This window comes from Trinickia mobilis (assembly GCF_017315705.1).
Lineage (GTDB): Bacteria > Pseudomonadota > Gammaproteobacteria > Burkholderiales > Burkholderiaceae > Trinickia_A > Trinickia_A mobilis.
In genome coordinates, this window is record NZ_JAFLRF010000003.1 from 278,484 (window position 1) to 335,464 (window position 56,981).

Sequence of the window (56,981 nt, forward strand, 5' to 3'; positions counted from 1 at the left end):
AGCGCTTGCGCGCCGAGCAGGCCGACGTTCACGGCGAGCGCCTGGCTTGAGAGCCGGGGCGCTCTATTTTTCGCGAGGCGGCTATGGCATTTGGCGTCATCATCATCGGCGATGAAATCCTGTCGGGCCGGCGCACCGACAAGCATCTGCAGAAAGTCATCGAGCTTCTGACGGCGCGGGGCCTGTCGCTCGCGTGGGCCGAATACGTCGGCGATGAGCGCGAGCGCATCACGGCGACGCTGCGCCGTTCTTTCGCTTCAGGCGATATCGTGTTCTCGACCGGAGGCATCGGCGCCACGCCCGATGACCACACGCGCCAATGCGCGGCGGCCGCGCTCGAGGTGCCGCTCGAGCTGCATCCCGAAGCCGCCGAGCTGATCCGCGAACGGATTCGCGACACGCACCCGGCGGGATCGCCGCACCCGGTCGACCTGAATTCGCCGGATAACCTGCATCGCCTGAACATGGGGGTCTTTCCGCGCGGCGCGTCGATCATTCCGAACGGCTACAACAAGATTCCCGGCTTTTCGGTCGGGGACCATCACTTCGTGCCGGGCTTCCCGGTGATGGCGTGGCCGATGATCGAGTGGGTGCTGGACACGAAGTACGCGCATCTGCATCACCAGACGCCGCACGCGGAGCGTTCGCTATTCGTGTTCGAGCTGCCGGAATCGAGGCTCACGCCGCTGATGGAAAAGATCGAAGCCGATTTTCCGGGCGTACGGGTGTTCAGCTTGCCGAGCGTCGGCGATGCGGAGAAGGGTGGAATGTTTGCGCGCCGCCATATCGACCTCGGCGTGAAAGGCGAGCCAGAGGCCGTGGCGGCGGCGTTCGTGAAGCTGCGCGAGGGCGTGCATCTGCTCGGCGGCGATATCGTCGAGGCGGAGCCGCGGCCAGCCAGCCCGGCTTGAGCTTGCGTCGCGCACTTGCTCTTGCTGTTCAGCACTCAGACCCAGATCGGGCCGGGCTTGCCATCCCCCGGCCCCATTCCGCTATTGAAGCTGAATGGGGCTTCGTAGCGGATGCCGTCGAGCGAGAAATCAATGCGGCGCTTCGGTGGATAGATGGGGAGCACTGCCTTGTGCAGTTTCGCATCGCGTATTCCGTATGCGGCCGACAGCCAAGCGGGGAGAAGTGATTGGCCGGACATGTTAGCAATCCGCTTATTTCCAAACGGGCTATGACCGGCTGGCCGGCGTCACGGCTCAAGCGCCGATCCACGGCAGCCCGCGATAGCACCATCCTTCGACGGTTTTCCGATGCCCCTGGCCATCCTTGCCGCCTTCGAAGCCTTCGAGCAGGTCGTACGCCTGCGTGAAGCCGGCTTGGCTCGCGGCGACCGCAGCGAGCTTGGAGCGCGCGGCGCTGCGGCACAGAAACAGCACGGGCGTGTCGGGCGAGGCGACCTGGCGCAGCTGATCGAGGAATTCGGGGTTCGGCACGCCGCCGGGGTAGCGGGTCCATTCGATGTGCGCGTATTGTCCGTCGCCGATCACGGGCCGGCCGACCCAGTCGAGCTCGGCACGGGTGCGCACGTCGACGAGGCGCACGCGCGGGTCGAGTTGCAGCAGCTCGAATGCCTCGGCCGGCGACACGGCACCCGCATACATCAATTGATTGTCGGCACGGCGCTTGTCGGCCTGGGCATAAAGTTGTTCGAGCGTACTCATGACGGTCTGTCTCCTGTGGACCAAAAGATCATTCTAGCGCGCCGCACATAACAGCAAGCTGCGACGCCTCCTCGGACCGCGGATCGCCGCCATGCTCCGAGAAGGTGCAGAATACGCGGGATGCACCGAAATGGAAATCTGGATGGCCGCCGATATCGGGATTGCACCATTTTCGTGCCAAAGCGGCCGACGCCTCGGCACCGCAAGGGCCGGACGATCCAACACAGGGCGTGAGCGTTTCACGGGGACGCATGGCGCACAAGCATTTACGCCAGGGAAGCACCTCATTGGCATGGAAGCTGCTTTAACAGCCGGCGATCGTTTTGATCGCCTGCTATAGCGTCGATGCAGTCGATCAGCTAGATTGGGCGACGGCGGAAACCGCCGATTTCATCAATTAGGAGAAAAGGATATGAGTAAATCCGTGGCCGACGTCATGCAACTCGTGAAAGACGAGGACGTCAAGTTTGTCGACTTCCGCTTCACCGATACGCGCGGCAAAGAGCAACACGTTTCGGTGCCGCTGTCGGCATTCGACGAAGACAAGTTCGAGAACGGCCATGCGTTTGACGGTTCGTCGATTGCCGGCTGGAAGGGCATCGAGGCGTCGGACATGTTGCTCGTTCCGGACGCGAATACAGCCTTCATCGATCCGTTCTACGAAGAGTCGACGCTCGTGATGACCTGCGACGTGATCGAACCGGCCGACGGCAAGGGCTACGAGCGCGACCCGCGCTCGCTCGCGAAGCGCGCTGAAGCGTATCTGAAGAGCACGGGCCTGGGCGACACCGCCTACTTCGGTCCGGAACCCGAATTCTTCATCTTCGACTCGGTCCAGTGGAACACGGACATGTCGGGCTGCTTCGTGAAGATTGGCTCGGAAGAAGCGCCGTGGTCGGCCGGCAAGGAATTCGAAGGCGGCAACACGGGTCACCGTCCGGGCACCAAGGGCGGCTACTTCCCGGTCGCGCCGGTCGATTCGTTCCAGGACATCCGTTCGGAAATGTGTCTGCTGCTCGAGCAGATCGGCATTCCGGTCGAAGTGCATCACCACGAAGTGGCGGGCCAAGGCCAGAACGAAATCGGCACCAAGTTCTCGACGCTCGTGCAGCGCGCCGACTGGACGCAGCAGCTCAAGTACATCGTCCATAACGTCGCGCACACGTACGGCAAGACGGCGACGTTCATGCCGAAGCCTGTCGTCGGCGACAACGGCTCGGGCATGCACGTTCACCAGTCGATCTGGAGGGACGGCCAGAACCTGTTCGCGGGCAACGGCTATGCGGGCCTGTCGGAATTCGCGCTGTTCTACATCGGCGGCATCATCAAGCACGCCCGCGCGCTGAACGCGATCACGAACCCGACGACGAACTCGTACAAGCGTCTCGTGCCGCACTTCGAAGCCCCGGTGAAGCTCGCTTACTCGGCGCGCAACCGTTCGGCGTCGATCCGCATTCCGCACGTGAGCAACCCGAAGGGCCGCCGTATCGAAACGCGCTTCCCGGACCCGATGGCCAACCCGTACCTGTGCTTCTCGGCGCTGATGATGGCGGGTCTCGACGGCGTGCAGAACAAGATCCACCCGGGCGAAGCCGCGGACAAGAACCTGTACGACCTGCCGCCGGAAGAGGATGCAAAGATCCCGACCGTGTGCGCCGGCCTCGACGTGGCGCTTGACGCACTCGACAAGGATCGCGAGTTCCTGACGCGCGGCGGCGTGTTCACGGACGCGATGCTCGACGCCTACCTCGAACTGAAGGAAGGCGAGCTGCAACGCTTCCGCATGACCACGCACCCGATCGAGTTCGAGATGTACTACTCGCTGTAAACAGGGGCATGCGAGGTACATGCGCTTCGCCCCACCATCCGGCGAAGCGCATCCGATGCTTGCGATCGGCAGCGAAGGGACGGCAGTGCCGTCCCTTTTTTGTCGACCCGAGTTGGCGCTTTAGCGGTTACTCGGGTCCCATGCAGAGCGGTCGACCCGAGTCAACGCCGTCGCAGGTGGGTTTGGTTTTCCCTCGCTTTTTTCTGTTTGACTTCGGCGCAATCGAAAGATGGTCCTCAAGAACTTGATCAAAGCGAAGAAAGGGCACGCCGACTCGCTGTCCGACGACGTGCAGCTCGTCAATTCCGGGCTGCTGCCGGGCCTCGAAGCGTTGCCGACCGTGGTGCTCGTGCTCGACAAGCGGGCGCTGCGCGTGGCGTTCGCGAACCCGTCGGCCGAGTCGATGCTCGATCTGTCGCGCAAGCAGTTGGCGCAGATGCTGTGGTCCGACATCTTCACGAATGCGGAAGAGCTCGTCACGACCATAGGCGCGATCGCCGAGCACCGTTTCCATGCAACGCATCTCGATGCCGTGCTCGAGCGCCCCGGACGCGAGCCGCTGCACGTGCATGTGATCGTCGGCTTTCTCGAAGTCGCGCAGGACTACGTGCTGCTCGAACTCTTCGAGAATGAGCGACATTTGAAGAGCGACCGCGAAGAGCGCATTCACGACCTGACTGCGGTCAACAAGCAGTTGATCCGCAATCTCGCGCACGAAATCAAGAACCCGCTGGGCGGGATTCGCGGCGCGGCGCAACTGCTCGAATTCGAACTCGGCGCGCGCGAGCGCCATGACTTGCGCGAGTACACGCAGGTCATCGTCAAGGAATCGGACCGGCTGCAGACGCTTGTCGATCGACTGCTCGAACCGCATCGCCATCCGCATGTCGTCGGCGACGTGAATATTCACGAGGTGTGCGAGCGCGTGCGCGCGGTGATTCTCGCGGAGTTTCCGCGCGGCCTTACGATCGAGCGCGATTACGACGTGAGCCTGCCGGACTTTCGCGGCGACAAGGAGCAGTTGATCCAAGCGCTCCTCAACATCGTGCGCAACGCAGCGCAGGCGCTGCGCGATCGCATTTCTCAGGGCGATGCGAAGATCGAGCTGCGCACGCGGATCGCGCGCAAGGTCACGATCGCCAAGCGCCTTTGCAAACTGGCACTGGACTTGCATGTCATCGACAACGGGCCAGGCATTCCCGAAGAGATTCGCGACCGGATTTTTTATCCGCTCGTGTCGGGGCGCGAGGACGGCAGCGGTCTCGGGCTCACGCTCGCGCAGACTTTCGTGCAGCAGCACGACGGCCTGATCGAAGTAGAAAGCCGCCCGGGGCACACCGAATTTCAGATTTTGCTTCCGCTCGAAACTTGATCACCCGCACATAACGCCTTCTGACCGACCATATGAAGCCGATCTGGATAGTAGACGACGACCAATCGATCCGCTGGGTGCTCGAAAAGGCGCTCGCCCGCGAGCGTTTCGCGACGAGAAGCTTCGCCAATGTGCGCGATGCGCTCAGCGCGCTGGACCATGAGAACCCGCAAGTGCTCGTATCCGATATCCGGATGCCGGGCGGCTCGGGCCTCGAATTGCTGCAGGCCGTGCGCGAGCGGCTGCCGGGGCTGCCCGTCATCATCATGACGGCGTTCTCCGATCTCGACAGTGCCGTCGCGGCGTTTCAAGGCGGCGCGTTCGAATATCTCGCGAAGCCGTTCGACGTCGACAAGGCCGTCGAGCTGATCCGGCGCGCCGTCGACGAGAGCTTGCGCGGCGCGCATGCGGTCGACGAGCGCGTTGCCGAAGCCCCCGAAATGCTCGGCCAGGCGCCCGCGATGCAAGACATGTTCCGCGCGATCGGACGCCTGTCGCATTCCGCGGCGACCGTGCTGATCACGGGCGAATCGGGCACCGGCAAGGAGCTTGTCGCGCGCGCGCTGCACCGGCATAGCCCGCGCGCAAACGGGCCGTTCATCGCGCTCAACACCGCGGCGATTCCGAAGGATCTGCTGGAGTCCGAACTGTTCGGCCACGAGCGCGGTGCGTTCACCGGCGCGCAGGCGATGCGGCAGGGCCGCTTCGAGCAGGCGGAAAACGGCACGCTGTTCCTCGACGAAATCGGCGACATGCCGTTCGATCTGCAGACGCGCTTGCTGCGCGTGCTGTCGGACGGGCAGTTCTATCGCGTCGGCGGCCACAATCCGCTGCGCGCGAACGTGCGGGTGATCGCAGCGACGCATCAGAATCTCGAATCGCGCGTGCGGCAAGGCCTCTTTCGCGAGGACTTGTATCACCGGCTCAACGTGATTCGTCTGCGCTTGCCGGCGCTGCGCGAACGCAGCGAGGACATCCCGCTGCTCACGCGCCACTTCCTGCAAAAGAGCGCGCGCGATCTCGGCGTCGAGCCCAAACGGGTGTCCGACGAAGCGCTCGCCTATCTGGCGTCGCTGCCGTTTCCGGGCAACGTGCGCCAGCTCGAGAACCTCGCGAACTGGCTGACCGTGATGGCGCCGGCGCAGACGGTCGAGATCAAGGATTTGCCTCCCGATCTCGTGCCGGCTCGTGTGGGCGCGGAAGAAATCGTCGCGAGCGCCGCCGCGGCCGGGCACGCGGTGACGAGCGGCGTGCCGGGCAACGCCGGCGCGAACGGCGCGATGAGCGTGCCGGCGGCGCCGTCGACGCTCGGCGGCGTGCCGAACGCGGCGTCCATGAGCGCTTGGGAGAGCGGGCTGCGTACCGAGGTTGCGCGGCTCTTGCGCGAGAACTTCGCCGATGTGATGGATGAATTGGCGCGGCGCTTCGAAGCCGCGGTGATTCGCGAAGCGCTCGACTTCACGCGCGGCCGCAAAGTCGAAGCCGCGGAACGGCTCGGCATCGGCCGCAATACGATCACGCGCAAGATCCAGGAGCTGCATCTCGAGCCGTGACGCGGCAGGCGGCGCGGCCCGCGTGGGTCGGGCGCGCGCTGCCGTTTCAACCCAGGCGCGGCGGCTCGTGAAGTTCCGTGAGGCGTCGGCGCTTTATCCGATCTGCGCGACCACCGGCGTGTGATCCGACGGCTGATCCCACTTGCGCGGCGTCTTGTCGACCTCGCACGCCGTGCAGCTCGCTGCCAGCGCGGGCGAGAGCAGGATGTGGTCGATCCGCAGCCCCGCATTGCGGCGAAACGCCATCATCCGATAGTCCCACCATGTGAACGTCTTCTCGGGCTGCTCGAACTTCCGGAAGGAGTCGACGAAGCCGAGTTCGATCAGCCGCACGAACGCCGCGCGTTCTTCCGGCGACACGAGGTTCTGTCCTTCCCACGCTTTCGGGTCGTGCACGTCGCGGTCTTCCGGCGCGATGTTGTAGTCGCCGAGCAGCGCGAGCTTCGGGTGCTGCGCGATTTCAGCGGCGAGCCAGTCGTGCAGTGCGTCGAGCCAGCGCAGCTTGTAGGCGAATTTGTCGGTGCCGGGTGCTTGCCCGTTCGGGAAGTACGCCGAAACGATCCGCACGTCGTTGACCGTCGCTGCGATCACCCGCTGCTGCGGATCTTCGAAACCCGGGATATTGCGCACGACGCTCGCCTCGTCGACGGCAAGGCCTTCGCGCACGAGAATGCCGACGCCGTTGTAGGTCTTTTGCCCGGCGAACCAGCTTCGATAGCCCTTCGCCTCGAGTTCGGCGCGCGGGAATTTCTCGTCGGGCAGTTTCAATTCCTGCAGGCACAGCACGTCGGCGCGGCTCAGCTCGAGCCAATCGATTACGTGCTGCTGGCGCACCTTCAGGGAGTTCACATTCCACGTCGCAATCTTCATGTTTTTCCTCATCCTTGCTGGGCAAGGGTTTGCGGGCTGTTTTCAGATGGCCGATCATAAGCGCGAGCCGACGTTCTGGGAAGGCTTTCAAGGGTGCGGCGCAGTATGATTCGGCGTTTATCCGGGGCTGCATATGTCGGCCGCTATAACGCCGGGCAAAAGGTGCTGTTCTTCGTGATGGCGGCCTGTGTCGCGCTGTTGTTCGCGAGCGGGATCGTAATCTGGCGGCGCTGCTTCGAGGCGTATTTTTCGGTCGCGGTGATTCGCCTTGCCGTCGTGGTGCACGCGGTGGCGGCGTTCTTGCTGATCGTCGGGATCATCGTGCATATCTATGCGGCGCTTTGGGTCAAGGGGTCCGTCGGGGCCATGACCCGCGGCACCGTCACGCTCGGGTGGGCAAGGAAGCATCATCCGAAGTGGTTTCGGGAGAGCATCAAGTAGCACGGCGGCGGCCAGGGGCCATTGCCGTTCCGGCAGAGTAATCGCTAATAGCATCAAGGACTTGCGTCACAGTAAGATGGCCGGCACCGCATCCATGCGCGAAGCCGCCGCTCTCGCGCGTCTCGAGGGGAAAAGTGATTCAGCGAATTCTCGAACCCGGACAGATCGAATCGCTCGAGCATGCCGCGACCCCGCGCATTCGGCTTCCCGAACGCGCGACGGTGTTCGCCGCGCGAGCGGCGCGCCTGCGCGGGCTCGCCAACGCCAATCCGATCGGCGGCTATGTGCGTCTCATGGCCTCGGTTGCTGCAGCGCAGCAACGCCTGATCGAGAGCCTGCAGGCGAAGTTGCCTTCGCGCGAAGTGTTGCAGCAGGCCCAGGCGAATTCGATGCCGCTCGTCAGCGCGCTGACGTTCGAACGCGCTCCCGTCTGCTGTGGCCGCAGGCGTCATGTACCACCCCCACGCTCACTTGCGTTCGCTGCCCCCGAGGGGGCCGACGCCGTCCACGGCCGGCTTTGCAAAGCCGGCCGGCTGCGCAGGCGCGGAGCGGTGCTCCGCGAATTCCCCGCTCCGCCCCTTGGGGCGGCCCGACGGGACGCGTCATGAGCGAAGTCTCCGCCAACGCCTTGAACGCGCTGCTCGCGCGCGTGCCTTCGGTGGAGCGCGTCTTGTCGTCGGCGCCGCTCGAACCGCTGATCGCCGACTATGGCCGCACGCGCGTGCTGGCCGCGGTGCGCGCCGTGCTCGACGCCTGGCGGCAGAGCGCGCAGGCGAGCGTACGGGCCGGCGGCAGCGCCGAACCGCTCGACGAGACGCGTATCGCCGGCGACGTCTCCCGCGCACTCGCCGCCGATGCGCAAAGCCGTCTGCGCACCGTGTTCAACCTCACGGGCACCGTGTTGCACACCAATCTCGGGCGCGCCTTGCTGCCCGACGAAGCGGTGCGCGCAGTCGCCGCCGCGCTCACGCAGCCGGTCAACCTCGAGTTCGATCTCGCGCACGGCAGCCGCGGCGATCGCGACGATTTGATCGACGGGCTGATCTGCGAACTGACCGGTGCCGAGGCCGCGACGGTCGTCAACAACAACGCGGCGGCGGTGCTGCTGGTGCTGTCGGCGCTGGCGTCGAAAAAGGAGGTTGTCGTCTCGCGCGGCGAACTCGTCGAGATCGGCGGCGCGTTCCGCATCCCCGACATCATGAACCGCGCAGGCGCGAAGTTGCGCGAAGTCGGCACGACCAACCGCACGCACCTCAAGGACTACAGGGAAGCGATCGGGCCGCGCACGGCGATGCTGATGAAGGTCCACTGCAGCAACTATGCGATCAGCGGCTTCACGAAGGCAGTCGAGCTCGACGAGCTGGCGCCACTGGCCCATGAGCATGGACTGCCGCTCGCCGTCGATCTCGGCAGCGGCTCGTTAGTCGATCTGACGCAATGGGGGCTGCCGCACGAAGCAACGGTGCGCGAAACCCTCGAGGCGGGTGCCGATCTCGTCACGTTCAGCGGCGACAAGCTGCTGGGCGGGCCGCAGGCCGGGCTGATCGTCGGCCGCGCCGATCTGATTGCGCGCATCAAGGGGCATCCGCTCAAGCGCGCGCTGCGTGTCGGCAAGCTCACGCTCGCGGCACTGGAGCCCGTTCTGCGTTTGTACCGGGCGCCCGAGTTTTTGCGCGAGCGGCTGACGACACTACGCCTCCTGACGCGCCCGGCCCCCGAGATGCACGTCTGCGCGCAACGCCTGCTGCCCGTCTTGCAGGGAACGCTGGGCGAAACGTACGAAGTGAGCGTCGAGCCGATGTTCAGCCAGATCGGCAGCGGCGCGCTGCCGGTCGACCGGCTGCCGAGCTACGGGCTTGTCGTGCGCGACGCGCAGGGCAGACGCTCCGGACGCGCGCTGTGCAAGCTCGAAGAGCGCCTGCGCGAATGGCCGCGCCCGGTGCTCGGTCGCATCGCTGACAACGCGTTGCGGTTCGATCTGCGCTGCCTCGAAGCCGAAGACGAAGCGGCGTTCGTCGCGCAGTGCAGGGAGCAGCGCGCGTGATCGTCGGCACGGCAGGCCATATCGACCACGGAAAGACCACGCTCGTGCGCGCGTTGACGGGTGTCGACACCGACCGCCTGAAGGAGGAGAAGGCGCGCGGAATTTCGATCGAACTCGGCTACGCCTACTTGCCGCTTCCGAACGGGGACGTGCTCGGCTTCATCGACGTTCCGGGGCACGAGAAGCTCGTGCACACGATGGCCGCGGGCGCATGCGGAATCGACTTCGCACTGCTCGTGATCGCCGCCGACGACGGCATCATGCCGCAAACGCGCGAACACTTGGCGATCCTGCAATGGCTCGGCATCGGCGAGGGCGCGATTGCGCTCACGAAGGTCGATCGCGCCGATGCGGCGCGCGTGGCGCAAGTGCGCGACGAGATCCGTGCGTGGCTTGCGCACACCGTGCTCGCCGATGCGCCCGTCTTCGAAATCGACGCCACACAGCCGGCCGATGCCGGCATGCACGCCCTGGACGCCCATTTGCGCGCTGTGGCGGCGGCTTGGCATGCGCGTCGCGACGACGGCCTGTTCAGGCTGGCCGTCGATCGGGTTTTCACGCTCGCGGGGCAAGGCACGATCGTGACCGGCACGGTGTTCGCCGGCCGCGTGAGCGCAGGGGACACGCTATGGCTCATGCCACGCGGCGAGGCCGTGCGGGTGCGCAGCGTCCACGCGCAGAATCGGCCCGCACAGACGGGGCGCGCGGGCGAACGTTGCGCGCTCAACCTTGCGGCGATCGCGAAGGAGCGGATCGCGCGCGGCGACTGGATCGTGGATCGGCGGCTCGATGCGGCGTCCGGGCGCCTGGATGTCGAGCTCGCGTTGCTGCCCGAAGCCGAACTCACGCTGCAGCACTGGACGCCGCTGCATGTCCATTTGGGCACCGCGCATCACGTGGCGCACGTCGTGCGGCTCGAAGGCGACGCGCTCCTTGCAGGGCAGAGCGCGCGCATGCAGTTCGTGTTCGATGTGCCGGTCTGCGCGCTGCCGGGCGACCGATTCATCGTGCGCAACGCGCAGGCGACGCGCACCGTGGGCGGCGGCCGCGTGCTCGACCCGTTCGGGCCGGCGCGCAAGCACCGCACGCCCGAGAGGCGCGCGTGGCTCGACGCGCTCGCCGCCTGGCTTGACGAAGGTGAGCTCACGCCTTTGCTCGCACGCGCTCCGTACGGAATGCCGCGCTCGACGCTCGTGCATTTGACGGGTCGCGAGGCCGATACGCTCGCGCTGCCGGACGATGCGATCGAAGTGCCGCTTGCGGGCGGCAACGGGCGTGACGTGCAGATTGTCCTGCGCGAGCATTGGGAGCGGATGCGCGCGCATCTCATCGAAGCGTTACGGGCATTCCACGCGAGCTCGCCCGACGAGCAAGGCCCGGACGCGGCCCGTCTGCGCCGTATCGCCGCGCCATGGTTGCCGGATACGCTGTGGCGCGCGCTCGTCGACGCCATGGCTGCAGACGGTGAGATCGCGCGCAGCGGACCATGGCTGCATCTGCCGAGCCACGCCGTGAGTTTCACCGCGAGCGAAACCCAGCTTGCGGGCCGTTTGCTGCCTTTGATTGCCCACGGACACTATGACCCGCCGTGGGTGCGGGATCTGGCCGCGCATACGGGCGCGCCGGAAGACCGCGTCCGGCAATTGCTGCGCAAGCTGGCCCGCCAGGGCGAGGTCTATCAAGTCGTGCGGGACCTGTTCTATCACCGCGATGCCGTGCGCGAGCTGGCGCAGCTTGCCGCCCGGATGGCCGGCGAGCACGGCGGCGCGCTCGCCGCCCGACCCTTTTGCGACGCGACGTGCCTGGGCCGCAAGCGCGCGATCCAGGTTTTGGAGTTCTTCGATCGCGTTGGATATACTCGCTTCCGGCGCGATCTGCACGTGTTGCGCCCCGACAGCCGCCTCTCCGAGGTGCTTTGATGCGCGCGGCGCTCGATGCTTTTAAGACGAAGTGAAGGAAGGCATCCGCATCCGGCGGTGCGGCTGGGCTTCAAACCCAGTAGGGGACGTCAGACGTTCCCTGGTAGGTTCGACTCCTGCTGCCTTCCGCCACTCAAGGCTTCCCGGACATTCCGACATCTTCCGTAAACGTCTTGTAGATCGCTGATTTCAAAGCGATTTATGGGTAATGACGTGCTTGCTGCTTCCACCAAGGTCCCGCACAATTTCCGCACGAAGTATGGGTAGCGACATGGGTTTTGTGGGTAGGAATGGAGGGCAACATGGCAGGACGACAGTTCGGCGATCGTCGTCGCAATCCGGATGATCCTGCTGGTGCCTAACACGCGCGCACGCAGTCTCGAAGAAATCAACCTTTAGCGCGCGCCGGAATCGCCCGGTGTGGATCCCGCGTCCGTGCGACGCACGATGAACGCCGCGATCGAGCGCGCGCGTCGCTGGCGCGGGTCGCTGTCATCGCTGCGACGATCTCGCCGGCCAGCGCCGCGCGGCGACCGGCCCGATGATATGGACGAGCCTCACAAGCAGCGCGACAGGATACGCATTGCCTTGTGCCAACGCCGGGACGCCAATGCGCGCGGTCATCGATGCCACGCGAAAATCGCACAGGCTCGCGAGACCGCATCCTCCGCCTACGCAAGCGCCTTCGATCGCGGCGACGACGGGAAAGGGCACGCGTCGCAGTTCGTCGAAACAGCCCTCGACGACGGCCGCATGCTGATCCGCGTAGCCTGGCTGGTAGGCGCGCGCAGCGCCCGCGCGAAGGTCGTTGCCGGCGCAAAAATGGCCGTGGGTGCCGGTCAGAATCAGTGCGCGCAGATCGTTGCGTTCGGCGAGCGTCGAGAAATGCGCGCCCGGCGCCTGCCAGGTAGTGTAGGGCGTCAGGCCGCGCAGGTCGTGAAATCCTTCGACGCGCCGCTTCAGGATCAACCGTTCAGGTGCTCTCCCAGCTGAGCTGTGCCTCCCCTAACGTTTTGGGATTGGTGAGCTACCTCCGTTCATGCATGAGTGCTGCCATTCATGTGGTGCTGTGGCGATACCCCGTATAGCCGACTGTATTCACGACTGAACTGCGATCGGCTCTGATAACCGACTGCATAGCCGGCGTTGCCGATGTTCCGGCGCTCGATCTGTATGAGCCGACGTGCCTCGTAAAGTCGGAGTTGCTTCTGGTACTGCATCGGAGTGAGGCCGGTAATTGCCTTGAAGTGGTGGTGCAATGAGGACTCGCTCATCCCGATCTGGTCGGCAAGTTCCGGGATGCGCAGTGGTACCGCGTAGTGCCTGCGCAACCAGGCGATCGCCTTGGCTATCCCGTTGGCTGGACTGCCGGCCACGGCCAGTTGCAGCAGGCGTGCGCCATGCGGCCCGGATAAAAGCCGGTAAATGATCTCCTGCTCGATAAGCGGTGCCATCGGCTGGATGTCGCCAGGAGCATCCACCAAGCGTAACAGGCGAAGCGTCGCATCCAGCAAGTCGAGGCTCGCACGGGCGACAATGACACTGCATGCTCCTTCGGTTGCCGCGGGGTGTGGCGGCAAGTCCACCCTCGCGAGCACTTCGTGTAGACGCTCCGGGGAAATCGCCATACCTAGTCCAAGACACGGCTGTTCCTCGCTTGCCTCTATAACCCGGAATGCCACCGGAACATCGAACGACACAAACAGGTAGTCACCGACACCGTAGTGTTGGATCGTCCCACCAAGTTCGATGCTCATTTTGCCCTGTACTACCATCCCGAACGTCGGGGATTGCGCACAATGGATCAACGCCGAACGGGAAGTGTGCCGCCCCACTAACAGGCTATCGACAGCTGTGGCGTTGGTACCTTCGTCTTTTGCATGACGGGCGACCAGCTGGGAAATTTCCTTGAAGGCATGGAATCTCATAGTGGGCAAGGATACCGATCCGGGATCTGTAGCAGTCCTCCCATGATAGCTGCAGATAGATTCACCCGTGCGTCCGTTTGCAGGATCAGGCACAACTCTCGCGGGATTGATGTCACCGATACGGCGGTATCCGTGGCATCGTCTTCTCACGGCCTGGTTAGGCTGTAGTGGGCATCCGGGCTTGGTCGAAGCGGGCGAGCGACCGCATTGCGGAGCCCGATCGCTCGGCATGATTTTCTAGGGGCGGACATTCGGGAGGAATGCGAACGACCAGGACTCTGGAACTAGCCATTGGCCTGGGGGTGCGGGTCACGCCTGAGCCGTATCGACTATGAATTCGGCGGCCGCGATGAATCCTGACGCAGTGAGGTCAGCGCCTCCAGCGATGAAAAGCTCGAGCGCGCGCGCTCCCTCGAAGCGGATCACACGATCAACTATCGCCGCGATCCCGAATGGCAGGAGGAGGCGCGGCGGATCACAGGCGGACGGGGCGTCGATGTCGTCGTCGAAGTCGGCGGCGACGGAACCCTGGGTCGTGGCGTGGGCCGGCCGGCGTTCACGCCGCATCCGAAGACGCTGGCACAACAAAGAGCATCGAGATTTGCGCCGTGCCGTTATGCGGTGAGGCATGAGGACAAGCTATGAAAAAGAGATTGACGATCCTCGGTTGCACGGGGTCGATTGGCGACAGTACGCTCGATGTCGTAGCCCGCCACCCGGATCGCTTCTCGATTCATGCGCTGGCCGCCCACCGAAACGCCGAAAAGCTCGTCGGGCAGTGCCTGAGATTTAAGCCAGAAGTGGCAGTGGTCGGCGATGCCGGCACGGCTGTAAGCGTCGGGACGCAATTGCGCGCAGCTGGCTTAGCGACGCACGTCGCCTTCGGTCCTCAGGCGCTCGTAGAAGTGTCTAAGAGCGCGGCGTGTGACACTGTAGTGGCGGCCATCGTCGGCGCGGCCGGCTTGCGGCCGACACTCGCGGCGGCTCGTGCGGGCAAGCGGATTCTACTCGTGAACAAGGAAGCGCTCGTCATGTCTGGCGCAATCCTCATGGAGGCCGTACGTGATCACGGCGCGACGCTCTTGCCGGTCGACAGCGAGCACAATGCCGTCTTTCAGTGCCTGCCGCGCGACGTCGCCATGCGCAACGGGGTGGCGAAGATCATTCTCACCGCCTCGGGCGGGCCGTTTCGCACACGCGATCCCGGCACGCTTGCCGACGTCACCCCCGAAGAAGCTTGCAAACATCCAAACTGGGTCATGGGCCGCAAGATCTCCGTCGATTCGGCGACGATGATGAACAAGGGCCTCGAGGTGATCGAGGCACATTGGTTGTTCGGGCTGCCTAGCGAGCGCATCGACGTCCTCGTCCATCCACAAAGTGTGATTCACTCGCTTGTCTCCTTTGTGGACGGCTCGGTGCTCGCGCAGCTCGGCAATCCCGACATGCGCACGCCAATTGCGCACGCATTGGCGTTCCCCGAGCGAGTCGAATCGGGTGTCGTCGAGCTCGATCTCGCTCAAGTCGCGACGCTCTCGTTCGAGAAGCCCGACTACAAGCGTTTCCCTTGCCTTGCGCTCGCCATGCAGGCGCTTGACGCGGGTGGCATCGCGAGCGCGACACTCAATGGCGCGAACGAGGTTGCCGTCGATGCGTTCCTTGGACGGCGCATCGGTTTTACGGATATCGCGCTGACGGTTGGCGCCGTGCTCAACGCGCTGCCGAACGGCCGACCTGATGGACTCGAGGACGTGCTCGATGCCGATGCCACGGCGCGTCGCGCGGCGCTCGACTTTATCGCGTCGCGGCTTCACGCCGCCGCGCGCACTGCTCAAGCCCGACCATCACACCGTTCAGTGACAGGTCGGTGAACGCTAACGACAAAAACAGTGCTCCTTCCCCTTTCGCAAACCTGCTTGCGAGACTTGCTGCACAAACACCGGACTATGAGGTGTTTGACCGAGGCTATGAGCGCCTACGTGGCCGTGTGGCCAAAGGGGGCGAGAACGACGTTGGGAAAGAAGCTGGCTGAGCAGGGGGCTGAGGCTGCCCCAGAATCAGGGCCGTTCTGATGTGGAACTTTGCGGCTCTTCGGGGTGGGCTGAACCAGCCCAGGGACTTGCGGCCACCGGAAATGCCGGAAAGCCAGCTTGTTTCCATGCGCTGATCTGCTCGCACGTCTTTTTGATCACGGCTTCGTCTAGTGACACGATTATCGTAGATTCGTCGGCGATCGGAATGAACGTGTCCGGCATGATCAGACCTCGCTCTGGGTGCAGCCAGCGCACGAGTGCTTCCGCGCCGAAAATTTTGTGCGTCGCTAGTGAGAATTGCGGTTGGAAATGCGGCTCGATCGGGTCCTCATGCAGTGCGACCGCGAAGAGCCGCATCTCGTGCACGAATCGTCGCATGCGGGCAGCCTCTAACGCTTGAAGATGAGGCCGGTCAGTCGACGCGGTTCGACACGCCAGCCGTTTCGAAGCTTGCCATCTCGGCGAGAACGCAGCGCGCGTTGCAACACTTGCAGCTTGCGCGCGAGGACGGCGACCGCAGCCCCGCCCGCGAGGAAGTTCTCGACCATCTGCCAGGTGACGTCGCTCGGATAGGCGGAAACGCCTTGCGCGGCGATGCCGTGATCGGCCGCGAACACGATCATCTCAGGGCTTGCCGAGCAAGATGCGGTCGAGAAGTCGGCGATCCAGGGGGGCATCCATCTGGTTGGCTAACAGATCGAAGGCGTCTTTGACCGAAGGCGCTCGGTGGCCCCACATCGCGCGGATCACCATGGCGACTGGATCGTGCTGCCCGGCTCGAAGCAGGTCAGATCAGACCTGGCACGGCTGCGCGAGCAAGGCATCGCCGATGTGGTGTCGCGCCACGCGGCGCGCGGTGGTGCCGTCCTCGGAATCTGCGGCGGTCTCGCGGCCCAGTCGGACTTCGCCCCACCGCCCCGCCAAGCCGAGGGTCGATCCTTGGAGGCGCGCTCACAGCGCTGCGACCATCAGCGGGATCGCTTCGAACAGGTCTGCCTGCAAGCCGTAATCCGCCACGCTGAAGATCGGCGCCTCGGGATCCTTGTTGATCGCCACGATCACCTTCGAATCCTTCATGCCCGCCAAGTGCTGGATCGCGCCGGAGATGCCCGCGGCGATATACAGCTGCGGCGCGACGATCTTGCCGGTCTGGCCGACCTGCAGGTCGTTGGGGGCGTAGCCCGCATCGACCGCGGCGCGGCTGGCGCCGATCGCGGCGCCGAGCTTGTCGGCCAGCGGCGTCATCACTTCGTCGAACTTCTCGGCCGAGCCAAGCGCGCGGCCACCGGAGACGATGATCTTGGCGGCGGTCAGATCGGGACGGTCATTCCGGGTGATCTCGTTGCCTTCGAACTTGCTCTTGCCGCTGTCGGCAACCGGCGTGACGGTTTCCACAGACGCGGAGCCGCCGGTGGTCGCCGCGGGATCGAAGCCGGTTGTGCGCACCGTGATCACTTTCATTTCATCGAGGCTTTGCACCACGGCGATCGCGTTGCCCGCGTAGATCGGGCGCTCGAAGGTGTCGGCGGCATCGACCTTGGTGATGTCGCTGATCTGGCCGACGTCAAGCTTGGCGGCCACGCGCGGCGCGATGTTCTTGCCGCTGGCCGTGGCCGGGAACAGGATGTGGCTGTAGCTGCCCGCGATCGCGAGCACTTGCGCGGCCACGTTCTCGGCGAGGCTGTGTGCGAAGTACTCGGCGTCGGCGTGCAACACCTTGGCGACGCCCGCGATCTGCGCCGAAGCCTTGGCCGCATCACCGGCGTTGTGGCCCGCGATGAGCACATGCACGTCGCCGCCGCATTGGCCGGCCGCCGTGACGGTGTTGAGGGTCGCGCCGTTGATCGACGTGTTGTCGTGTTCGGCAATGACAAGTGCGGTCATGTCAGATCACCTTTGCTTCGTTCTTCAGCTTGGCGACGAGCGTCGCCACGTCCGGCACCTTGACGCCGGCGCCGCGCTTGGCGGGTTCGGTGACCTTCAGGATTTTCAGGTGCGGCTTGATGTCAACGCCGAGGTCGGCCGGCTTGTAGGTGTCGAGCTGCTTCTTCTTCGCCTTCGTGATGTTGGGCAGCGTGACGTAGCGCGGCTCGTTCAGGCGCAGGTCCGTCGTGACGACTGCCGGCAGGGACAGCGACACGGTCTCCAGGCCGCCGTCGACTTCGCGCGTGACACGGACGCGGCCATCGGCCACTTCGACCTTGCTCGCGAAGGTCGCTTGCGGCAGATCAGCAAGTGCGGCCAGCATCTGGCCGGTCTGGTTGCAGTCGTCGTCGACGGCTTGCTTGCCCAGGATGATGAGCCCGGGCTGTTCCTTGTCGACGATGGCCTTGAGCAGCTTGGCCACCGACAGCGGCTGCAGCTCGTCGGCCGTTTCGACCAGGATCGCGCGATCGGCGCCGATGGCCATCGCCGTGCGCAGCGTTTCCTGGCATTGCGCCACGCCGCAGGAGACGGCGACCACCTCGGTGACCACGCCCTTTTCCTTGAGGCGCACGGCCTCTTCGACAGCGATCTCGTCGAAGGGGTTCATGCTCATCTTCACGTTGGCGATGTCCACGCCCGTGTTGTCCGACTTGACGCGGACCTTCACGTTGAAATCGACCACCCGTTTGACCGCGACCAATGCTTTCATTTCGTCTGTCCTCTCATTTCAATGCTGCGCGCCGTTTCACGCCAGCTCTAACAACGCAGCGGCGCCCATGCCCCCGTGATGACGGCTTCGGTCATGAGGTCTCCTGAAATTGCGGGGCTGCATTGGCCAGTTCCAGTTCGGCCTGCGCCGCGCCGCTGCGCGGGACCGTCTCGTCGCGCCGCTCGGCCACATCGGGCAGACGCGCGGCCAGCTCGTGAACCACGTCGTCGCCCGTGCCCAGGTGGACTCCGCGCGTCAGGGTCACGTGCGCGGCCTCGAAGCTGCCTGCACCGGCGCACAGCACCATGCGCGTGGGTGCATCGTCCCCGGCCAGCGCACCCAGCGCCGGACTGACCGCGGCGGGTGGCAAGGCGTGCAGCTTGTCCTGCGCCATGAGTCCTTCGAACATGCGCGTGGCCGCGGTCGGCGCCAGGCAGTTGACGCGGATGCCGTACTTCTCGCCTTCCAGCGCCAGGGTCTGCATCAAGCCGACCAGCGCCATCTTGGCGGCGCCGTAGTTGGACTGGCCGAAGTTGCCGTACAGGCCGGAAGACGAGGTCGTCATGACGATGCGGCCATGCTGCTGGCGGCGCATGGTATTCCACACGGCCTTCGTGCAATGCACGGCACCCATCAGGTGCACCTCGATCACCGCGCGGAAGTCTTCAAGCTCCATCTTGCTGAAGGTCTTGTCCCGCAGGATGCCGGCGTTGTTGACGAGGATGTCCACGCGGCCCCAGCGATCCAGCGTCTGCGCGACCATGCGCTGCACCTGTGGATAGTCGGTCACGGAAGCGCCGTTGGCGAAGGCTTCGCCGCCAAGTGCGCAAATTTCGTCGGCGACGCGCTGGGCGGCGGAAAGCGACCCTCCGCGGCCGTTGACGTCGCTGCCGAGGTCGTTCACGACGACGCGCGCGCCCAGGCGGGCGAGCAGGAGTGCATGTTCGCGGCCAAGGCCCGCGCCGGCGCCGGTGACGATGGCCACACGGCCTTTCAAATCGATCTTTTTCATGGTTCAGGGTTCAGGCCAGGTTGCGGCCGATGATGAGTTTCAGGATGGCTGGTGCGTTGCGTTGCCGTTCAGAACCACGCGTCCTGCTGACCACGATCCTTTTCGCCGCAGACAAGCTCTTCCCGCACGCGTGACTCGCCTGAATGCGCTGACCATCATCTCCTCGGGCTTTCGCGGCAGCGGTCTCGTCCGAGAGGGGCGGGTTGCGCACCTAGCTAGCTGGCCTCAGCTGCGACCGCGGTTCTTGATCGATTTGCCGGCCGGCGGGAGCTCCCATGCCGCTTCTCCGAGATAGACAGGTCTCTGAGCGCTTGCTTAGTAGCGTAGAAGGTCCTGCGCGTGGCGTCAAGTCCTGCCGCTTGCGGCAAGGGAGGCGGCAAACCCGACGACGTTCAAGGTGACTGGCCTGTCATTGGGCGGCCTGCGCACGATGCTGGTCAATTCAACGCGGATGAGCTTGGCGTACGTGCTACGTGCGCCGCCATTGCGGCGCGATCTGCCGAGTGACAGGAGGAGAACCGATCAGGGTAAATGCGGACTGCCGAACCCGTTCCGGAAGCGCGATACTTGTCGGAAAGCGAGCGCTTAGTTATAACAAGATTATGGTTATAACGTGCGCTTGCCCTGCGCGCCCGCGGGGTTTGATCTCCTGTTCGCGTGGGGGGATATCACTCGCAGAATCAGGCACAACACTCGGGGGATTGCGGTAACCGATGCGTCGTATCCATGGCATCGTTTACGGACTGCCGAACCCGTTACGGAAGCGCGATACCTCTCGGGAAGTGAGCGCTTAGTTATAACGAGGTTATGGTTATTTTCGGTGACAGAAACGTACCTACTGGGACACATTACAAAGATGAAACAGGAACAGAGTAGCCGCGTCGCACCTGCTGCGGCCCCCGGTCTCTCGAGGAATCTCGCAGAACGTGCGCTGGCACTGCGCGCCCGGGGGGTTCCTCCGGAAATACTTGCGGCCACCAAGCGCGCAATCATGAACGCTTTGGGCGCTGCCGCGCTTGGTAGTCATCGTTCGGCTATGACCGCCGCGATTGGTTACGCCTCCGATCAGTCAGCTGGAATCAGTGGCGGCGCCCTCATACCCTGGCGTTCGAATCGCCTTTCGGTCGCCGATGCTGCGTTCATCACCGGAGCGATGATTCACCTGGAAGATTTCGATGACTCGTTCTTTGCGGCCCGGATCCATCCCACCGCGGCGGTTTGCGGCGCCCTACTTCCATTTGCATACGACGCGAAGTGCACTGGACAGCAGTTTCTTGAGGCGGTGAGCATCGGCACGGAGGTGGAAATAGCTGTAGGTCTTGGGCTTGCCCCGACGGCTTACGACAGAGGTTTCCACCTGACCAGCGTGGCAGGGGGGATCGGTGCGGCCGTGGGGTGCGGCCTCATTCAGGGATTGGGGGTTGACAAGCTAGAAGCCGCCATTGGAATAGCGTTGGGTACATCCGTCGGCTATACGGTGATGTTTGGCAGTGACATGAAGGCCTACGGAGTGGGAAACGCGGCGCGAGCTGGAGTCGTCGCGGTTGGCCTTGCCGCGAGAGGTTTCACCAGCGCTCCTGATGCCATCGAGGGCCTCGGCGGCGTTGTTTCAGCGATGTGCGACGACGCGGACGACGCTGTGGCGCGGATGGCTGCCGCTATCGGTGAGCTTGGAACAACGTGGCGTATCCCAGGCATCGTTCTGAAGCGCTGGCCGACAGGCCACGGCATGCATGCGCCGCTCGACGCGGCGGAACGAATGATTCGGCGTCGTCCTGAACTTCTGACGGCGCGGCTTACCAAAGTCGTCCTAAGTGTACCAAGCTGGTTCGCCGGCATGAAGTGGGCCCAGGACAAGGTTGATGCTCCAGCGAGCTACCTTGAGGCGAAGTTTGATATCCCCTACTGCGTTGCAGTCATGCTGACACACGGCGACTTCCGTGCCTCGCACCTCTATGAGCAGTTTCGCTCAGACCCCCAAGTTGACGAGAAAAGGAGGCTGATACGCATCGTGTTCGATTCAAAGATTGCGCTGGGCCAAGCGCTACTCGAAATCGAAGCAGACGGGCTCGGCTCTGAAAGCGAATTCGTTGAGCGGTGCGTAGGATCACCTCCCGACGTGGCCCTTACGGACGAGGACTTGGAGGCGAAACTTCGCTCCAGTGTTCTGGAATCGGTCCCGGCAACTTCCGGCCAGACGAATACAGTCGATCGCATCATTGAGGCCGTCGCCGGCTTGGACTCGGCCAGTCAAACCACGGAACTCAGCGAGCTCCTTGCCATGGCGGCGGGCCAATGATGATCCACAGCGGCGGTCGTGAGATCTTGAGCACTCCGGCGACACGCCGGCTAGGGACAACGTGTCCCGCTATCGCAGCTAGCCTTAATGATCTCCTTCAAAAAGACTGGAGGACTTGATGCAATTTCTCGACGTAGCCAATATTGATGTTGTAGGCGGTAGCTGGGCGCTGGACGAGCGATTTTCAGCCGACGGCTACTTGTTCTTCCGTGGTCTGCTTGATAAAGCATCTATAGCCCTGGTCCGTGACGCCTACGTTGCGGCGCTGCGCCAACGGCAACTTCTGGGGCTTGACTCCGATACACACTGGACGGGGAATCGGCCTTCTGACTACAAGAGCCGACTTAATGAGCTTCACAACGATGGCGTCTGGCAGCGCTTCGTCGCGTCTCCGCCGGTCAACTCGGTGTTAACGAAGATCCTTGGCGATGAGCCCTGGTGGATTCCGGTGTCTGAGTATCGTGGCGTTCTGCCCGCGGAGGGCAGTGATGTTAGAAGTCATCTTTATGCACACCAGGACTCGTACTTCACTGGAAAACTTGGTTTCAGAACGCTGTGGATTCCATTGAATGAGATCGATGATCGGATGGGTGGATTAGCCCTCGCGCCCGGCATGCACAAGAGGGGGCTTTTACATGATATTGCCAACCCACCCAGTTACAACATTCCATCGGATGCGGTACCTGAGAGTGCCTGGAGGGCTGGGCCATATAGTCCGGGTGACCTCGTGATGTTCCACCAAGACATGCCGCACAGTGGCCTCGTCAATCGGTCAGACGGCATTCGAATGTCAATGGATTTGCGATGCCAACGCAAGAGCGATCCTCATCCGATCTTGGGTACGCTCACAGGTCTTAATCAGAATGAGCTAACCATTCAACTAAACTCCGCCGAGAGTGTCCGATTGGCGGTCGATGAGACGACCTACTTCTGGAACTTCGATGGAGGTCCTCGGCTGACGCCGGAAGAGGCAGCTACCGTCATGCCACCGGGTAGCCAAATTGTGGCAGAGCGCAATGGAGCCGTTGCAGCAGTCGTGCGGCTGAACTCGTCGGAAAGGGCACGGCGGAGTTTTCAGTGATGGATATCCAGATCGCCCAGAGCGCAGTCGAACTTCGTGGGGTATCCCACACATTCGAGAGTCGGGACTCCAGTACAGAGGTTTTGCGAAATCTGAATCTGAACGTAAACAGCGGAACCTTCGTCAGCATTGTGGGCCCGAGCGGGTGCGGCAAGTCGACTCTACTGAATTTCGTGCTCGGAGTGGAACGGCCAACTGCAGGAATGGTGTTCCATGGCGGAAAGGTGGTGACGAGCACGCAGTCGACGATGGGCTTGGTTCCGCAGGACGACCGGCTGATGCCGTGGGCCACGACGTTCGACAATGTGGCGTTGCCGCTCAAAATCAGAAAGTGGCCTTTGGCGCGGATTCGACCGGCGGTCACCGAAGTGCTACGTAAGGTGCGGCTGGAGGGGTTCGAGTCACATTACCCGCATCAGCTATCAGGGGGCATGCGCAAGCGGCTGGCGATTGCGCGGACGCTAGTCTATGAATCAGGCGTGCTGCTGATGGATGAGCCGTTCGGGAATATTGACGCGCAGACGCGGATCGACTTGCAGCGGGAACTGCTCGAGCTGTGGGAGCATACACGGCCGGCCGTGATTTTCATCACGCACGACTTGACCGAGGCAATTACTTTGTCGGATGAGATCATCGTGTTATCAAAGCGGCCTGCGCAATGCATAGCGCGCATTAAGGTCGGAATCCCACGGCCACGCGACCCGTCCCGTATTCAACTGGACATCGGCTTCAAGGATTGTTATGCCGAGCTTTGGAACGCCCTGCAACGGGGAATGGTATGAGTCTAGCGACAATGCAGTCGGTCGAAAAAAAGCCCACATTGCGGCGCTCCCGGTCGTGGCTGGTGCCGCTGGCGCAGGTGTCGATATTCCTCCTCTTTATGGGTATCTGGGAATACATCGCGCGCAATTATGTACGCGAGTTGTTCCTTCCTGCGCCGTCGAGGATTTTGTCCGCACTACCCGAGAACTGGGACGGTATCCTGCGAAACACCTGGATCACCGTGAGCGAAGCACTGCTGGGATTTCTGATTGGCGGGGTGACTGGTTTTACCACTGGCCTGATTCTAGGTCGATCTTACTTAACCGATCGGATCGTGGCGCCGTATTTTAACGCGTTGTACTCAGTACCGAAGATCGCGTTGGCCCCGTTGTTCCTGCTGTGGTTTGGCATTGGCATGTCCTCGAAGGTGGCGTTGAGTGCTTTGCTGGTATATTTTTTAATGCACTTCAGCACGTACTCCGGTGTAAAAAACATGGATGAACGGATGCCGCGGACCGTGGAAATCATGGGCGGCAGCCGCTGGCAGGTGTTTCGCTACGCGATCGTGCCGTCTGCGCTCCCTTGGGTGATCTCCGGCATCAGAGTGTCTTTCCCTTATGCGTTCATCGGCGCCATCACCGGGGAATTCATCGCCTCCAATCGCGGCTTGGGTTACATGATCACGTGGTTTCAGGGGACTTTCGAAACACGCTCGATGTTCGCCTACTTGACCGTGCTCGTCACCATGGTTTCTTTGATCAACGTCGGCCTCGGCAAACTGGAGCGCCGTCTGATGCGATGGAAGGCGACTGATGCTCGCGGCCGGCCCACGATCTGAGTCACTTCGCCGCCTGATGTATAGGACGACCTTAATAGGGAACCCGCCGGGGAGCTCCTATCGGTAGCTTGAAGCCGCCTTAAAGGAAAACTTGGAGTCGAACTGTGGATTGCAATTGAAGACCATCTGTATTAACCCCCGCTGTCTTGATATCAGGGCGACGTGTCAGCTCCAAAAAGCGACGAGTGGGGGCGTTAAGTCTAGAACGCACTATCCTCATACGGAGGTATCGCCATGCCGCTAGTTGGAACCAGGGAAGTAGCCCAGGCAAATCGTCGAGGACGTCAATTTTCATCCAAGCCTGGAGAGCCCAATTCAGGCACCGTCATGCGCAGCGATCTGATCCCTCCCGTTGGCGAGAGCGGGGACCCGCTTCCCAACTGTAAGCTTATTGAGCAGGAGCCTCACTCGGTAATCCGTGCTCATTTCCATATCGTGAACCAATTCCAGGTTGTGGTTGCGGGAGAGGGCACGTTTGGCCGGTTCGTCGGACGGCCAATTACCGTGCAATACAGCAGTGCATATACCGGCTACGGTCCGATAACTGCATCAGCAAAAGGCTTGCACTACATGGTCTTTCGAAGCGGCATTGACCATGAGGCCCGTTACATGCCCGAATCGCGGGACCAGTTGCGAGGTGCGCCCCGGCACAAGATGGGCGGCCCAGTTGCTCCCTTCACTTCCGGCGGTTCCGGCAATCCTCTCATGCTCACTGAGCGGGACATCTTCGCGCGTGAAGCAGACGGCATGGCAGCGTCCCTAGTTTGGCTGCCGCCAGACTCCGACTTTACAGGATCGGCCCCGCTAGACGGTGGAGGGCAGTTCTACTACATCGTTTCGGGTACCACGTGTTTCAACGGGCAAGAGCTGAAGGAAGGCGCGGTTGTTCATATGGGAACGGATGAAGATCCTGCGAACTTTATCGCCGGCGCCTCAGGAACCGAATTGCTCTATCTGCAATTTCCGCGGTAGACGGCACAAGGGAGAATTTGAGATGAGATTATTGCGGCTAATTCGCATATTGTGCTTGGCGCTGACCATATTCACATCGGTGACGATGCCGGCATCTGCGCTATCGACGGTCGCAAACAAAAATTTCAGCCTCCGAGTCGCAGTGGGGGGAGTCAGCATGTTATTTCTGAATTATTTTTGGGCGCTCGACAACGGCTATTTCCAGGATGCGGGGATCAACGTTACTTCAATCATGGCCAAGAACGGCCCGATGGCGTCGCAGGCTGTCGCCTCGGGCGACGCTGATGTCGGGATAGATAGCGTGGCGCGCGTATTTACTCTCCGCGCCAAGGACACCGACGTGGTGGCGTTTGCGGTCTTGAATGTGGGGGTCGAGCAGAGGCTGGTCCTTAGTACGGAGCTGTTGAAATCGCTGCCACCAAATCCGTCCTTCGATGAAGCCGTCAAGGCGATGCGCGGCAAGACAATTGCGACTTCCGGGCCTGGCACGACGCAAGACCTTCTCCTCCGCCACCTCTTGAGATCCCGCGGTTTGAATCCCGATCAGTACCTGCACCTCGTCAGCGTGGCGGTGTCGCCGGCGTTGTACATCGAAAATATGCGCAACCATGCGATCGATGGCTTGATGACCGGTGAGCCGATCATTTCAGAGGTCGTCAAGTCCGGAGCTGGAAAGGTGGTTTTCAACGCGCTGCGTGATCTGCCCCCGGCAGATCGACTGCCGTATATGGTGGCCTTCGCGTCGGGTCCGGTTGTCGCGACGAAGAAGGAAGCGCTGGTCGCGTTCAATCGGGCGATTGATCGAGCGAACGCTGCGCTCAAAGCAGCGGGCTATGAGGGCTCCAAATCGATTCTCAAGAAATACTGGCCAACGTTCAGCGAAGAGGGCCTTCGCGCGGGATTCGAGCAAATGAACTGGCCGCTGTCGGCAAGTCTGGATAAGGCAACGATGCAGATGACCGCCGATTGGCAGGTTAAGAACGGAATCGTCGATAGGCGAGTAAGTCCGGTCGAGTTGGACAAGTCTTTTGTGGAGATCCAATAAATGCCTGATGACGCCGTATAGGCGCGGAAGGCGTTGTCATGCCATTTATTCTTGCAAGCAATGCAACCATGGATCAACCAATGTTTAGGGTCACCGTGGCGAGGAAGCGAACCGAAGCGCTTGCCATCCAAACTTTCGAACTGGTGCCGTCGGCGGGCCTGCCGTTGCCCAGTTTCACCGCGGGTGCGCACATCGATGTGAGAACGCCGACAGGTGTCGTTCGACAATATTCGCTGTGCAATGACTCCCAGGAGACACATCGTTATTTGATAGCAGTCCTGCGGGATCCGATGTCGCGCGGAGGATCGGTCGCCATGCACGAGCACCTGCAAGAAGGCGATTCCCTGCTTATAAGCGCGCCAAGGAATCATTTTCCACTCGAGCCTGACGCTAAACGATCACTCTTGTTCGCCGGAGGAATCGGCATCACTCCGATCATTGGCATGGCCGATCAGCTCGCAAGACTTGGAGCACAATTCGAGGTGCAGTATTTCGCGCGTACACCTCAAAGAACTGCCTTCATGAATCGTATCGAACATTCTCCATTTGCAAATCGGGTATCGTTTCATTTCGAGGACTCCTCAAACGCGCACCAAAGCGAAACTCGGCGAGTCCTTGCTTCGCCTGCCCCCGATACCCACCTTTACGTTTGCGGACCAGAAGGGTTCATGCGGTTCATCACTCTGAACGCTAAAGAATGCGGATGGGAAGAGTCCAATATTCATCAAGAGCATTTCGGAGGAGCGGTATTCGCTCGGGAGAGCGATCGTGCTTTCGAGGTTTTGATAGCCAGTTCTGGCAGGGCGTATACCGTTCCGCCGGGACAGACTGTTGTCGAGACGCTTGCAAAAGCTGGGATACAAATTCCGATAGCCTGCGAGCAGGGGGTGTGCGGGACATGCTTGACTCGAGTGCTAGAGGGCGAGCCGGACCATCGTGATGCGCTGTTGACACCGGCGGAGCGGGCAAGAAACGATCAATTCACGCCCTGCTGCTCACGCGCCAAGAGTGCACGACTGGTACTTGATCTATGATTGGAGGACCACACATATGCCTATCCATTGTGGTCCATCAGACTTTCGTTCGGGTGGACCATCATGACGCCGCTGATTTATCTGAAGTCCATAGTGCCCTCCACCGCGGTCCGCGTCGCGCCACTGCCCGGCAAGCCAATACGACGCATGCTGGTGGTGGCCATGCGCGCATCCGAAGGCGCAGACCGGCTCGGGCGGATCAGGACGGCCGCCATCACCGCCCAGCGTGACGTCGTCCAGCCGCAGATCGAGGAGCCGACCTCTTCAGCTGCCGTGGACCACGGTCTCTCAAGGAATCTCGCAGAACGTGCGCTGGCATTACGCGCCCCGCGCATATCCTGAACAGGCATTCAGAATTCAAACTCGTTCGAAAGGTCTGCCATGGACGACGGGAACAAGGCGCGCCGGCGCGCGCTGCGGGCCGCGGCGGGTGCCGCACTGTCCGCGACGCTGCCAGGCATCGCGAGGTCGCAGGCACGGCCCGACCCGGAGTGGGACAAGGTCGTCGCCGCGGCGCGCAAGGAAGGCCGCGTGACGGTCTACACCTCGCAGCTCACGCCGGTGGTCACGCGCTTCCAGGAGGCGTGGAAGAAGGCGTACCCGGACATCACGCTCGAAACCATCCGTGTACCCTCCGGCCAGCTGATATCGCGCATCGAGCAGGAACGCACCACGGGCTCCGACGGCTGCGACGTGTTCATCAGCCCCGAGACACTCTGGTACCTCGCGCGTGCGAAGGAAGGCCGCCTGCTGAAGCTCACCGGCCCCGCGGGGAAGGCGTGGCCCGCGAAATACCTCGCAGAGGGCGCGATAGCCACCGTGAGCTTCGATCCCTTCGTGATCCCCTACAACAAGACGCTCGTCACCGCAGCGCCGAGGTCGTATGCGGACCTGCTCAAGCCCGAGTTCAAGGGCAAGATCGGCGTGCCGGAACTCATCTCCACCACCATCACCGGCTGGTGGGAGTGGGTGGAGCGCAGCACCGGCAACGACTGGCTGGTGAAGCTGAAGGCGCAGCACCCCAAGTTCTACACGGGCAGCACGCAGCTGAACCAGGCGATCGTCTCCGGCGAGGTCGTCGCGTCGCCGTACGCCATCGCCGCGTCCACGAAGCCGATGATGGAGCAGGGCGCACCCATCGACTTCGCGTTGCCGAACCCCGGCTTCGCGTTCGCGTATGAGATGGCGGTGCTCGGCTGGACGAAGCGTCCCAACGCCGCGCTGCTGCTCGCGAACTACGTCATGTCGGCCGAGGGCCAGACGGTGTGGCACGGCAAGGGCGACAGCGCGAGCCCGCTGCCGAACGTGCGCGGCGCGATCCCGTCGCTCGGCATCGATCTGTGGGACCCGGCCAAGTATCCGCCGGACGTCATCGACAAGTACAAGGCGCACTGGACTCGGGTGATGAAGTGAGCATAGTTCGACCACGAATGGTCGCGCATCGTCACCGAGATGGACAACGTGATGATGTGCCGCGTCACGATGAACGTGCAGCCGCTGGACCTCGATGCGGAATTCACTGCGGCGTCGGAATTCGGCAAGCCGCTTGTGAACAGCCTCTACACGCTGGGCCTCATGATCGGCATGAGCCGGACTGGGCGCGCAAGACGCCGAGGTACGACCCCGACGCGGTGATCCTGGACCTGGAGGATTCTGCGCCGCCCGAGCTGAAGGCGGATGCACTTCGCATGGCGAAGGAGAGCGCCGTGTTCCTGAAGCAGGCCGGCATCGCTGCCTTCGTGAGCATCAATGGCCTGGAGGAGGGCGGCATCGTGGAGCTCGCCGAGCGCACGCTGGCAGAAGGCCGCAGGTACGGCATCGAGATCGGCACAGGCGGAGGCGCGGCATGAGCGCGGAACGCTCGGCGCCCTCCGGCATCGCGTGGTGGGGCAACGGCGGCCTCATGCGCCGCGAGGTGGCCCCGCAGCTGGGCTGGCTGCTGATCATCATCGTAGTCGGCTTCGCGGTGGCGTGGCCCGTCGTGCAGGTGCAGGTGCGGGCGTTCGCGGAGGGCGGCTCGGCATTCGCACGCATGATGCGCATGCCGCGCATCGGCGACACGATCTGGACCACGGTGGTGCTTGCGGTCGCGTCGAGCGTGCTGGCCGTCGTGCTCGGCACGCTGCTCGCGTGGTGCGCGTCGCTGCTGCCTCGCAGCGTGCGCAGGGCGGGTGAGCTCGCGCCGCTGCTGCCCCTGATCGTGCCGGCCGTCGCGGCGATCACGGGGTGGATCTTCCTGCTCTCGCCGAAGGTCGGCTACCTGAACATGGCGCTGCGCAAGCTGCCGCTGGTCTCGGGACTCACCGAAGGCCCCTTCGACATCTACACCATCCGCTGGATCGTGATCATCACGGGGCTGCTTCTCAGCTCCTTCGTCTACCTCTTCGTGCACACCAGCATCACGAACATGGGGCAGGAGCTGGAGGCGGCCGCGGCGGCGTGCGGCGCCTCGCCGCTGCGGCGGCTCTTCACCGTGACGCTTCCGCTGCTGCGGCCTTCCATCATCTTTTCGACCGGCGTCGTGTTCCTGCTCGGCATGGGGCAGTTCACCGTGCCGCTGTTGCTCGGCCGCACCTCGCGCATCGACGTGATCACAACGGAGATGTTCCGCCTCACGCTGGATTACCCGGTGGATTACGGGCTAGGCGCTGCGCTGGGCTTCCCCATCCTCGTCGCGGGGCTGCTCGTGGTGCTAGGGCAGAAGATCGCGCTCGGCGAGCAGCGCCGTTTCGTCGTTGTCTCCGCCAAGGCGAGGTACGACGCACGCCAGACGCGCTGGTCGGCGGCAGCGGTGATCGGCTTCTACATGCTCGTGACCACGGTGCTTCCCCTGCTCGCGCTCGCGTACGTGTCGCTGATCCCGTTCTGGACAGGCACGCTCGACCTGCAGGCGTTCACGCTGCGCCACTGGAAGTCCGTGCTGGGCAACGCGGTGCTCGTGGAGGCAGTGTGGACGAGCGTGAAGGCTTCGCTCGTGGCGATCCTCGCGCTGATCCCGCTCGGCTTCGCCATGGCCTTCGCCCTGCTGCAGGGCACGCGCATCCCGCGGCCCTTCCGGCTCGCGATCGATGCGCTCACCACCTTGCCGATGGCGGTCCCCGCGTCGCTCATGGGCTTCGGCCTGCTGTTCGTCTACACGAAACCGCCGGTGCAGATCTACGGAACGACGGCGGTGCTCATCGTCACCTACGTCACGCTGATGGTCGGCCACTCCGCGCGGCTGCAGTTCACCACGCTGGTGGCGACAGGCAAGGAATTCCTCGAGGCGTCGAAGGCCTCGGGTGCCGGGCCGGTGCGCTCGCTCTTCCTCGTGCTGTTGCCGATGTGCCGACGCGGCATCGCGGCCACGGCGGCGCTCACGTTCGTGCTGCTGTTCCACGAATTCAGCGCCTCGCTCATGGTGCGCTCCGCGCGCACGCAGGTGATCGGGAGCGTCATGTACGACGTGTGGACGGGCGGCCTCTATGCGGAAGTGGCGGTGCTCGCGCTCATCATGGTGCTCGTGACCATGATGGGCGTGGTTGCGGCGGTCTGGGCCGGAAGCGGCGATGGCAAGGAAACGTAATGCACGAACTCAAGGTAGAACAACTCCAGAAGACCTACCCCGGTCGCGAGCGCGTCGCCGCCGTCGACCGTGTCGACCTGGAGGTGGAGGCCGGCGAAATGCTGGTGCTGCTGGGCCCGAGCGGCTGTGGCAAGACAACGCTGCTGCGTTGCGTCGCCGGGCTTGAGGATGCACAGGCCGGCCGCATCACGCTGCAGAACAAGGTCGTGTTCGATGCGGCGCGGCGGCTGAACGAGCCCACGCACCTGCGCGACATCGGCATGGTGTTCCAGAACTATTCCCTGTGGCCGCACATGAGCGTGCAGCGCAACGTGGAATATCCGCTGCGTGCGCGCGGCGCGAGCCGGCAGGACTGCGAGAAGGCCGCCGCGCGCGTGCTGGAGATCGTGCAGTGCGCGCACCTGGCCGATCGACTGCCCGCGATGCTGAGTGGCGGCCAGCAACAACGCATCGCGCTTGCGCGCGCGCTCGCACCGCGGCCGAAGATCATGCTGCTGGACGAGCCGCTTTCGAACCTCGACGCCCTGCTGCGCGTGGAGCTGCGCACGCACCTGCGTGCGATCCATCGCACGGTCGGCTTCACCGGCATCTACGTCACGCACGACCAGGTGGAGGCATTCAACCTCGGCACGCGCGTGGCCGTGATGAAGGCGGGACGCATCGAGCAGCTGGGGAGCGCGCGCGAGGTCTACGAGCGCCCCGCCACCGAATACGTGGCGCGCTTCCTCGGTATCCGCAATGTCATTTCGGTGCAGCCCGAAAACGGCTGGGAGAGCGACGCGGGCCTGCTGCAGGGAGACCTCCCGGGCCTGGCTCGCCATCGCGGCCCGGTGCGGATCTACGTGCGGCCCACTGCCATTGCGCTGCTGGCCGACGGGGCAGCCTCCCCCAAGGGAGACTGTATGTCGCTCGCGAACGGCCGCGTGCTGGACGCGCTCTATTCCGGCTCCGAGGTGGACTACGTTGTCGACGTGAATGGCGTCAGCTTCCATGCGAGCCTCAAGGCGTACAAGGCAACCTTCAACGCCGGCGACCGCGTGCGCGTCGCGTTCTCGAATGCCGATGCGCTCGTCTACGCGGGTGAGCAGCTCGTGCCCCGCGAGGAAACGAAGGCGGTGCAGGAGGGGGAGGTTGCCGCCGGAGTGCGACCCGCCGCAGACTAATTTCATCTGGATACCTAAAGGAGCACAGCCAATGAACACACGACCCTGCTACGAGCTGCTGGCCACCGACATCCGCGACATGGGCGTGGAGCGCGTCTTCGGGCTCATGAGCGACGACACCGCGCGATTCGTCGCGACGCTCGACGCCACCGGCGTGAAGTTCCACTGCGCGCGCCACGAGAGCAACGTGTGCGCAATGGCCGAAGGCTATGCGAGTGCGAGCGGCAAGCTCGGCATCGCGGTCATCGGCCGCGGCCCGGCTACCGCGAACGCGATGCATGGCGCGACCTATGCGAAGCGCACGGGTTCGCGCGTGCTGCTGATCTTCGGCGAAGCGCCGCTTGCCGCTGCGCCCGGGCGGGCGATCGGTCCCGATGGCAAGGCCTTCGAAAGCGCCGCGGTGCTGCGTGCCGCCGGCATCCCCGTCTACTGCCCGAGCGATGCGGCCCATGCGCGCCAGCTGCTGCAGGACGCCGCGGCTGCGACGCTGCGCGAAGGCGCGGTCGCGTTACTGCTGCCGGGGGACGTGCAGCTGCAGGCCGTCGATGCGGATGCAACGCGGCCGCAGCAGCACGAGGCCGCGCAGCAGAAACCCATCGCACCGCGTGCCGCTGCGATCGACACGGCCGCGGTCTTGCTGCTGCGCGCGCGAAAGCCGCTGGTCCTGGCGGGGCAGGGCGCCTGGAGGAGCGGCGCGCGCGACGCGCTGATCGCCCTCGCGGACCACACGGGCGCGGCGCTGGCGACCACCCTGAAGGCGCGGGGCCTTTTCAACGGCCATCCATTCAACTGCGGCGTGATGGGCTCGTTCTCCCACGCGGCCGGAAGGCGCCTCATCGAGGAGGCCGACCTCGTGCTCTCCTTTGGCGCGGGGCTGAACGACCGCACGACGAGCCAGGGCCACGCGTTGCCCGCGGGCGTGCCCATCGTCCAGGTGGACACGCAGCCTGCAGCACTCGGCCGCTGGCAGCCGGCGGACGTCGCCATCCTCGCCGACGCGCGCCTGGCTGCTGAAGCGCTGCGCGAGAAGCTGCCGCGCCGCGCCGAGACCGAGATGCCGCTGCGTGATCCTCAGTTGCAATCGCTGCTGGCGCAGTACCGCCCGGAGAGCGAATTCCACGACCAGCCCGCACACACTCCACGCACCGTGGACCCGCGCATGCTTGCGGTCGCGCTGGACCGCATGCTGCCGCGCGATCGCAACACGGTGTACGACTCGGGCAACTTCATGCAAGTGATCCAGTACCTCGACGTCACTGGCCCCGACAGGATGAAACACACTGCCGATTTCTCCTCGATCGGCATGGGCTTCGGCACGGCGATGGGCTATGCGCTCGGTGCGCCGCAGAGGCCCACGGTGCTGTTCCTCGGCGACGGCAGCCTGCTCATGACGCTCGGCGAACTCGAGACGGTGGTGCGCGAAGACATCCCGCTCGTCATGGTGGCGATGAACGATTGCGCCTACGGCGCCGAGCTGCACTACCTGAAGCGGCTCGACCTGCCCGTGGCGATGTCGGTCTTCCCCGATGTCGACTTCGCGCCGGTCGCGCAGGCTTTCGGATTCGAAGCGGCGACCATCCGCACGATGGCCGACCTCGAGAAGATGGCAGCGGTGCTTGCGAACCCGCAGGGCCCCGTGTTCCTCGATTGCAAGATCAACGCGGCCATTGCCTCACCTTCCAGTTCTGAAAAGAAGTAGGTTCCTTCCATGCGCATGCAACTCTCCGCGCTCCGCCGCTGCGCCTGCGCGGCTTGACCTCCGGCGCAGGCGGCCTCACGCGCCTTGCGATGGATCTCCACGCACGCAGGTAGACGACGAGTCCAGCACACCACACCGGCGCCGGCCGAGGTCACTCCGACTGACCAACGCGCTGTTGTGGTTGCTGACACGGGCGAACGCGTCGCCGCCTGCTCCGAGTTTGGCCTTGCCGAGCTGGTGGCATTGCGCACGCGACGAACGCAAGAGTGCTGTTCCGGCCTGCGCCCGTGGCTGGCTCCTGGCGGCTGTAATGCCCTCTAGTCCGCACGAATTCCGCGCCTCGGTCGGCGAATACCGGATCGACGCGTGCACGGCCCTCGGCCGCCGGGCCTGCGCACGATGCGGGTCAATGCAACGCAGATGACCGTGCCGTGCGTGCTACGTGCGCCGCCATTGCGGAGTGATCTGCCGAGTGAGCAGCGGGAGGGCCGGTCAAAGACTAGGGCAAATCCGGACTGCCGAACCGCGCTGACAATTTGACATGGCGTTCCGGGCGTTCCATACTCTAGAAAAGCAAGCGCTTAGTCATAGATTTTCAAATGGCAAAATTTATAAGTCCTCGACTATGTCGACGTTGACAGAACAAAGCGCTCTTAGATTTGAGAACTGATTGGGCTTTATTTCCTATGATAAGCGCCAAAAGATATGTGCTAGCAGTGCATGTACTGTTGATTGGATGGGCGATCTCGCCTTTCCTTTTTGCTCAGACGACGTGGAACTCTGTTCTGCAGGCAGCCACCAAAGAGGGTCGGGTGACGCTGTACACGAGCTTGCAGCCGCCAGTAATTCGCCGGCTGGTTGCTGACTTTCAGAAAGCTTATCCGGGAATTCAAGTCGAAGCCAGTAGGGCGTCCGGTCAACTACTACTTGCCAAGATCGACATGGAACGCCAGACGCACGCCGACGGCTGCGATGTAATCATTTCGTCGGAGCTAGGATGGCTTGAGGCGCGGGCTGCGGAGAAAGCATTATTCCAGCCGACTGGACCAGCTGCAGCTACCTGGCCTGCGAAATACCTTATCGCCGGTGTTGTCGTAATTGGGGCCCTTGAGCCTCTTGTCATTGCCTACAACAGCAATGCCGTTCAAACCGAGGTCAAAAGCTATACAGACTTGCTTAAGCCGGAATTCCGGGGTGCCAAGATGGGTATGACGGACATCAATTCTTCTACGACATTGCTTGCGTTCTATGACTGGCTTGAGAAGACCTCCGGTAGCGAGTTCATGCAGAAGCTTTCGGCGCAAAGGCCACGGGTATATCCAGGAACAGTCGCCCCAACACAGGCCGTGGCTTCAGGGGAAATCATTGCGTCCGTGGTGAGCAATCCCAGTGCCATATTTGCGCTGGTGGAGCAAGGTGCTCCAATTAAGTACGCCGTTCCCAAGCCGGCACGTGGCTTTAGCTATGGGGTAGCGGCATTGCGCTGGTCAAAGCGGCCGAACGCTGCGCAAGTATTCGTTGACTACCTGATGTCGAAGCGCGGTCAGCAGCAATGGAATGGAAAAGGCGAATCTGCAAGCCCTCTGTCCGGTATTGAAGGCTCGCTTGATGCCAGTTCAATTTCTTCGGCTTACAACCCCAAGGATTACCCGCCGGAGGTTGTTAAAACTCTCACTGACAAGTGGAACAAGCAATTCAGGAACTAGCCAATTTCATAACCAGCGTAAGTCACGTTCCCTCCTCGCGCACGGTTGTCTTTTCGCATGGAGCAGTCCAATGCCAGTAAGCCGGATTGACCACGTCGCAATACCAACAGACTCTCCTGAGGAGATGCTCGGCTTTTATCGGGCTTTAGGATTTTCCGCACCCAAGCCAACGGAGTGGAAGAAGTTAGGCAAGAACTATTGCTCTGTCCAGTTTGGGGATAACAAGATTAACTTCCATGCTCCAAGCCTCTGGAGAGGAGGCACTTTTACGATTAGGGGAAAAGAGGCGCTTTTCACTCTTAGGGGCCCAACCGCAGTACCAGGTTGCGCGGACATCCGTTTTGTTTGGGAAGGCCCCTAATCGGCACTCCAAGACGCATTGTCCCAGGCAAGCGCAATTGTCGAAGAAGGCTCCTATAGAACGGATGGGAGCGCGACTTGGTGGTACGTGTCGCGGAATAAGCACTTATACCAGGGACCCGGATGGGAACCTCTTGGAATTCATTGTCTATCCGAGTACGCCGAACTAATTGAAGTAGGTCCGAAATTCTAGATTGGGATGAATGTCATCCCCTTTTTGAAATTCGACAGACTGGAGTGACACGTTTGAGTGCAAACATGAGCGCAACGGTAGGTGCCCCGCAGGGCAAGGCCTGGTGGGGAAGCGGCGGAATCCTGCGCCGGGAAGTCGCGCCGCAGGTCGGCTGGATGGTCATCGTCCTCGTCGTCGGCTTTGGCGTGCTGTGGCCCATCATCCAACTGCAGTGGCGCGCATTCGCCGAGGGCGGCTCGGCCTTCACCCGCATGGGCGAACTGCCGCGCATCGGCGACACCGTGCGCACGACCGTGATCCTCGCCTTCATGTCCAGCGTATTCGCCGTGATTCTCGGAACGGCGCTGGCCTGGTGCGCCTCGCTGCTGCCGCGCAAGGTGCAGAAAGCAGGCGAGCTCGCGCCGCTGCTGCCGCTGATCGTGCCGGCAGTGGCCGCGGTGTCCGGCTGGATCTTCCTGCTGTCGCCCAAGGTCGGCTACCTGAACATGATGCTGCGCCAAACGCCTATATTCTCAGGTTTGGAAGAAGGTCCCTTTGACATCTACACGGTCAAGTGGATTGTTCTCATTACCGGCCTGCTGCTCAGCTCCTTCGTGTATGTGTTCGTGCACACCGGCCTGAAGAACATGGGCCAGGAACTTGAGGCGGCCGCTGCAGCCTGCGGCGCATCGCCGGTGCGGCGCCTCTTTACCATCACGCTGCCGCTGCTGCGCCCGTCCATCGTCTTCGCCGCCGGGGTGGTGTTCCTCCTGGGCATGGGACAGTTCACCGTTCCGCTGCTGCTCGGCCGAACCTCGGGCATCGACGTGCTGACCACCGAGATGTTTAACCTCACGCTGCGCTACCCCATCGATTATGGCCTGGGTGCGGCGCTGGGCTTCCCCATCCTCGTCGCCGGCATCATCGTCGTGATGATCCAGAAGTTTCTGCTGGGCGAGCAGCGCCGCTACGTCGTCGTTTCGGCGCGCTCCAAGTACGACATCCGCGAAACGCGCTGGTGGGCTGCGGCGGTGATCTTCATTTACCTGCTCATCACCACCGTGCTGCCTCTGATGGCGCTGACCTATGTGTCGCTGTCGCCGTTCTGGTCGGGCTCGCTCACCATGACCGAGCTCACGCTGCGCCACTGGAAGTCGGTGCTCGACAATCCCGTGCTGGTGAATGCGGTGTGGACCAGCATCAAGACTTCGGTGATCGCCATCGCCATCCTCATCCCGCTGGGATTCGCCATGGCCTTCGCGCTGCTGCAGTCCACGCGCATCCTGAGGCCCATCCGCATGGCCATCGATTTCCTGGCCACGCTGCCCATGGCAATGCCCGCCTCGCTGATGGGTTTCGGCCTGCTGTTCGCCTATACCCGGCCGCCCATTCAAATCTACGGCACGGCCACAGTGCTGGTGGTGACCTACATCACCCTCATGGTCGGTCACTCGACGCGGCTTCAGTTCACTACGCTGGTGGCCACCGGGCAGGAATTCCTCGAGGCCTCCAAGGCCTGCGGCGCCGGGCCCATCCGATCGCTGTTCCAGGTGCTGCTGCCGATGTGCCGCAAGGGGATCGGCGCCATGGCGGCGCTGACTTTCGTGCTGCTGTTCCACGAATTCAGCGCCTCGCTGATGGTGCGCTCGGCGCGCACCCAGGTGATCGGCAGCGTGATGTATGACGTCTGGACCGGGGGAGTCTATCCGGAGGTGGCGGTGCTGGCGCTGGTCATGGTGGTCGTGACGGTGATCGGCGTTCTCACAGCGGTGTGGATCGGCGGCACCGATTCGCTCAAGAAAATGTAACGCCCTGACAGGCTTACCGTCAGGGTCCGGTACAGGGGGAGCGCGAGGGATCGCAGTTACCAAACTGAACCCCCACATTCTGAGCAGAATACGTGGCCAAGTTTCTCGGCATCCGCAATGTGCCGGCGCTGACTGCCGACGCCGGATGGATGACCAATGCCGGCAGGCTGGAAGGCGACCTGAGTCCGCTCAATAACCGCAAGGGCCCGTTGCAGATGTATGTGCGCCCCGATGCGGTGGCGCTAGCGCCCCTGGGTACGGTGGCCGGCGCCGGCCACTCTCTGAGTGCTTGCTTAGTAACGTGGAAGGTCCTGCGCGCGGCGTCAACTCCTGCCGCTTGCGGCAAGGGAGGCGGCAAACGCGACCATGTTCAAGGTGACTGGCCTGTCATTGGGCGGCCTGCGCACGATATTGGTCAATGCAACGCAGATGACCTTGGCGTGCGTGCCACGCGCGCCGCCATCTCAGCGTGATCCGCCGAGCGACCCAACGGGTCGTAGATTAGGGCAAGTACGGACTGGGTAAATCCGGACTGGCGAATTGCGCGCAAGCGACACACACTCATGAAAAGCAAGCGCTTAGTAAATGGTAATTCTCGATGACGGAATTATATCTACCGAAGGGCACGTCAAAGATGAGCCGGGAACAGAGCAGCCGGCCCGCAGCTGCCGTGGGCCTCGGCCTCTCGATGAGCCTGGCAGAACGTGCGGATCCTGCGGACCGTGCGAATCATGGGCGGCAGCCGCTGGCAGGTGTTTCGCTACGCGATCGTGCCGTCTGCGCTTCCTTGGGTGATCTCTGGCATCAGAGTGTCTTTCCCTTATGCGTTCATCGGCGCCATCACCGGGGAATTCATCGCCTTCAATCGCGGCTTGGGTTACATGATCACGTGGTTTCAGGGGACTTTCGAAACACGCTCGATGTTCGCCTGCTTGACCGTGCTCGTCACCATGGTTGCGCTCGTCAACACGGGCCTCGGCAAACTGGAGCGCCGCCTGATGCGATGAAAGGCGTCCGATGGCCGCGGCAAGCCCACGATCTGAGTCACTTCGTCGCCTGATGTATAGGACGACATTAATAGGGAACCCGCTGGGCAGCTCCTGCCGACACAGCTTGATAGCCAGCTCAAGGGGAACTTGAGCTCGCACTCTGAATTGCAATTGAAGGTCATGTGTATTAACCCTCGCCATCTTGACATTGGGAGGACGTGTCAGCTCCAGGAAGCGACAAACGGGGCGTCTAGTTAGCGCGTAGTTTCACCACACGGAGATATCGCTATGCCGATCATTGGTACCAGGGAAGACGCCCAGGCAAATCGTAGAGGACTTCAATTTTCATCCGTGCGTGGAGAGCTCAATTCAGGCACCGTCATGCGCAGTTGCCGCGAGACTCCGACTTTACAGGATCGGCCCCGCTAGATGGTGGAGAGCAGTTCTACTACATTCTTTCGGGTGCCACGCGTTTCAACGGACAAGGGCTGAAAGAAGGCGCGGTTGTTCATGTGGGAACGGATGAAGATCCTGAGAGCTTTATCGCCGGCGCCTCAGGAACCGAATTGCTCTATCTGCAATTTCAGCGGCAGATCACACGGCGCCCTGAAATGGGATCAAAGAAGGAGTTGAGATGAGGACATTCCAGCTAATTCGCGTATTTTTCGTCGCGCTGGTCATATCCACATCGGTGACGATGCCGGCATCTGCGCAATCGACGGACGCAAATTCGAAAAACAGCCTCCGAGTCGCAGTGGGGGGAATCAGCATGTTGTATCTGAATTACTTTTGGGCGCTCGAGAACGGCTATTTCAAGGATGAGGGGATCAACGTCACTTCAATCATAGCCAAGAACGGCCCGACAGCGTCCCAGGCTGTCGTCTCGGGCGAGGCCGATGTCGGAATAGATGGCTTGTCGCGCGTATTCATTCTCCGTGCCAAGGACATCGACGTGGTGGCGTTTGCGGTCTTCAACGTGGGGTACGAGCAGACGCTGGTCCTTAGTTCGGAGCTGATGAAGTCGCTGCCACCAAATCCGTCCGTCGATGAAGCCATCAAGGCGATGCGCGGCAAGATAATTGCGGTTTCCGGGCCTGGCACGGCGCAGGATCTTATCCTCCGCTACCTCTTGAGATCCCGCGGTTTGAATCCCGATCAGTACCTGCACTTGGTCAGCGTGGCGGTGTCGCCGGCGTTGTACATTGAAAGTATGCGCAACAAGGCGATCGATGGCTTGATGACTACTGAGCCGATCATTTCACAGATTGTCGAGTCCGGAGCTGGAAAGGTAGTTTTCACCACACTGCGAGATATGCCCCCGGCCGCTCAACTGCCGCAGATCGTCGCCTTAGCGCCGGGTCCGGTCGTCGCGTCGAAGAAGGAAGCGCTGGCCGCATTCAGTCGGGCGATTGCTCGTGCAAGCGCTGCGCTCAAAGCAGCGGGCTATGAGGCCGCCAAACCGATTCTCAAGAAATACTGGCCAACGTTGGACGAAGAGGCCATTCGCGCGGCATTCAAGCAATTCAATTGGCCGCTGTCTCCAAGTCTGGATAAGGCATCGATGCAGATGTCCGCCGATTGGCAGGCTAAGGCCGGAATCCTTGAGAAGCGAGTAAGTCCGGCCGAGGTGGACAAGTCCTTTGTGGTGATCCCATAGATGCTTGACGACGCCGTATTGGCGCGGAAGGCGTGCCATGCCATTTGTTCGTGCAAGCAACGCAACTATGGATCAACCATTGCTTAGGGTCGCCGTGGCGAGGAAGCGAACCGAAGCACTCGCCATCCAAACTTGCAGGTCTGCTTCCAGGTGCGGACAGCGAAGGTAACGTCACAAATGTGGCGTTTGGGGATCCGGACGGGCCTCTTAATCAACGGCGCCAGAGGTTTCTATCGAATTCGCCTAAACAGGCCCGCCAAACGGGTGCCGTGCCCCCCCGGCCGAAGCGCTGATCGACCGGGGCGGCGCGGAATCGAAACAATTGTGCGATTGCATCGCCGTGAAAGGAAATTGCTATGAAGATATTGGTTATCGACCCCTTGTTCGAGCAAGAGCCAGACATCGAGCTCGCCATAGCGGGTCCGGATATGGAGCTTTATTTCCGCCGGTCTGTCGACGGGAAGCTCGAAAACGATGCCGACTATACGAGCGCCGACGCCGTATTGAATTGCCGCAGTGCGCATCGAATGCCCGCTTCGATCATCGATAAGCTGGTCAGGTGCCGGGCCATACAGCAAGGGGGTGTGGGCTATGGTCACTTGGATCTCGTGGCGGCGGCGAGGCATGGCATCCCTGTCTTGAATACGCCGAATTACGGCACGACCGAGGTTGCGGACCATTCAGTCGCTCTGGCGCTGAATCTGCTGCGTGGCATTCAAGCTTACGACCGCCGGCTGCGTCGAGAGTCGACCGATTCCTGGGACGCGCGATCGTTGAAAACTGTTCGCCGGCTGCCGGAATTGCGCGTGGGCATCGTCGGCCTGGGACGCATCGGTACCGCAGCGGCGCTGCGCTTCAAAGCATTCGGAATGCAGGTCGGATTCTACGATCCTTATCTTCCGGTAGGACACGAGCTCGCGTTGGGTTTCGAGCGCTTCGAAACTCTCGATGCACTGCTGAGGCGCAGCGATGTCTTGAGCGTGCACGCGCTATTGAACGCCGAGACCAGACACATGATCGATGCGAAGGCGCTCGCGCTCCTGCCACCTGGCGCCATCCTCGTCAACACGTCTCGCGGCGGCATCGTCGACTTCCATGCAGTGCGTGAAGCGCTCGAGAGCGGAGCGTTAGGGGCAGCCGGCCTCGACGTATTCGAGACCGAACCGCTCGATCGCAGCGATCCGTTGATTGCTGCATGGATCAACGGGGCAGAATGGCTCGACGAAAGACTGATATTGACCCCGCACGCCGCGTTTTACAGCGATAGCAGCCTGGACGCTATTCGCCAGCTTTCGATGAAGTATTTGACTGACTATCTTCGAAGCGGCGACATGCGGACCTGCGTGAACGAAGCGCTTCTCAAGCAGTACGCGCCGGCGGCATCGACGGCGGTCGCCAAAACATGAACGCGTGACCATCGCCTTGCGCATGCATCGGGTTCCGGCGTCGTATCGACGATCGGCTCGGCCATACTTTCCGGGTGGAGGCTCGCGTCGTTTTCCTCGATGCAATCTGAGAGTGAGCACGTAAATCGATAGGGCGATGATTTACAGCGCCAGTATATGGCATTGCTGGCGCATGCGGTGCTTGCTGCCCTGAGGGCACAAGGCAAAAAAACACCTGAAGGTACGCTGCCGTTCAGCGTTCAAGAGATTCGTAGGCTCCTGCCCTCCACTCTATTGAACACGTGATGTCGTGATCAATATGGCGGCGGCGCCACCAGTACCGTGCTCAGCAATGCCATTACCGACGGCCTGGTGGCGTGCACCCAGCATACCTACGGCTGTAGTACTAACTAATCTAAGTGGGACAAAGCCGGGATGCGTTGAAATAGCTTCAGAGGTCGTATCCGTTTCGCTGCCGTTCTGGAGGTCCGCGTGCCATTGCGACATCCTGGCATCCATCAGCAACGGCAGGTTCGACACAGTTTTCGTCTCTCTCTAATGTGGGCGCGAGTGCTGCGTGCGCCACCGTTGCGGCGTGATCTGCAGATTGGCAGAGGGAAACCGGACGAGATTAGGGTAAATGCGGAACGCAGAATCTCGCTGGGATTTGACACGATGTTCCGGAAATCACATACTATATAAAAGCAAGCGCTTAGTCACAGAGGGATTTTTTGATGGGGCGCAATGTCGGACAGCCGCTCACGACGGCGTCCGCGATGGAGAAGATGCTGCGTGGAGCCCTGGATGCGGGGCTGAGCGAATACGACGTCAGCGGCATGTACGAAGCCGTGCGGCGCGCGGTCTGAACGGATTTCAACTCAAGGAGACGGCAATGACGGCAAGTGTGACGATGACCAACGGTATGACCAAATCTGCGGAGGTTCGCAGCCGGCTGACGCATCCGGTGGTGGATGCAGACGGCCACTGGCTGGAAGTGAATCCGGTGTTTTGGCGCTATATCGACCAGGTGGCGGGGCCGGGCATGGTGGACCGTTACCAAAAGGTCTACGGCAGCGGATACGCCTGGCACTCGCTTTCCCCCAAAGAGCGCCAGCGCCAGCGCATCCGCCGCCCTGGCTGGTGGGGCCTGCCGGTGAAGTCGGTGGACCGCGCTGCCGCCATGATCCCGCGCATGTTTCGCGAAAAGCTGGACGACTGGGGGATCGACGTCGCCCTGGCGTATCCCACGCTGGGATTTACCCTGACCCGGGAAATTCCGGACGACGAGCTGCTTCAGGCGACCGTGCGCGCCTACAACGTGATGGTTGCGGATATGTTCAGGTCGGTTTCGGATCGCGTCATTCCAGCGGGCGTGGTCTCGCTGAACCGGCCGGACGAGGCGATCGCGCAGATAGATCACGCGCACTCGCTGGGCATCAAGATGCTGTCCGTGAACGGCATCGTTCCCCGCACCTTCGAAGCTGACGCCGACTGGCAGCCCGATCCGAAAAAACGCCGCGTGTATATTGACGGCCTCGGCATGGACAGCCCCTACGACTACGACCCTGTGTGGCAGAAATTCGTCGATTGCAAAATCGCGGTGACCAGCCACAACGGCGCCAACGGCTGGCCGAATCGGAATTCGCCGACCAACTACGTGTCCAACCACCTCGGGCATTTCGCCGAGGCGCACCACCTGTTTGCCCGCAGCCTGTTCCTGGGCGGCGTGACCGAGCGCTTTCCGACGCTGAACTTCGGCTTCCTGGAGGGCGGGGTGGGTTGGGGCTGCAATCTCTACGGCGACCTGTACGGCCACTGGAAGGTCTGGAACAGGAAGCATATGGACCAGCACCGCAAGCCCACAAATCTCGACCTCGACGTGGTGCGAAGCTACTTCGACAAGTATGCGGAGCCCGGTTGGCCCTTCGAGGGCAGGCTGGACGAGATCCTGTCGCGCAACCTGGAGATGGTGGAGCAGAACGTGACGCAGGCCTTCCTCGCCGAGCGCGACGCCAAGGCCGACGACTTCAGCTATGTGAACGTCAAGAGCCGCGAGGACATCACACGCCTGTTCGCCAAGCCCTTCTATTTCGGCTGCGAGGCGGAGGACCCGATGACGGCGGTGGCCTTCAACCAGAAGATCGGCCTCAACCTCAAACCCATGCTGGGCTCCGACATCTCGCACTTCGACGTCGCTGACGCCGACGAGGTGCTGGAGGAGGCATGGGAAAACGTGGAACACGGCATCATCAACGAGGACAACTTCCGCGATTTCACCTTCACCAATGCGGTGAAGCTGCACGGCGGCATGAACCCGGATTTCTTTAAAGGCACGCTCGTGGAGAAGGAGGCAGGACAGGTGTTGCGGCAGGCGGATAAATCCTGACAGCTTTGGCTAAATGTCGGCAACTAGTGGGCCCTAACGGGTCCACTAGAGAAGTTGGGTGTGCCGTTTTATGTCTTCTCTAACCTGACAAAGCCCGGAAAGATGCAAATCTTTGTCACTGATCTAAAAGAACATGATCGAATTGATCCAAGAAGGCCAGCCGGGCTAGTTTGCAAACTAATCGTATGTACCGGAAGAACCAATGGACATTTTGACAGCCATTAACACACGCGTGTCCGCGCTCAAACTGAGCGAGCCGGGCCCCACGCGTGAGCATCTCAATGAAATGCTGCGCGCTGGTGCTCATGCCCCAGATCACGGGCGACTCGGTCCGTGGCGATTCGTCATTGTGGAGGGAGAGGGGCGCTCAATACTTGGAGACGCGCTGGTCGCAGGCACTAAAGCGCGATCGCCAGACGCAAGTCAGTCGACACTCGACACGGAAAAACAAAAAGCCTTTCGAGCGCCGTCAATCATCATCGTGGCCGCCAGGGTGGTTGATAAGGGGCAAAGTATTCCAGCCATAGAGCAAATTTTGGCTGCAGGCGCAGCTGCTCAAAATATTATGCTGGCGGCGCATGCTCTCAATTATGGGGCCATGTGGAAGACTGGCCAGGCCGTTTACGACTCGAGCTTCAAGCGCTTAATTGGCCTTGAGCCAGAAGATCATGTCGTTGCAATGATCTACCTCGGGACGACGACTACCCCGGGGCAGCCCAGAGACTGCGATTTCGAGGCTAAGACTCGCTGGCTATCAAGTTAAAAAAGCGCGCCTACTCTACAGTTGCATACCTTAAATAAAATCAGGTCTGCTGTTGTCCTAAATGGTGCTGCGACGGCACCATTCGGATATTCCCGGGGAATGGACCTCGGGATAAACCATAACTGGTTAAGATGCTGAAGGTACGCGTAGTTCGCAAGGACATTGAAGCTCTCGACATTTGCACCGTAGAGTTCAAATCGATTGATCGTCGCCCGCTGCCAGCGTTTTCTGCTGGGTCGCACATTGACGTACACCTACCCATTGGGTTGATCCGGCAATATTCGCTTTGCAACGCTCCATCCGAGCGTCATCGCTATGTCATTGCGGTGCTGAAGGATCCTGCGACGCGCGGAGGATCTCGAGCAATTCACGAACTCAGAAGGGGCGATGTGCTCGCCATCAGCGAGCCGCGGAATCACTTTCTGTTAGCGCCCAACGCGTGCCGCAGTTTGCTGTTTGCTGGCGGAATTGGCGTCACGCCAATACTCTGTTCAGAACTCGAGTGGCTTCGCTCTCGGGGTGGCCCATTACTTTTGACACGGACGGGGCTGGCGAAAAACGATTCCGCTGCCGGTTCCTTCGCTACGTCCTTCGAGCCGGCTAGTCCGCGATGAACGGGTCCGCGGCCGAAGGAATCTTGGCGCGTTATCGGGACAAGCTGCTCCCGATGGTTGTCTCGGTGCCGCTGCTTTTGCAGAACATCGACACCTCCATCATGGGTCCGGCGTTGCCGGCGATGGCGTCGTCGCTGCACGTCAGTCCTCTGAGGCTGAACGTCGCCATCACCGCCTATCTCATCAGCCTGGCTATCTTCCTGCCGACGAGCGGCTGGCTGGCCGATCGTTTCGGGGCGCGGCGGGTGTTCAGCGCGGCGATCGCCATCTTCTCGCTTTCCTCGGGTCTTTGCGGCTTCTCTACCTCGCTGGACATGCTGGTGGCCTTCCGGGTGCTGCAGGGCCTGGGGGGCGCCATGATGGTGCCGGTCGGCCGCCTCATCCTGCTGCGCAACATCGCAACGGCGGCCATGGTGAATGCGATGGTGTGGTTCACCGTCCCGCCAACGATCGGCCGCCTGCTGGGGCCTCTGATCGGCGGCGTGACGGTGACGTGGTTGTCCTGGCCCTGGATCTTCCTGATCAACATACCCATTGGATGTGTGGCCATCGCGCTCGCGCTCACCCTCATCGGAAACGACGACGGCCCCACAGATCCCACAGAGGCACGTCCTTTCGATGCGCGTGGCTTCGTGCTGCTGGGCGCGGGGCTGGTGGCGCTGCTGACCGCGCTCGAAGGCAGTGGCACCCAGCTCATGAAGGGGAACACCCCGCTTGCAATCGCGGCAATCGGCGTGGGGTGCCTGGCTGCCTACGTGATCCACTGTACACGCAGCGTTCACCCGCTGGTCGATCTGCGCATCCTGGGCCGACCGACCTTCTTCGCGGCTGTCGTAGGCGCCTTGCCGCTGCGCCTGGCAACGGGTGCCATGCCCTTTCTGTTGCCGCTGATGCTGCAATTCGGCTTCGGGCTCTCGCCGCTCGACTCGGGGATGCTGACGATGGCCGGCGCTCTGGGCTCATTGGCGACCCGCGTCCTGCTGGCGCGAGCAATCAACCAATGGGGGTTCAAGCGCCTGCTGCTTGGCGCGACGATCCTCACCAGCGCCTGCTATTTCGTGTACGGGCAGTTCCGCCCTACCACGCCGCATGCCGCACTGTTCTGCGCGATGCTGGTCGGCGGCCTGCTAATGTCGATGACCCTCGTTTCGATGCAGACGCTGGCCTTCACGGAAATCCCGAAGCCGCTCATGAGCCACGCTACTGCGCTTTCGACGATGGCGCAGCACGTGTCGCTCAGCCTCGGCGTGACGATGTCGGTGCAACTCTTGCGCGTTTCGGTGTGGGAACGCGGCGGAACGACCTCAACGCTGCTGGCATCGGATTTCCCGCTGGCATTCAATTGCATCGCGGGGGCAATCCTGCTCGCATTGCTTCTCTTTCGCAGGCTTCCCGCTGATGTGGGTTCCGAGCTGCGAGTACGCAGCGTCAAAGGGACGGACCTTGCTTAGCCCGCCGGACAGAGGCAGAGTCCCGCCGTTCAGGCCCTGGGACGGAAAGATGAAATCAGGCCGAAGTCCGCATGCTCGCGCGCGAAAATCATGCCCCGTGCGTCCGAAGCCGACCGCGATTTCGCCGAGGCTACGGGGTACTTTTCGGGATTAGCGACCCTGGAAGAAGTCCATGCCCCATGGCAGTAGGCATTTTCGCGCTCGATGTCGTTGCCTCCCAAGCGCGGCCGGCCGCTGAGGGCGGCGACCTCCTTGGCAATCAACTGCGCGAAGATGTCCATGGCGCCGCCCGTGGCTTACGGAACCAGGTTCCTCACGGGCTTGGCGGGATACCGACTACGCCGCCGCATGGAAAGCGGCGCCCACCATCAGCACGGCCGCCGCGGCTCGGCGCACGGTTGCCCGCGCGGAAAAAGCGGGGAATCGCATGGCAACCCAGCCCATGTCAACCCAGCAGCGTCGTGCGGTGCATCAGCCGGCGCTGCGTCGCCTTGTAGTCGAACGTGGCCTTGTGCTGCGCGGCGCAGTTGTCCCACATCACGAGGTCATCGACCTGCCACTGGTGGGTATAGCGGAACTCCGGCTTCACGATGTGCTCGGTCAGCTCCTTGATCAGCGCCTTGCTCTCCGCTTCCAGCAGTCCCAGGATCTGGGTAGTGTACCCGTCGCTGACGAAAAGGCATTTCCTGCCGGTCTCCGGATGGACACGCACGACCTGATGCACGGCTTCCTGTTCCTGCGTGCTGGACTGCTTCGCCGCGGCCGTCCCTTTCACGCCGCTGCGCTCGGCCAGCTCGACACGGCGAGCTAGGCTGTTCACCGCCCGGAGGCCGTCGATCTTCGCTTTGAGCGCCTGGGGCAGCGCGTCGTAGGCGGCGGCCGTGTTGGCGAAATGCGTGTCACCCAGCGGCCGGCCATCCTGCATCGGGACCTCCAGCGCGTGCAGCGCCGAAGGCCCGTGAGGCTGCTTCAGGAAGGGGCCATCGCTGTGCCAGAACATGCCCGCGTCGTGCGCGCCGATGTACTGGTCGTTCTCCTTGATGTTCGACACCACGAAGATCTCGGGTCGACGCTGCCCCAGATAAGCCTCGACCTTCAGCTTCTTCAGTTCACCGAAACGGCGGCTGAATCGGATGTGGTCGTCGTCGTCGAACCGGCTGCCCCGGATGACGATGACCGCATGGTCGCAGAAGGCCCTGCGGACAATTTCGAAATCCTCGTCGGCAATGGGTGCGGCGAGATCGAGTCCCTCGATTTCCGCTCCGATGTTAGGAGCCAGGGGCTTGACGGTGACAGGCATGTTGCGGACCTCCGTATCAACTTATGTTAACCACAAGACGGACAGATATCTGAGCGCTTGCTTAGTAGCGTAGAAGGTCCTGCGCGCGGCGTCAACTCCTGCCGCTTGCGGCAGGGGGCGGCAAACCCGACGACGTTCAAGGTGACTGGCCTGTCATTGGGCGGCCTGCGCACGATGCTGGTCAATGCAACGCAGATGACCTTGGAGCACGTGCTACGTGCGCCGCCATTGCGGCGCGATCTGCCGAGCGACAGGAGGAAAACCGGTCGAAAATTCGGGTAAATACGGGCTGCCGAACCCGTTCCGGAAGCGCAATACTTCTTGGAAAGCGAGCGCTTAGTTATAACGAGGTTGTGGTTATTTTCGGTGACAGAACCGCCGGCAGAGTCAGCTACCGTCATGCCACCGGGCAGCCAAGTTTTGGCAGAGCGCAATGGAGCCGTTGCGAGCGTCGTGTGGCTGAACTCATCGGAGAGTGCACGGAGGATTTTTCAGTGATGGAATTGAGGGCTCGTATGAGCTTACCGTCGACCCTTCGGATGATGTCGACGACACCGAGCCAGGGGCCCTTGCTCACGAGAAGCGGGAGATACTGATGTCTCGCGCAGATCGCCGCAATCTTGGCTCGCTTCTCATCACGGCGCCATTCGCTGCTGTGTTACTGGCTCTTGTGTTGTTAGCGGCGGCCTGCGGTAATGACCATGACGCCGCGCAGAACCCGAAGACGAGTGTCGTCACGTCGTCCACCCCGGATACGACGAGCAAAACTGCGGATGAGTGTGCCGGAAAGACCTCCAAACTAACCTTCGGAGTGGTGTCGCTGACCACCACCGCCTACTGGGACACGTTGGTAGCGCGTGACACGGGTATCTTTGAGAAACACGGCCTATCGATGGGCTTCCAGTCAATGCAAGCGGGCGGAACCAACCTCATCGCTGCCTTGACGTCCGGGGACGTTGACATTATTGCCTTTACGGCTCAAGGCCTGCTCGATGCCGCTAAAGCTGGCGCACCCTTCAAGATGATCGCCGGCAGCGCTTATGAAGCTATCGCTCTTGTTGCCTCACCGCAGATTAAGACGTACAAAGATCTCGTGGGAAAGCGTATCGGTGTGACCGATCTCGTCGGTACCTCGACGCTCAGCCTCCTCCAGTTGCTTAAGGCGAACGGCGTCGCTGAGAGCGACATCCAACTCATCCCGCTGACGGGTGGCCAAGGCGATCGCTTGTCGTCGATTCGGGCGGGTGCAGTCGACGCAACTTATCTGTCTACCCCGCAGAACTTTGTTGCCAAGGCCGATGGATTCAACAGCCTTGGCTTCACGGCAGACGTAGTTGGAAACGTCCCACAGATCTTTCACGCTGTGAATACCGAGTTCGCCAAGAACAATCCTTGCGCCGTTGCGGCCTATGTGAAGTCACTCGCTGAGGCACAGGTCTTTCTCCGCGACCCGGCGAATCGCGAACGAGCCATTCAAATCGGTATGGCTGCCACCAAAGGGTCGCGGGAAAGTCTTGAGCAAACCTACGACCTATTCTTTTCGAGGGATCCCGGATACATGGCGAGGGGAGCTCGCTTCTCTGATGACGAAATTCAGAAGCTCGTGGATGCCATTGGCAAAGCTACGGGCAAGTCATACGCTGGTGCTGGAGAGTACTTTGATTGGTCTTATGCCGCAAATGTAAAGCGGAGGTGACGGGCATGGCTGATCCTCAGCAGGGAACCGCCCGAAGTAAAGAAGGGAATAGGTTAGTCAAGACTGCCCGCGTGAGAGGTCGCACAACGCACAACGGCGCCGAAACCGCGCTATCGGCCGAAACTCCTAAGCTTGTGACATGGTCTGCCAAGCTGGTGGCCATTGCAACGTCGAGTCGCGTGCTCCGTCCAGCATCAGTAGTGATCGCGTTTGCGGTATGGGAAGCGGCCGCGCGATGGTTCCACTTGGGTCTCTTCCTCGCACCCCCAGCCATCATAATCGGCGACCTTTTGGATTGGATAAGTACCGGCAAGATCTGGCCCGATCTTAGCACCAGTCTCATTGAGATAGCGATTGCGTTTCCGCTCGCGATGGTCCTCGGAATTCTGCTTGGCTTAATGGTGGGCTTCAACCAGATCCTTCGCGACCTCCTGGAGCCGACCTTCACGGCGCTGTACTCGACGCCTCTATTGGCCTTGACACCGCTGTTCATCGTATGGCTCGGCATTGGAATCGAGTCGAAGATTGCGCTTATGCTTTGTGTCGCTGTGTTCCCTGTCATCATCAACACGTCGGTTGGGGTCCGACAAGTACAGCCCGACCTCATCGAGGTCGTGCGGGCCTTCGGAGGAAGCAAGCTAGACATCATTCGGTACGTTCGGCTGCCTTCGGCCGTGCCCTACATTACGGCGAGTGCGCAGATCGCAGTGAGCCGAGTTATTGTCGCCGTGTTCGTCGCAGAACTCTTTGGCGCAAGGGCTGGGCTCGGTGTTTCTATTCAACGTGCGGCAAGTCAATTCGATGTCCCGCGGATGTGGTCTGGGATCGTAGTACTAGCGACGCTCGGCATCCTCGGTGTCGGACTTGTCGGTCGACTCGAACGTGCGCTTACCTCTTGGCAGGGCGAGGAGAAGGACCGGACGCATGTATAACCCGCCAGATGCCGCAGCGCCCGGAACGAGCAGACCTCGCGACGCAGGGTTTCCTTTACTCGAAGTGAGAGACCTGGGTAAGAAGTACAACTCCTCTCGCGAATCGATTGTCGCCATTGAATCCGTTAGCGTTAATCTCGCGCAGGGCGAATTCTTGTCAATCGTCGGGCCAAGTGGATGTGGAAAATCAACCCTGCTCAAGATCATTGCTGGACTGAGCACCGCGACCAGTGGGTCAATAAGGCTGAATGGCTCGGAGATTGTTGGCCCGGGGCCTGATCGTGGATTTGTCTTCCAAGGTGACGCACTTCTGCCTTGGAGAACCATCCGGCAGAATGTGGCGCTCGGCCTCGAAATTTCCGGTCGTGATCGGGAAGCGGCGCGGGTCCGTACTGACGAGATGCTGGAGCTTGTTGGGTTGGGGGAGTTTGGAGACCGCTTCCCCGTTGAGCTTTCTGGCGGAATGCGACAGCGCGCCAACCTCGCGCGCGGGTTAGCACTAGATCCGCCGGTTCTCCTGATGGATGAGCCATTTGCCGCGCTCGATGCCCAGACGCGCGAGATCATGCAAAGTGAGTTACTGAAGATCTGGCGACAAAATAAGAAGTCGGTGATCTTTATTACTCACCAGATAGACGAAGCAGTATTTCTATCCGACCGCATCGTTCTAATGAGCGCTAGGCCCGGCAGGATTATCGGCGACTTTGTTGTGCCCATCGAACGCCCCCGGAGCTCGGCGGTCCGTTTCTCCGATGAATTCCGCGAACTAAATCGCGAGATTTGGGAGCAACTCCGGGATGAGGTGACACGGGCCAACGATCAGTCCAAAGTGGCGACCGTTAAGGGTAGCCAGTCAACGCGCCGGGGCCAACGGACCAGGCGTAGATAGCAGAGCCTCATGTTCAACTCCGATCTGATCGTAGCCAGGCTGGACGCAAAGGTGTGAAAAGTGGCTCCACCCTCGTCGAGGCCAACGCCCCTAACATCCCGCCGCAGCTGGCCGCGGGCGCGGCTGCCCGGTCCGGCGACACGGACGAAGTCGGCATCCGCCGGCCCACGCCGGCGCTCGTGCAGGAAGATGAGTATTTGTTCGGCAAGCTGCTCGGCATGAGTGACGCGCAACGGCGCGAGCTCGAAGAGCGAGAATTGATCCACTAGGAGAAAGAGGGACCATGAAGGACTCAATCTACCTCGTTCTGGACATGGTGAACGACCTCGTGCATGCCGACGGCCCGAACGGCAAGGCGGCGTACGGCGAGCAGGTACGCGGCCGCCGCATCCTGGAGAACACGCGCCGCGCGATCGACAAGGCGCGTGCGGCGGGCGTGCCCGTGGGGTTCGTGCGCGTGGGCTTCTCACCGGACTACCGCGAGTGCCCGCCGAACTCGCCAATCTTCTCCGGCGCCAGGACGAACGGCATCTTCAAACTGGGCACCTGGGGCACGGAAACGCATCCCGATCTCGGCCAGCAGCCCGGCGACTTCGACATCGTGAAGCATCGCGTCAGCCCGTTCTATGCCACGAACCTGGAGGCCATCCTGCGCGCCAACGGCGTGCACCGCATCTACTGCTCGGGCATCTCGACGAACGCTGTCGTACAAGCGACCGTCCGCGAAGGCCACGACCGCGACTACGAGATCGTCGTCATCGAGGACGGCTGCTGCGCGCTTTCAGTCGAAGAGCAAGAGCACGCGATCGGCGGGCTCAAGCGCTTTTGCCGGCTCACCACGTCGCAAGATATTGGCTTCGATTAGCGCGCGCGTCGCACGCAGCGTGCTGTTCGTGCCGGGCGACCGGCTCGAACGGTTCGACAAGGCCGCGGCTAGCGGCGCGGACGAAATCATCCTCGACCTCGAGGATCCTGTCGCACCCGCCGCGAAGGGTGAGGCGCGCGCGGCCGATTGGCTCGAGTCGGGCTGGCGCGCGATCGTGCGCGTGAACGGCGTGGACACGCCGTGGCACGAGGCGGATACGGTCATGCTCGAGGCGGCGTGCGAGGCCGGCGTCATGCTGCCGAAAGCCGATGCCTCGTCGATCGCCAGCGCGCGTTGGTGGCGGCGCAAGCGGCGATAGCGCGCGCTAGGTGGTAGCTGGAAGGTACCCGGTCCTCGGAGCTGAGGCGACGATCGATTTGGCGGACGAAGGTGCAAGCAAGCGGCCGGAATGTCTTGCTAGCCTTCGTAATCCGGATCAGGGCGCGCGGGGAGGATCAACTCGTCCGCTCAAAGGGACGAGACCAGATGTCCCCCGTCCACTACGATCACCGCACCGGTCATCCACGACGAGGCCTCCGTGGCGAGCAGCAGGTAGGCACCGTCCAGGTCCTCGGCCTTGCCAAGCCGGCGCATGGGCATGCGCTTGATCATGTCCTGCCCGGCCGGTGTGGCGAGGAAGGCGTCGTTGATGTCAGTGCGGATGTTGCCCGGCGCCAGCGCGTTGACGCGGATGCCATAGCGCGCCCACTCAAGCGCCAGGCCCTTGGTCATCTGGATGACCGCGGCCTTGGTGGCGGCGTAGGGCACCACGTGGTGCGCAACGCGCTCGCCGAGAATGGAAGCAATGTTGATGATGGACCCACCGCGCTGCGCCGCGCGCCAGCGGCGCGCCGCCTCGGTGGCGGTGAGCCAGACGCCCCGCAGATTGGTCTGAAGCGTGCAGTCGAAATCGGTCACGCTCATGTCGATGGCCGCACCCTCACCGGCCACACCCGCGTTGTTGACTACCACGTCCACCGGCCCGCCGTTTGCCGCAATAGCGTCGAAGCCGGAGCGGATGGCCCCGTCGCTGCCAACGTCCATTTCCAATGCCAGCACCTGCAGGGCACCCAGGCTGTGCAGCTCGTCGGCCAGTGCATCGAGCTTGGCCTTGCGACGCGCGGCGATCACCACGCGCGCGCCATTGCGTGCGGCCACGCGCGCAAAGTGCGCGCCCAGCCCGCTCGATGCACCCGTGATGAGCACGCCCTTGCCCTTGAACATTGCGCCCAGATCCATGGTCCTATTGTCCCGTTTCGCCAGCTACCACTGGGTCAGTTTGACGGAGATGGATTTTCATCCCTAAGAGATTCGAAATTTCGAAGCACTGACTCGTCGACTCCCCAGGCGCGCAGCATGTCCAGACCTCCTTCACCCGGTGGAGGCGTTGGACAGCCAGGGGTTCCCGGTGTTCGGGAGAAGCGTGGAGCGGGGGCTGGAAAGTACGTCCCTTGCGTCATGAAGTACCCAGCACGCTTCAGGTTGTGCTCATGAAATGGTGCCTCCGCAAAGCTCAAAACGGGTGCAAAGCACGCATCTGAGCCCTGGAAAACCTTGACCCAATCGTCGCGTGTGCGTGACGCAAAGGTCTTGGTCAATACAGCGCGGATGGACGGCCATCCGCTCCTGTCGTGCTGCTCAGGCAGGCTTTCAGGAGAAATCTCAAGACGACGCAGCAGTTCGAGCCAGAACTGCTTCTCGATCGACCCGATGGCGACAAACTTATTGTCAAGGGTCCGGTAAACGTCGTACCAAGGAGCGCCACCGTCCAGCATGTTGGTCCCACGTTCAGGACCCCATGCGTTATTTGCTTTCATGCCAAAAAACATAGTCGCAAGCAGAGCCGCTCCGTCGACCATGGCTGCATCCACGACTTGGCCCTTTCCAGAACGCGTCGCTTCGAAAATCGCGCAGACCACTCCGAACGCCAGGAGCATTCCGCCACCGCCGAAATCGCCGACGAGATTCATCGGTGGCGTAGGCGGATGGCCAGCCCGACCGATTGCGTCCAAGACACCTGTCAGGGCGATGTAGTTGATGTCATGACCGGCTCGGGGTGCAAGGGGACCGGTCTGGCCCCATCCCGTCATGCGACCGTAAACGAGTCTCGGGTTGAGTCTCAAAGCGACATCCGGCCCTAAGCCGAGGCGTTCCATCACCCCGGCCCGGAACCCTTCGATCAGAACGTCTGCACGTTCGATCAGGGCGACCGCGCGCTGCCTGTCACTTTCTGACTTGAGGTCAAGGACCACCGAGCGGCGGCCTCGCAGCAGCACGTCCTGCGTGCGATCCAACGCGGGTTCACCCGGTCGATCGATCAACAAGACATCTGCCCCCATGTCGGCCAACATCAATCCGCAGAAGGGTCCGGGGCCAATGCCTTGAAATTCGAGCACGCGTAGGCCAGAAAGCGGTCCCGAACGCTGGGATCGCTGAGCGGGCTCGGTGCTTGCGGAGGACGAGTCTGAAGAAGGAGTCACGATTTATTCTTGAAGCGCGAGACGGCCGATTGGAAGAACTTGGTTCCAATGGCGATGTTCTGGAGGCGCCGCTCGTCGTCGATCTGGGCTGGCAGATCGTTCTTCCAAGCCAAGTGTGTGAGTTCGCGAATTGCAAGATAAGTCTGGGTCGGTCCCCTGGCGAGTCTCTTGCAGACCTCATCGGTTTCCTGTTCAAGTAATTCATCGGGAACACATTTGTAGACTAACCCGTAATCTGCCGCCAGAGTTGCGGGAAGTTGCTCCCCCAACATCATTAGAGCTTTCGCGCGCGCCTCGCCTAACCTGCGCGGCAGCATCCAGCTGGAGCCCATGTCTGGAACCAGACCGATATTCACGAAGGCCTGTACGAAATATGCCGAGCTCGACGCGATGACGAGGTCGCACATCAGGGCCAGACTCATACCGACGCCCGCGCATGCGCCCGTCACGGAAGCTACTGTAGGAACACGCAAATCCCGCAGCAGTGTGAAAACGGGTGTGTAGTAGTCGCGAATCAACTCGCCGGGGTCGGCTGGATCCACATCGGTCTCGAACGCCTTCACATCGGCACCGGCCGAGAACGAGCCACCAGCACCTCTGATAACAAGCACCTTAATGTCTTTTTCGCGACTGGCATCGCGCAAGCGCGAGTGCAGCAGCTTGATTGCGGCCTTATCAAGCGCGTTTCGGTACTTAGGACGATTCAACGTCACACGGGTAACGCCGTCCCGATTTTCCAGCAACACTGCGGGTTCAGTGGATAAGACTGTCATTTCGATGCCCGAGTTGAAGTCTTGACCACCTTGCCCAACCTGATAGTGGTGAAGGGCTTGAGTTCGTCTTTCACTGTCGTCGCTTTGCCGGACAAACTTTCCGTACGTTGCGCAACGCGCGCGTTCTCGTTTGCAAACTCGCAAGCCTTCTGTGCACCCGCAATACGCAGAACTATGTCGGCGTAGTATTCCGCGAGTTCAGCAGCTTTTAAGCGCCCATCGGGTTGGTACCACCTTGACACGGCTTGGGCTAACGAGAGAATTGCAATCGTTGTCGTGTGCACGTCCGGCACCGTAAACTCGTCATTTGCATTGCCCCGTTCAAGGCATGAAGAGAACATGTCGGTCATTTTGGATCTAATGTCCGCGATTGCCGCGCGTCGCGTCCCCGAGAGCTCGCCAATCTCATAGTTTGCGATGTGAATGGCGCTCTTAAGTTCAGCGGTCAGAGAAACGAGCTTCCTTGTCAGGCGATAAAGGCGCTCGGTTTCGGAGCCGTTCGAGTAATCGGCTGACGCAAGCGCCGTGAAGAATGCAGTGTTAACTACATGCACGATCCGGTAGAGGACATCCTCCTTCGACCGAAAATGGATATAGAGCGCCGCTGGGCTGAGTCCCGCGCTCTTGGCGATGTCTCGGGTAGTGGTGGCCCGGTACCCTCGACTGCTGAAATTCTCAAGTGCGGCAAGTAGTATTTCTTGAATCGAACCAGAATTTCCTTCGCCCGAGAACAGCTCGCGGAACTTGCTTGCTTCGGCGATTGACCTCCTGCGTGTGATCTTCCGGCCGGCCGAAGATTGACTCGTTTTGGCCGGTTTGGATTGCTTTTCTAAAGTTGCTTTCATGTTTCAGTTAATTGCGCTTTGCAGTTTCCTGATTAGGCACCAAGCTCAGCCAGGCCGCGGATAGCGCGCTGACGATTTGGTGCGGTGCGTCAGGTGCAGTTTTGGCTAACGCGTCGAAATCGTGAACATGGTTCGCGCGACAGTGGT

At 61.8% G+C, this 56,981-nt stretch carries 54 protein-coding genes, 1 tRNA gene and 6 pseudogenes (1 of these 61 only partly in view); 44 read left to right on the forward strand and 17 right to left on the reverse strand.

Annotated features, from left to right (window positions below; genetic code table 11):
* Together J3489_RS06215 and J3489_RS06220 are read left to right on the forward strand one after the other, a co-directional pair.
* Positions 1-50, forward strand: the 3' end of a protein-coding gene (locus J3489_RS06215) for an EI24 domain-containing protein (RefSeq protein WP_206996835.1). It extends 775 nt beyond the left edge of the window; the window shows 50 of its 825 coding nt (coding positions 776-825); its start codon lies beyond the left edge, outside the window; its stop codon occupies positions 48-50.
* Positions 51-83: 33 nt separating this feature from the next.
* Complete coding sequence (locus J3489_RS06220) at positions 84-911, forward strand: competence/damage-inducible protein A (protein WP_206996836.1); 828 nt, start codon at positions 84-86, stop codon at positions 909-911.
* A gap of 35 nt (positions 912-946) precedes the next feature.
* Here J3489_RS06220 and J3489_RS06225 read toward each other — a convergent pair whose 3' ends face one another.
* Both J3489_RS06225 and J3489_RS06230 read right to left on the reverse strand, forming a co-directional pair.
* Positions 947-1,150 (reverse strand): hypothetical protein, encoded by a 204-nt coding sequence (locus tag J3489_RS06225; protein WP_206996837.1) that lies wholly within the window; start codon positions 1,148-1,150, stop codon positions 947-949.
* 55 nt (positions 1,151-1,205) lie between these two features.
* Entirely contained in the window at positions 1,206-1,670 is a 465-nt protein-coding gene (locus J3489_RS06230; protein ID WP_206996838.1) for a rhodanese-like domain-containing protein, read from the reverse strand.
* A 412-nt stretch (positions 1,671-2,082) separates the two neighbouring features.
* On the opposite strand from J3489_RS06230, the gene glnA reads away from it, so the two are divergent.
* The 3 genes from glnA to ntrC all read left to right on the forward strand — a co-directional run bounded on the left by glnA (position 2,083) and on the right by ntrC (position 6,423).
* Positions 2,083-3,498 (forward strand): type I glutamate--ammonia ligase, encoded by a 1,416-nt coding sequence (glnA, locus tag J3489_RS06235; RefSeq protein WP_206996839.1) that lies wholly within the window; start codon positions 2,083-2,085, stop codon positions 3,496-3,498.
* A 229-nt stretch (positions 3,499-3,727) separates the two neighbouring features.
* Complete coding sequence (glnL, locus tag J3489_RS06240; RefSeq protein WP_206996840.1) at positions 3,728-4,870, forward strand: nitrogen regulation protein NR(II); 1,143 nt, start codon at positions 3,728-3,730, stop codon at positions 4,868-4,870.
* Positions 4,871-4,902: 32 nt separating this feature from the next.
* Positions 4,903-6,423 (forward strand): nitrogen regulation protein NR(I), encoded by a 1,521-nt coding sequence (gene ntrC / locus J3489_RS06245; protein WP_206996841.1) that lies wholly within the window; start codon positions 4,903-4,905, stop codon positions 6,421-6,423.
* 93 nt (positions 6,424-6,516) lie between these two features.
* Here ntrC and xth read toward each other — a convergent pair whose 3' ends face one another.
* Entirely contained in the window at positions 6,517-7,293 is a 777-nt protein-coding gene (gene xth, locus J3489_RS06250) for an exodeoxyribonuclease III (protein WP_206996842.1), read from the reverse strand.
* A gap of 135 nt (positions 7,294-7,428) precedes the next feature.
* Here xth and J3489_RS06255 point away from each other — a divergent pair.
* The 5 genes and pseudogenes from J3489_RS06255 to J3489_RS06275 form a co-directional block, all read left to right on the forward strand.
* Positions 7,429-7,734 (forward strand): annotated as a pseudogene (locus J3489_RS06255) (cytochrome b/b6 domain-containing protein); the annotation flags it as partial.
* 134 nt (positions 7,735-7,868) lie between these two features.
* Positions 7,869-8,342 (forward strand): formate dehydrogenase accessory protein FdhE domain-containing protein, encoded by a 474-nt coding sequence (fdhE, locus tag J3489_RS06260; protein ID WP_206996844.1) that lies wholly within the window; start codon positions 7,869-7,871, stop codon positions 8,340-8,342.
* On the forward strand, positions 8,339-9,778 hold the full coding sequence (gene selA / locus J3489_RS06265; protein WP_206996845.1) for an L-seryl-tRNA(Sec) selenium transferase: 1,440 nt from the start codon (positions 8,339-8,341) through the stop codon (positions 9,776-9,778). Before fdhE ends, selA begins: the two co-directional genes overlap by 4 nt.
* Complete coding sequence (gene selB / locus J3489_RS06270) at positions 9,775-11,697, forward strand: selenocysteine-specific translation elongation factor (RefSeq protein WP_206996846.1); 1,923 nt, start codon at positions 9,775-9,777, stop codon at positions 11,695-11,697. Before selA ends, selB begins: the two co-directional genes overlap by 4 nt.
* Positions 11,698-11,733: 36 nt before the next feature.
* Positions 11,734-11,829: transfer RNA gene (locus J3489_RS06275), tRNA-Sec, on the forward strand.
* Positions 11,830-12,189: 360 nt separating this feature from the next.
* Here J3489_RS06275 and J3489_RS06280 read toward each other — a convergent pair.
* Positions 12,190-12,666 carry an enoyl-CoA hydratase/isomerase family protein gene (locus J3489_RS06280; RefSeq protein ID WP_206996847.1) on the reverse strand — a complete coding sequence of 159 codons (477 nt, stop codon included), beginning with the start codon at positions 12,664-12,666 and terminating at the stop codon, positions 12,190-12,192.
* Positions 12,667-12,734: 68 nt separating this feature from the next.
* Complete coding sequence (locus tag J3489_RS06285; protein WP_242539836.1) at positions 12,735-13,625, reverse strand: AraC family transcriptional regulator; 891 nt, start codon at positions 13,623-13,625, stop codon at positions 12,735-12,737.
* A 372-nt stretch (positions 13,626-13,997) separates the two neighbouring features.
* Between J3489_RS06285 and J3489_RS37445 the strand changes: the two are divergent.
* Together J3489_RS37445 and J3489_RS06295 are read left to right on the forward strand one after the other, a co-directional pair.
* A pseudogene (locus tag J3489_RS37445) lies at positions 13,998-14,168 on the forward strand (zinc-binding dehydrogenase); the annotation flags it as partial.
* A 98-nt stretch (positions 14,169-14,266) separates the two neighbouring features.
* Complete coding sequence (locus J3489_RS06295) at positions 14,267-15,496, forward strand: 1-deoxy-D-xylulose-5-phosphate reductoisomerase (protein WP_206996849.1); 1,230 nt, start codon at positions 14,267-14,269, stop codon at positions 15,494-15,496.
* Positions 15,497-15,682: 186 nt separating this feature from the next.
* On the opposite strand, the gene J3489_RS06300 is transcribed toward J3489_RS06295, so the two are convergent.
* The 3 genes and pseudogenes from J3489_RS06300 to J3489_RS38285 all read right to left on the reverse strand — a co-directional run bounded on the left by J3489_RS06300 (position 15,683) and on the right by J3489_RS38285 (position 16,411).
* Positions 15,683-16,036, reverse strand: a complete 354-nt coding sequence (locus J3489_RS06300) for an EAL domain-containing protein (protein ID WP_206996850.1) — start codon at positions 16,034-16,036, stop codon at positions 15,683-15,685.
* Positions 16,037-16,152: 116 nt separating this feature from the next.
* Positions 16,153-16,290: pseudogene (locus J3489_RS06305) on the reverse strand (nicotinate-nucleotide--dimethylbenzimidazole phosphoribosyltransferase); the annotation flags it as partial.
* Positions 16,283-16,411, reverse strand: a complete 129-nt coding sequence (locus J3489_RS38285; RefSeq protein ID WP_255554969.1) for a hypothetical protein — start codon at positions 16,409-16,411, stop codon at positions 16,283-16,285. The gene J3489_RS38285 and the pseudogene J3489_RS06305, both read right to left, overlap by 8 nt.
* 12 nt (positions 16,412-16,423) lie before the next feature.
* Between J3489_RS38285 and J3489_RS38755 the strand changes: the two are divergent.
* Positions 16,424-16,486: pseudogene (locus J3489_RS38755) on the forward strand (hypothetical protein); the annotation flags it as partial.
* A 123-nt stretch (positions 16,487-16,609) separates the two neighbouring features.
* Here the strand turns inward: J3489_RS38755 and J3489_RS06315 are convergent.
* The 3 genes from J3489_RS06315 to J3489_RS06325 form a co-directional block, all read right to left on the reverse strand.
* Entirely contained in the window at positions 16,610-17,542 is a 933-nt protein-coding gene (locus J3489_RS06315) for an electron transfer flavoprotein subunit alpha/FixB family protein (RefSeq protein WP_206996851.1), read from the reverse strand.
* A gap of 1 nt (position 17,543) precedes the next feature.
* Entirely contained in the window at positions 17,544-18,293 is a 750-nt protein-coding gene (locus tag J3489_RS06320) for an electron transfer flavoprotein subunit beta/FixA family protein (RefSeq protein WP_206996852.1), read from the reverse strand.
* A 91-nt stretch (positions 18,294-18,384) separates the two neighbouring features.
* Positions 18,385-19,305 carry an SDR family NAD(P)-dependent oxidoreductase gene (locus J3489_RS06325; protein WP_206996853.1) on the reverse strand — a complete coding sequence of 307 codons (921 nt, stop codon included), beginning with the start codon at positions 19,303-19,305 and terminating at the stop codon, positions 18,385-18,387.
* A gap of 856 nt (positions 19,306-20,161) precedes the next feature.
* Between J3489_RS06325 and J3489_RS06330 the strand changes: the two genes are divergently transcribed.
* The 25 genes and pseudogenes from J3489_RS06330 (at position 20,162) to J3489_RS06440 (ending at position 47,054) form a co-directional block, all read left to right on the forward strand.
* Positions 20,162-21,604 carry an MmgE/PrpD family protein gene (locus J3489_RS06330; RefSeq protein ID WP_206996854.1) on the forward strand — a complete coding sequence of 481 codons (1,443 nt, stop codon included), beginning with the start codon at positions 20,162-20,164 and terminating at the stop codon, positions 21,602-21,604.
* 118 nt (positions 21,605-21,722) lie between these two features.
* On the forward strand, positions 21,723-22,685 hold the full coding sequence (locus J3489_RS06335) for a phytanoyl-CoA dioxygenase family protein (RefSeq protein ID WP_206996855.1): 963 nt from the start codon (positions 21,723-21,725) through the stop codon (positions 22,683-22,685).
* On the forward strand, positions 22,685-23,467 hold the full coding sequence (locus J3489_RS06340) for an ABC transporter ATP-binding protein (protein ID WP_206996856.1): 783 nt from the start codon (positions 22,685-22,687) through the stop codon (positions 23,465-23,467). Before J3489_RS06335 ends, J3489_RS06340 begins: the two co-directional genes overlap by 1 nt.
* Before the next feature lie 11 nt (positions 23,468-23,478).
* Positions 23,479-24,285, forward strand: a complete 807-nt coding sequence (locus J3489_RS06345) for an ABC transporter permease (protein WP_206996857.1) — start codon at positions 23,479-23,481, stop codon at positions 24,283-24,285.
* A gap of 327 nt (positions 24,286-24,612) precedes the next feature.
* Entirely contained in the window at positions 24,613-25,257 is a 645-nt protein-coding gene (locus J3489_RS06350; protein ID WP_206996858.1) for a hypothetical protein, read from the forward strand.
* A gap of 157 nt (positions 25,258-25,414) precedes the next feature.
* Positions 25,415-26,302, forward strand: coding sequence for an ABC transporter substrate-binding protein (locus J3489_RS06355; RefSeq protein ID WP_206996859.1), 888 nt, complete (start codon positions 25,415-25,417; stop codon positions 26,300-26,302).
* A 68-nt stretch (positions 26,303-26,370) separates the two neighbouring features.
* A complete protein-coding gene (locus J3489_RS06360) occupies positions 26,371-27,336 on the forward strand; it encodes a PDR/VanB family oxidoreductase (protein ID WP_206996952.1) in 966 nt (321 codons plus the stop codon).
* Between the two features lie 63 nt (positions 27,337-27,399).
* The gene (locus J3489_RS06365; RefSeq protein ID WP_206996860.1) at positions 27,400-27,678 is read left to right on the forward strand and encodes a hypothetical protein; all 279 of its coding nucleotides are present in this window, start codon (positions 27,400-27,402) and stop codon (positions 27,676-27,678) included.
* Positions 27,679-27,717: 39 nt separating this feature from the next.
* On the forward strand, positions 27,718-28,749 hold the full coding sequence (locus tag J3489_RS06370) for an ABC transporter substrate-binding protein (RefSeq protein ID WP_206996861.1): 1,032 nt from the start codon (positions 27,718-27,720) through the stop codon (positions 28,747-28,749).
* A gap of 21 nt (positions 28,750-28,770) precedes the next feature.
* A pseudogene (locus J3489_RS06375) lies at positions 28,771-28,971 on the forward strand (MaoC/PaaZ C-terminal domain-containing protein); the annotation flags it as partial.
* Entirely contained in the window at positions 28,968-29,186 is a 219-nt protein-coding gene (locus J3489_RS06380; protein WP_206996863.1) for a hypothetical protein, read from the forward strand. The pseudogene J3489_RS06375 and the gene J3489_RS06380, both read left to right, overlap by 4 nt.
* A complete protein-coding gene (locus J3489_RS06385) occupies positions 29,183-30,901 on the forward strand; it encodes an ABC transporter permease (protein WP_206996864.1) in 1,719 nt (572 codons plus the stop codon). The genes J3489_RS06380 and J3489_RS06385 overlap by 4 nt, the downstream gene beginning before the upstream one ends.
* Complete coding sequence (locus J3489_RS06390) at positions 30,901-32,064, forward strand: ABC transporter ATP-binding protein (protein ID WP_206996865.1); 1,164 nt, start codon at positions 30,901-30,903, stop codon at positions 32,062-32,064. Before J3489_RS06385 ends, J3489_RS06390 begins: the two co-directional genes overlap by 1 nt.
* Positions 32,065-32,095: 31 nt before the next feature.
* The gene (locus tag J3489_RS06395) at positions 32,096-33,763 is read left to right on the forward strand and encodes a thiamine pyrophosphate-binding protein (protein ID WP_206996866.1); all 1,668 of its coding nucleotides are present in this window, start codon (positions 32,096-32,098) and stop codon (positions 33,761-33,763) included.
* Between the two features lie 716 nt (positions 33,764-34,479).
* The gene (locus tag J3489_RS06400) at positions 34,480-35,469 is read left to right on the forward strand and encodes an ABC transporter substrate-binding protein (protein ID WP_206996867.1); all 990 of its coding nucleotides are present in this window, start codon (positions 34,480-34,482) and stop codon (positions 35,467-35,469) included.
* 618 nt (positions 35,470-36,087) lie between these two features.
* The gene (locus tag J3489_RS06405; protein ID WP_206996868.1) at positions 36,088-37,809 is read left to right on the forward strand and encodes an ABC transporter permease; all 1,722 of its coding nucleotides are present in this window, start codon (positions 36,088-36,090) and stop codon (positions 37,807-37,809) included.
* Between the two features lie 92 nt (positions 37,810-37,901).
* Positions 37,902-38,282, forward strand: a complete 381-nt coding sequence (locus J3489_RS06410) for a hypothetical protein (protein WP_206996869.1) — start codon at positions 37,902-37,904, stop codon at positions 38,280-38,282.
* Positions 38,283-38,531: 249 nt separating this feature from the next.
* A complete protein-coding gene (locus J3489_RS06415) occupies positions 38,532-38,816 on the forward strand; it encodes an ABC transporter permease (protein WP_374193432.1) in 285 nt (94 codons plus the stop codon).
* Between the two features lie 616 nt (positions 38,817-39,432).
* Positions 39,433-40,455 (forward strand): ABC transporter substrate-binding protein, encoded by a 1,023-nt coding sequence (locus J3489_RS06420; RefSeq protein ID WP_206996871.1) that lies wholly within the window; start codon positions 39,433-39,435, stop codon positions 40,453-40,455.
* A gap of 356 nt (positions 40,456-40,811) precedes the next feature.
* Positions 40,812-41,861, forward strand: a complete 1,050-nt coding sequence (locus J3489_RS06425; RefSeq protein ID WP_206996872.1) for a C-terminal binding protein — start codon at positions 40,812-40,814, stop codon at positions 41,859-41,861.
* Between the two features lie 713 nt (positions 41,862-42,574).
* Complete coding sequence (locus J3489_RS38290; protein WP_255554956.1) at positions 42,575-42,706, forward strand: hypothetical protein; 132 nt, start codon at positions 42,575-42,577, stop codon at positions 42,704-42,706.
* A 26-nt stretch (positions 42,707-42,732) separates the two neighbouring features.
* The gene (locus J3489_RS06430; protein WP_206996873.1) at positions 42,733-44,226 is read left to right on the forward strand and encodes an amidohydrolase family protein; all 1,494 of its coding nucleotides are present in this window, start codon (positions 42,733-42,735) and stop codon (positions 44,224-44,226) included.
* Between the two features lie 202 nt (positions 44,227-44,428).
* Positions 44,429-44,989 (forward strand): nitroreductase family protein, encoded by a 561-nt coding sequence (locus J3489_RS06435; protein ID WP_206996874.1) that lies wholly within the window; start codon positions 44,429-44,431, stop codon positions 44,987-44,989.
* Positions 44,990-45,120: 131 nt separating this feature from the next.
* Positions 45,121-45,480 (forward strand): annotated as a pseudogene (locus J3489_RS37450) (ferredoxin reductase); the annotation flags it as partial.
* 146 nt (positions 45,481-45,626) lie between these two features.
* Positions 45,627-47,054, forward strand: coding sequence for an MFS transporter (locus J3489_RS06440; RefSeq protein WP_242539809.1), 1,428 nt, complete (start codon positions 45,627-45,629; stop codon positions 47,052-47,054).
* Between the two features lie 29 nt (positions 47,055-47,083).
* On the opposite strand, the gene J3489_RS06450 is transcribed toward J3489_RS06440, so the two are convergent.
* On the reverse strand, positions 47,084-47,335 hold the full coding sequence (locus J3489_RS06450; RefSeq protein ID WP_206996875.1) for a hypothetical protein: 252 nt from the start codon (positions 47,333-47,335) through the stop codon (positions 47,084-47,086).
* Between the two features lie 164 nt (positions 47,336-47,499).
* Positions 47,500-48,354, reverse strand: a complete 855-nt coding sequence (locus J3489_RS06455) for a TauD/TfdA dioxygenase family protein (protein ID WP_206996876.1) — start codon at positions 48,352-48,354, stop codon at positions 47,500-47,502.
* A 595-nt stretch (positions 48,355-48,949) separates the two neighbouring features.
* Between J3489_RS06455 and J3489_RS06460 the strand changes: the two genes are divergently transcribed.
* The 6 genes from J3489_RS06460 to J3489_RS06485 are packed head-to-tail and all read left to right on the forward strand — an operon-like array spanning position 48,950 to position 53,055.
* Positions 48,950-50,050 carry an ABC transporter substrate-binding protein gene (locus J3489_RS06460; RefSeq protein WP_206996877.1) on the forward strand — a complete coding sequence of 367 codons (1,101 nt, stop codon included), beginning with the start codon at positions 48,950-48,952 and terminating at the stop codon, positions 50,048-50,050.
* Positions 50,051-50,055: 5 nt separating this feature from the next.
* Positions 50,056-50,982 carry an ABC transporter permease gene (locus J3489_RS06465; RefSeq protein ID WP_206996878.1) on the forward strand — a complete coding sequence of 309 codons (927 nt, stop codon included), beginning with the start codon at positions 50,056-50,058 and terminating at the stop codon, positions 50,980-50,982.
* Positions 50,975-51,871: an ABC transporter ATP-binding protein gene (locus tag J3489_RS06470; RefSeq protein ID WP_206996879.1), complete on the forward strand. Its 897-nt coding sequence runs from the start codon at positions 50,975-50,977 to the stop codon at positions 51,869-51,871. Before J3489_RS06465 ends, J3489_RS06470 begins: the two co-directional genes overlap by 8 nt.
* A gap of 53 nt (positions 51,872-51,924) precedes the next feature.
* Positions 51,925-52,140: a hypothetical protein gene (locus J3489_RS06475; RefSeq protein WP_206996880.1), complete on the forward strand. Its 216-nt coding sequence runs from the start codon at positions 51,925-51,927 to the stop codon at positions 52,138-52,140.
* Positions 52,141-52,154: 14 nt separating this feature from the next.
* A complete protein-coding gene (locus J3489_RS06480) occupies positions 52,155-52,736 on the forward strand; it encodes a cysteine hydrolase family protein (RefSeq protein ID WP_206996881.1) in 582 nt (193 codons plus the stop codon).
* The gene (locus tag J3489_RS06485; RefSeq protein ID WP_289623105.1) at positions 52,723-53,055 is read left to right on the forward strand and encodes an aldolase/citrate lyase family protein; all 333 of its coding nucleotides are present in this window, start codon (positions 52,723-52,725) and stop codon (positions 53,053-53,055) included. The genes J3489_RS06480 and J3489_RS06485 overlap by 14 nt, the downstream gene beginning before the upstream one ends.
* Before the next feature lie 149 nt (positions 53,056-53,204).
* Here J3489_RS06485 and J3489_RS06490 read toward each other — a convergent pair whose 3' ends face one another.
* Genes J3489_RS06490 through J3489_RS06505 form a run of 4 tightly spaced genes read right to left on the reverse strand, consistent with a single transcriptional unit; the run spans position 53,205 to position 56,834 of the window.
* Entirely contained in the window at positions 53,205-53,975 is a 771-nt protein-coding gene (locus J3489_RS06490; protein WP_206996882.1) for an SDR family NAD(P)-dependent oxidoreductase, read from the reverse strand.
* A gap of 35 nt (positions 53,976-54,010) precedes the next feature.
* Positions 54,011-55,216, reverse strand: coding sequence for a CaiB/BaiF CoA transferase family protein (locus tag J3489_RS06495; RefSeq protein WP_206996883.1), 1,206 nt, complete (start codon positions 55,214-55,216; stop codon positions 54,011-54,013).
* Entirely contained in the window at positions 55,213-55,989 is a 777-nt protein-coding gene (locus tag J3489_RS06500) for an enoyl-CoA hydratase/isomerase family protein (RefSeq protein WP_206996884.1), read from the reverse strand. The genes J3489_RS06495 and J3489_RS06500 overlap by 4 nt, the downstream gene beginning before the upstream one ends.
* Positions 55,986-56,834 (reverse strand): TetR/AcrR family transcriptional regulator, encoded by an 849-nt coding sequence (locus J3489_RS06505; protein WP_206996885.1) that lies wholly within the window; start codon positions 56,832-56,834, stop codon positions 55,986-55,988. The genes J3489_RS06500 and J3489_RS06505 overlap by 4 nt, the downstream gene beginning before the upstream one ends.
* Positions 56,835-56,981: the final 147 nt, after the last annotated feature.

Bases quoted from the DNA above. Each gene is read 5' to 3' on its own strand.
- J3489_RS06220 (WP_206996836.1), top strand. From the start codon at position 84: ATGGCATTTGGCGTCATCATCATCGGCGATGAAATCCTGTCGGGCCGG.
- J3489_RS06390 (WP_206996865.1), top strand. From the start codon at position 30,901: ATGCACGAACTCAAGGTAGAACAACTCCAGAAGACCTACCCCGGTCGC.
- J3489_RS06385 (WP_206996864.1), top strand. From the start codon at position 29,183: ATGAGCGCGGAACGCTCGGCGCCCTCCGGCATCGCGTGGTGGGGCAAC.
- J3489_RS06325 (WP_206996853.1), bottom strand. From the start codon at position 19,305: ATGAAAAAGATCGATTTGAAAGGCCGTGTGGCCATCGTCACCGGCGCC.
- J3489_RS06505 (WP_206996885.1), bottom strand. From the start codon at position 56,834: ATGAAAGCAACTTTAGAAAAGCAATCCAAACCGGCCAAAACGAGTCAA.
- J3489_RS06295 (WP_206996849.1), top strand. From the start codon at position 14,267: ATGAAAAAGAGATTGACGATCCTCGGTTGCACGGGGTCGATTGGCGAC.
- J3489_RS06355 (WP_206996859.1), top strand. From the start codon at position 25,415: ATGTTATTTCTGAATTATTTTTGGGCGCTCGACAACGGCTATTTCCAG.
- J3489_RS06465 (WP_206996878.1), top strand. From the start codon at position 50,056: ATGGCTGATCCTCAGCAGGGAACCGCCCGAAGTAAAGAAGGGAATAGG.
- J3489_RS06360 (WP_206996952.1), top strand. From the start codon at position 26,371: ATGGATCAACCAATGTTTAGGGTCACCGTGGCGAGGAAGCGAACCGAA.
- J3489_RS06490 (WP_206996882.1), bottom strand. From the start codon at position 53,975: ATGGATCTGGGCGCAATGTTCAAGGGCAAGGGCGTGCTCATCACGGGT.
- J3489_RS06460 (WP_206996877.1), top strand. From the start codon at position 48,950: ATGTCTCGCGCAGATCGCCGCAATCTTGGCTCGCTTCTCATCACGGCG.
- J3489_RS06395 (WP_206996866.1), top strand. From the start codon at position 32,096: ATGAACACACGACCCTGCTACGAGCTGCTGGCCACCGACATCCGCGAC.
- J3489_RS06500 (WP_206996884.1), bottom strand. From the start codon at position 55,989: ATGACAGTCTTATCCACTGAACCCGCAGTGTTGCTGGAAAATCGGGAC.
- J3489_RS06335 (WP_206996855.1), top strand. From the start codon at position 21,723: ATGCAATTTCTCGACGTAGCCAATATTGATGTTGTAGGCGGTAGCTGG.
- J3489_RS06350 (WP_206996858.1), top strand. From the start codon at position 24,613: ATGCGCAGCGATCTGATCCCTCCCGTTGGCGAGAGCGGGGACCCGCTT.
- selA (WP_206996845.1), top strand. From the start codon at position 8,339: ATGAGCGAAGTCTCCGCCAACGCCTTGAACGCGCTGCTCGCGCGCGTG.
- J3489_RS06315 (WP_206996851.1), bottom strand. From the start codon at position 17,542: ATGACCGCACTTGTCATTGCCGAACACGACAACACGTCGATCAACGGC.
- J3489_RS06225 (WP_206996837.1), bottom strand. From the start codon at position 1,150: ATGTCCGGCCAATCACTTCTCCCCGCTTGGCTGTCGGCCGCATACGGA.
- J3489_RS06340 (WP_206996856.1), top strand. From the start codon at position 22,685: ATGGATATCCAGATCGCCCAGAGCGCAGTCGAACTTCGTGGGGTATCC.
- J3489_RS06230 (WP_206996838.1), bottom strand. From the start codon at position 1,670: ATGAGTACGCTCGAACAACTTTATGCCCAGGCCGACAAGCGCCGTGCC.
- J3489_RS06320 (WP_206996852.1), bottom strand. From the start codon at position 18,293: ATGAAAGCATTGGTCGCGGTCAAACGGGTGGTCGATTTCAACGTGAAG.
- glnL (WP_206996840.1), top strand. From the start codon at position 3,728: ATGGTCCTCAAGAACTTGATCAAAGCGAAGAAAGGGCACGCCGACTCG.
- J3489_RS38290 (WP_255554956.1), top strand. From the start codon at position 42,575: ATGGGGCGCAATGTCGGACAGCCGCTCACGACGGCGTCCGCGATGGAG.
- J3489_RS06370 (WP_206996861.1), top strand. From the start codon at position 27,718: ATGGACGACGGGAACAAGGCGCGCCGGCGCGCGCTGCGGGCCGCGGCG.
- J3489_RS06470 (WP_206996879.1), top strand. From the start codon at position 50,975: ATGTATAACCCGCCAGATGCCGCAGCGCCCGGAACGAGCAGACCTCGC.
- J3489_RS06450 (WP_206996875.1), bottom strand. From the start codon at position 47,335: ATGGACATCTTCGCGCAGTTGATTGCCAAGGAGGTCGCCGCCCTCAGC.
- xth (WP_206996842.1), bottom strand. From the start codon at position 7,293: ATGAAGATTGCGACGTGGAATGTGAACTCCCTGAAGGTGCGCCAGCAG.
- J3489_RS06345 (WP_206996857.1), top strand. From the start codon at position 23,479: ATGCAGTCGGTCGAAAAAAAGCCCACATTGCGGCGCTCCCGGTCGTGG.
- J3489_RS06480 (WP_206996881.1), top strand. From the start codon at position 52,155: ATGAAGGACTCAATCTACCTCGTTCTGGACATGGTGAACGACCTCGTG.
- J3489_RS06435 (WP_206996874.1), top strand. From the start codon at position 44,429: ATGGACATTTTGACAGCCATTAACACACGCGTGTCCGCGCTCAAACTG.
- J3489_RS06285 (WP_242539836.1), bottom strand. From the start codon at position 13,625: ATGAGATTCCATGCCTTCAAGGAAATTTCCCAGCTGGTCGCCCGTCAT.
- J3489_RS06365 (WP_206996860.1), top strand. From the start codon at position 27,400: ATGACGCCGCTGATTTATCTGAAGTCCATAGTGCCCTCCACCGCGGTC.
- glnA (WP_206996839.1), top strand. From the start codon at position 2,083: ATGAGTAAATCCGTGGCCGACGTCATGCAACTCGTGAAAGACGAGGAC.
- J3489_RS06420 (WP_206996871.1), top strand. From the start codon at position 39,433: ATGAGGACATTCCAGCTAATTCGCGTATTTTTCGTCGCGCTGGTCATA.
- J3489_RS06300 (WP_206996850.1), bottom strand. From the start codon at position 16,036: ATGCGACGATTCGTGCACGAGATGCGGCTCTTCGCGGTCGCACTGCAT.
- J3489_RS06330 (WP_206996854.1), top strand. From the start codon at position 20,162: ATGAAACAGGAACAGAGTAGCCGCGTCGCACCTGCTGCGGCCCCCGGT.
- ntrC (WP_206996841.1), top strand. From the start codon at position 4,903: ATGAAGCCGATCTGGATAGTAGACGACGACCAATCGATCCGCTGGGTG.
- J3489_RS06455 (WP_206996876.1), bottom strand. From the start codon at position 48,354: ATGCCTGTCACCGTCAAGCCCCTGGCTCCTAACATCGGAGCGGAAATC.
- J3489_RS06425 (WP_206996872.1), top strand. From the start codon at position 40,812: ATGAAGATATTGGTTATCGACCCCTTGTTCGAGCAAGAGCCAGACATC.
- J3489_RS06405 (WP_206996868.1), top strand. From the start codon at position 36,088: ATGAGCGCAACGGTAGGTGCCCCGCAGGGCAAGGCCTGGTGGGGAAGC.
- J3489_RS38285 (WP_255554969.1), bottom strand. From the start codon at position 16,411: ATGGTGATCCGCGCGATGTGGGGCCACCGAGCGCCTTCGGTCAAAGAC.
- J3489_RS06430 (WP_206996873.1), top strand. From the start codon at position 42,733: ATGACGGCAAGTGTGACGATGACCAACGGTATGACCAAATCTGCGGAG.